Raw genomic sequence first — 57,671 nt, forward strand, 5'->3', positions numbered from 1 at the left:
TTAATAAACCGCTTCGTGCAATATATTTTGCGTTGTTAATACCTCTGAAACTTGTTGGAGAACAGAAATAGAAGGAACAAAAAGGAGGGCAGGAATTTGATGTTTAACATGGTCTCGTATCCATTCTTCCACTCCCTTTGGAAGCTTGCCCTTGTTCAGGCGTTTTCTCCAATTTCCACACCAGCTCATTCTAGGTACTGGTAGATGATAACCATGATATCGTCTTGGTATTCGAACAATAGTAAGCCTCTTTTGTCTAAGCAATGCTTTGGCGGGAGTCGCACTCAAATACACTCTAGTAGCATTTGGCTTCTCTGCTTGCAAAACAGCGTACTGTAAACTCGAGTCATACGAATAAGGAAACGCATCAACTTCATCAACAATGACAACATCAAATGCTTGATAAAATCTCATAGCCTGATGAGTCGTGGCTAGGATGAGTGGTGCTGTAGTCTCCTCTTTAGTATGCCCACCATACAAAACAGCTTGAACCACTCCAGGAAAAGCTTTTTTAAAACGAGGGGCTAACTCCTTTACTACATCAGTTCGTGGCGTCGCAAGCAGTACTCTTTTTCCTTCCTGTAAAGCCAATTCAATTCCATGAAAAAGTACTTCGGTTTTACCTGCTCCACAAACTGCCCACACTAAAATAGGTAATGAGTGCCTAATCGCACGGATGACTTGTTTGGAGGCAAAGCTTTGTCCTGTGGACAGCTTTCCTGACCATTGAAGAGGTTTAGAAGAGATGACGTATGAAGGAGACGGACCAATCCATGAATATAAATTAGTAGAGGATGAGATTTTTCCAAGTGAGAGGCAGTTTCGACAATAGGAAACGGGTGAGACCGAATGAATAGAGGGATACTGAGCAAATAAGGAGGGATTTGTATTACCACACCGTTGGCACTGAGCGTTAGTTTGAGGATTAAGAATGCCTGGACTATGCTGAATATAGCCAGCCTTCTGATGTTCATGAAGAATGTTCCGAGGAAATGGGATTTCGTTAAGAGTTAGCCTGCGACCGGCTAAGTGCCGGCGCAAGGGCTCCCAGGGAATGACCATTTGTTGAGAGTCAGGGCATAGACATCGCACTCCTTCTGTGAGATTAATGCCAGCTAATTCCGATGCTTCCTTCTCCAAGATGTGTACCGATTACTGGCCCAAAAAAGCTAATAGAAATTGAAATATCTGAGTATGAATCTTCCAACATAGACGCTATATCTTTTGCCTTATCTAAACGGTTCGCGTGAATCACTGTAATTTCTGTGACACGTCTAGAATCGATATCTTCTTTTAATAGATCATAAATTCGCGAAAGAGCTTTTTTCTCCGTTCTTACTTTTTCAAACGGCACAATTTCACCTTCAACAAAATGTAAGATTGGTTTGATCTTTAACATATTACCTACGATTCGTTGAGCTCCACTCAAACGACCTCCGCGGTGTAGATGGTTAAGATCATCTACCATAAAATAAGCAGAGACACTTTGTCTAAGCTCATTTAGTTTGCCTATGATTTCGTCTGCTCCAAGGCCTTCGTCTGCTAATTTAGAAGCCTCTAGTACATAGTAGCTTTGTGGAGAACAACTAATCTCCGAATCAAACCCAACAACATGAATTCCCTCTACCATCCCTCCAGCGCTAAGAGCTGTTTGATAAGTCCCACTTATTTTTGAGGATAGGTGAATGCAAACAACCTCTTTGTATCCTTCTTTGGCTAACGTTTCAAATAATTGAATAAAATCTCCAATGGCGGGTTGAGAAGTCGTAGGTAATACTTTATTCTCTGCCATTTCCTGATAAAATTGTGCCGTATCCAGATCAACTTGCTCTTGGTACGATTCAACACCTAACACCACATTTAATGGGATTGTATAAATAGAATGCTCTTTTGCACGTTCATCTGTTATGTAAGCTGTACTATCCGTCAAGATCGCTGTTTTTCTCATAAGGTTCCTCACTTTTTTCTTCCATTTCCTAATCTCTTCCTAATGTACCGTGATTCCGGATTAGTTTCAAGATGTAATCAGCTATAAAAAAAGAGAATCCATCAGATTTAGTGGATTCTCTCATATTCATGATTTAGCGTACGACAACGTACCCTTTTTTTATCGCCTCTACTACCGCTTGAGTCCGATCATTTACATTCATTTTTTGTAGAATATTACTAACATGGTTCTTCACTGTTTTTTCACTAATATAGAGAGTTTCACCAATTGCTCGGTTACTTTGTCCATCCGTCATAAGCTGCAATACTTCGCATTCGCGGCGAGTAAGGATGTGTAAAGGCTTACGGTATTCTACTTCTCTAAATCCAATTGATTCTTCATGTTCCTCATCTTCTTTAGCAAGTCGACGATATTCTTTAATCAGGTTATGAGTAACCTTAGGATGGATATATGCGCCTCCAGAGGCAACAACTTTAACAGCTTCAATTAATGCTTCGGCGTCCATCTCTTTTAATAAGTAACCGGATGCCCCCGTTTTTAGTACGTGGGTAACGTACGTTTCGTCATCATGAATAGACAAAATCAATACTTTTACGTGTGGAAAAGCTTTAACTAAATCTCTTGTAGCCTCTACACCGTTTAGCTTAGGCATGTTAATATCCATTAAAATAACATCTGGGCTATGCTGTCTAACAAGTGAGACAGCATCTGCTCCATCTTCACCATCAGCTACCACTTCAAAATGATTCTCTAATGCAAGGATTCGCTTAACGCCTTCCCTGAAAAGTTGGTGGTCATCAATTATTACAATACGTATACTCTTCTGTTCTGTTTCATTCATTGGTATCACCTCTCCGAAAACCAGTAGTCAATTGTACATTACGATTAAATTGCAGCCATTCTTGTTACATTTCTAATTTATTGGAATATGAATAAAAACAGTGGTTCCAACCTCTAGTTTTGAGTGAATCTTTAATTCACCTTTTAGCATATTCACTCGTTCTTTCATACCAAGCAAGCCAAATGAACCTTCCACCTGTAATGAAGTGTCAAATCCTTTACCATCATCTCTTATAATCATTATAACCATGGATGGCTTGATTTCAATTTTTACTTGTATCTCAGATGGATCGGCATGTTTAAATGCATTTTGAACCGCCTCTTGAACAAGTCTAAACATCGCAACTTCAAATTGTTGAGATAAGCGATGCTCTCGACCGAAATGACGAAAAATCACTGGAATATTATGACGTTCTTCAAACGTAGTAAGGTATTTTGACAATGTTGGAACGAGCCCTAGATCATCAAGGGCCATTGGACGTAAATCATAAATAATTCTTCTCACTTCAGCAAGGGAAGCTCTAACCATTTTTCGTAGATCTCTTATTTCAACTAAAGCAGCGTCCATTCCGTCTTCCAAAAAAACTCGTTCTACAAGTTCAGAACGAAGGAGAACATTAGCCATTGTTTGCGCAGGCCCGTCATGAATTTCCCTTGAAAGTCTTCTACGTTCTTCTTCTTGAGCCTCAATAATTTGCAAACCAAATGCTTGTTTTTCTCTGGCATCTTTAAGAACTTCCCCAACTTGCTTTAAATCACTCGTTAAGAAGTTGTAGACAACCGTCATTTGAACCGCTAATTGTTCGGCATGTTCAATTGTCTCATTCAGCCCAATGAGCCTTCGTTCAATATCGTCTCTTTTTTCTCTTAATTGCATTTCTTCTTGCTGCAAAACGGCCAAATGAACCTGATATTCATTGGCTTGTTCATAAACAGCTCTAACTTCTTCACTACTATATCGGTTAAAAGCGCGACTAACTTCAGCTAAGCGATTTCTGGCAAATTTAGAGTGCATCTCCGTCTTATCGTGCCTCTCAATAATATCAGCCACTTTAATACGTACATCTTTTAACTGGCTTTGTAGTGTTTCAAATTCCTGTCTCGACGTCTCCCCAATATCAAATATCTTTTCTCGGCTTGTTCCAACCGAGTCCAAAGTATGGTTAATAATATCATCTAGTACGTTCTTATTTACAATCAGTAGTCTCACACACCTTTAAGACTTGAAGGAAAGATAGGTCGGATTGCCTGTCCTCATTCCTTGCGCCCTTCTACTTTATTAGATATCCTAAGCATACAACACTAAAGTAATAGTTTGCTTTCGCAATTTTTACCAAAAATCGGATTTATTAGTCTTTATCTAGTCGTTTTAACAGTGTAATCGTAACAGACCATTATTACATAGGGATTTCGCACATTTGTAAAACTATGAAAAAAAAGAGGAGATCTTATATGCAACCCTCGTACGTAACGATAAAAAAGCAAGCATCACATGAGATCACCATTCAAAAGTCCCGTTTCATTTCTCATTTCAAGCATACGACAACTGAATCCGAAGCACAGACCTTTATCACAGAGATTAAAAAGCAGTATGCAAACGCCAATCACAATTGCTCAGCCTATATAATAGGTGAAAACAATGACCAACAAAAAGCAAATGATGATGGTGAACCATCAGGTACGGCAGGTGTGCCCATGCTAGAAGTATTAAAGAAAAAAAATCTACGGAATATAACCGTTGTTGTCACTCGTTTTTTTGGTGGGATCAAACTAGGCGCCGGCGGCCTCATTCGGGCTTATAGCCATTCTGTTAGTGATGGAATCGTTTCAATTGGTTTAATAAAGCGCCAACTTGTTAACGAAGTAATCATTTCTTTTGATTATGGATGGTTAGGAAAAATGGAGAATGAGCTTAGGCAATCACCATACCCTGTTCAATCTATTGACTATGCTGAAGCTGTTCAAATCACAACCTATGTTGAGCCCGTCGATCTTTTGTCTTTTGAAGAGTGGATAACAAACTTAACCAATGGGCAAGCGCTCATTATAATAGGAAACGAAACCTATCTTGAACTCGACGTTCCACCTACAGCCTAGGTAAGTTGTTTTATCATGATCCGAACTGCTTCCTCCATCGTTTCATATGAAAGACTTGGATTCATTGGATTCGTCAGACACATATCATGAGAATAAGGAATATGTACAAAGCCTGCCGGTAATGCTATGCCTCTTTGTTTACATGCATGCAACATTGAGTACATTACTTTATTACATAGATACGTTCCGGCTGTGTTAGAAATAGCTGCCGGAATCTGATGAGAATGAAGCGCTTCTACAAAATCATGAATGGGAAGAGTCGTCATATACCCATCAGGACCTTGTTTGATAATCGGTTCATCCTTTAATTTCACACCTTTATTATCTACGTCTCCTCCTTGTATATTAATCGCAATTCTCTCGGGAGTAATACTAGCTCGACCTGCAGCAAGACCTAACATCATAACCGCGTCAGGCTTCACTTCCTTTTCAAAATCCAATAGTATTTCAGCGGACTCCTTAAAGGAAACCGGAAGAACTTTACCTACAATGGTAAAACCGCCAATTGATTCTCCATTAAGTTGTGTAGCAATTCGTTCAGTTGGATTTGATTTATGTTGCAAAAAGGCTTCAAATCCAGTCAGCAGAAGAGTTTTCATCATCTAGTATGTCCTTTCTCCTAATTTGTATGTTTATGTAATAATATGAGTATGCTTTATTCTACGACTCTTTTTATAGAAAAAGCAAGAGTGTTGTGATTTTTAATCAGAACAAATAAAACCGTAGAGAGTCCCTTTCCTCCCTACGGTTTATCACTCTTACGATTTACTATCAAATGCATCACGTAAGCCATCTCCAATAAAGTTAATGGCTAGTACAACAAATAAAATGCCAAGCCCCGGTGGCAACCAAGTTTCTGGGTTATTACGAAGAACCCGGATACTTTGTGCTTCTGACAACATATTACCCCAAGTAGGAGTTGGTTGCGGAATACCCGCCCCAATAAAACTTAACCCTGATTCAATAATAATCATAAGTGCCATCATGATTGTGGCGTTGACAATGATCGGTCCTACCGCATTCGGAATAAAGTGTTTGCGGATGATCCGAAAGTCAGAACAGCCAATACTTCGAGCACTCATAATAAAATCTTTTTCTCTAATAGATAAGAAAGTACCCCGTAAGACCCTCGCGATATTTGGCCAGTTTGTTAGCGCCATGACGACAATAAAAATGGTAATATTCATTCGTTGTAGAATGGCTACAAAGGTTAACACCATTAGTAGGAATGGAAAGATTAAAATGAGATCAGTTAATCTCATGATTAAACTATCTACCCATTTGCCGTAATATCCAGCTAGCGCACCAAGCGTTCCTCCAACTATAACAGTGGACAGCATGGAGAAGAAACCGATTAATAGTGATATCCTGGCACCATATACTAGTCGTGAAAAATTATCTCGACCTGAACCGTCTGTCCCTAGTATATGCTCTGCGCTCGCTCGTTGCTCAACGTTTAATAAATCAGCTCGAGTTGGATCATGCGTCGCAATAACATCTGCAAAAACTGCCACAAACACGATCAAAGCCATGATGATAACCCCAGACACAGCTAATTTATTTTTTAGAAATCGTCTTAACGCTAGTTGAAACGGGCTTAGACTTTTTCCTTCTTCAGGTACTTTATTATCGACAATGACATTAGGTTGTCTTGAAAGTTCAGGCTCCATGATTATTCACCTCAATCATAACGAATTCGCGGATCAGCCACTGCATACAAAATATCAGCGAGCAGATTTCCTATTAGAGTAGTCATGGCAAGGATTAAGTTGATTCCCATAATAACTGGATAATCGCGATTTGATATTGAACCAACAAATAATGTACCTAATCCTGGGTAATTAAATACTGTTTCTACCAACACCGCTCCACTTAAAAGTGTTCCGAACTCCAATCCAAGCAATGTAATAATTGGAATTAAAGCATTTCGCAATGTATGTTTATACAACACTGAGCGATTACCCAATCCTTTTGCCCTTGCCGTTCGGATAAAATCACTGCCCCGCAGCTCTAACATTTCAGTTCTCATATAACGCATATAAATAGCTGTACTGGCAAGTCCTAATGTAAAGCCTGGTAGAATCATATGTTTTAACTTGCTTCCAATGTAATCTAAACCCGTTAGATTAGGTGCAGAAATTGAGCCTTGAGAAGGTAACCACCCTAAGCCAAATGAAAAGATATAGATTCCAAGTAAAGCCGCAAAGAAGTTGGGTACAGCTAGTCCAATAAAAGCAAAGGTCGTGGCAGAATAATCTGCAATTGAATAAGGTTTTCTACTGGAATAAATGCCTATAGGAATAGAAATAATTAATGTGATAATTAAAGAAAAGATTGACAAATTTATTGTGTTTTCTAGTCTTCCTCCGATCAAATCAGAGACAGAGCGTCCTGTATGGTGCATGGACATACCAAGGTCTCCAGTAACCGCTCGTTTGGCCCAATTAAAATATTGGATATGTATTGGATCATTCAGCCCAAGTGCTTCTCGACGTTCCTCAAGAACTTCTCGTGGAATATTTGGATCTAAATTTTCTCCACTTAGTGCATCACCTGGAGCTAAGTACGCCATGAAAAATACAACGATACTCGCCAAAATGACCATAGGTATAAATTGAAGCACCCTACGAATGATATATTTTGTCACTTTGTTCACCTCTCTTATAATGAGAAGACGTATGGTCGTAACCATACGTCCCCTCTACTGGATGCTTATCCTACTCAGTCCACTGCCATAAGTGAGTGTCATCTTTAAACGTAAACGGTTTAATTGTCACGTTCGTCAACTTACTATTCCAAGCATGGATTTCGTTTTCAGAGTAGACAGGTAGAACAGGAAGTTCATCAACAAAATTTTGTGCCCATTCTACATACTTCTCTTGACGATAATCTTGTTCAAATGCAAATTCAGGGTTTACCGCATCATCTAATAATTGATCAGATGCTTCATTATCCCATCTAGGGTAGTTATATGGTGCTGTTGATTTATACAACGAAGACGGATCAGGGTCTCCAGCATCTAAAGACCAACCTGCTAAATACAAATCAACATCCGTATTATTTTGTTCTACTAAATCAAAGTGAGCTGGAGCTTCACGTGGTGTTCTCAATTCTACTTTTAGTCCAACAGCTTCAAGATCTTGTTGGATAACTGGAGCCATTTTTTCACGTGTTTCATTTCCAACTGGATAATCAAGGTTTAATACTAATTCATTTCCATCCGGATCTTCACGGAAGCCATCATCATTTGTATCAACATAACCAGCAGCCTCAAGAACTTCTTCAGCTTTTGCAGGGTCATGTTCGTATCCTTCAATTGCATCGGGGTTATAAGCCCAAGAAGCTTCAGGGAATGGTGCATCAAGAACAATTCCTCGACCACCGAGTAACCCGTTTCCTGCTTCCGGATCCCCAACAATTGCTTGACGATCAAAAGCATATGCAATGGCTTGTCTTAATTCCTTACTTTCAAGCTTCTCATTCACTTCCCATGTATCTTTATCAGATAATGATTCGTCTGGTCCATGATGAAGCTTAAAGCCCATATATTGGTAGCCCAACTGAGGCTGTTCAAATAATTCAATACCTTCTAGTTCCTCAATAGATGCAGCGTCTTGTGGTGCAAGGTCACGAGGGATATAATCAAGCTCTCCGTTTTCAAGCATACCGCCCGCTACAGATTGGCCAACAGTCTTCCAAGTGATTGTCTCTAAGTGAGGAGCGCCTTGATAATAATCTTCATTGGCTTCTAGGATGTATTGCTCACCTTCCATATAATCTGCTAACTTAAATGGACCGGTACCAACAACTTCACCCGCTTCTCTAGATGCGGCATTCTCTGGGATTTCAGCAACAGGAATATCGGCAAACACATGTTCAGGAATAATTGCAAAAGCCGTATCTGCTAGAGCTTTTACATTTGGTTCAGCAAACGTAAATTTCACTGTATAATCGTCAATCTTTTCAATTCCTTCAAACTCATCTGCTTCACCTGAGCTATATTCCTCGTACCCAACTAAGCTATTCACATAATCAACACGAACTCCACCAGCTGTTACATAATCAGGATCAGCTATACTTGTAAATGTAAAAATTACATCATCAGCGTTAAAATCTTCGCCATCATGCCATTTCACATCTTCACGTAGAGTATATGTTAACTCCGTATTATCATCACTGAATTCCCAACCTTCAGCTAATTTAGGGATAAAAGTGAATTCTTCGTCTTGCGTGACTAAGGCTTCATGAGTAATATCTAGGATATGTGCATCGTATAGGGCTGTATAAAAAATAGGATTAAATAAGTTCTCTGGAGGAGAGAACATCGCAAGGTTTACGTTTCCTCCCTCAACTGGACCGCCTTGTTCTTCACTTCCACCACCATCAGAGGTTCCGCCGCCACCGCCTGTACTAGATGGACTATCAACAGAGTCACCCGAGCAAGCTCCTAGCACCAGTCCTAAAGAAAGTGCACCACTTAATACGTACAATACATTTTTGTTTTTCATCAAATCCCCCTCACTATTTTTTAACCTGATTTTGCACGTGTGTTATAGCTTCTAAGCTCAATCCCGCTACCTCACCCCCCTTAAAGCAGGAACTACACTATTTATTCAGCTTTAGCAGCTGCCACATCTGTTGTGTACAAATGACAAGCCGTCATTTGACCAGGTCCATGTTCAGTTAAAACAGGACGTTCGACTTTACAGCGATCATGCACTTTTGGACACCTCGTATGAAATGCGCACCCTGTTGGAGGGTTAGCTGGACTTGGCAATTCACCTTTTAAAGCTGCTTTTTCACGTTTGACCGTTACATCCGTTGATGGAACAGCAGCAATTAATGCTTGTGTATATGGATGAAGTGGTTTCTTGTATAGAATGTCTTTGTCAGCAATTTCAACAATTCTTCCTAAATACATCACAGCGACTCGATCACTAATGTGTTTGACGACACTTAAATCATGAGCGATAAACATATACGTTAAATCAAATTCTTTCTGAAGATCCTGCATAAGATTTAGTACCTGAGATTGTACAGAAACATCAAGTGCCGAAACCGGTTCATCACCAATTATGAATTCAGGATTTGTACTAAGAGCCCGTGCAATGCCGATACGTTGCCTTTGTCCACCCGAAAATTCATGAGGATATTTAGAATAGGCTTCCCTTGGAAGTCCTACTTTTTCGAGTAGTTCATGTGCTTTCTCTTTGCGGCCTGCTTTACTTGCAATCGTTTTATGTACGAGTAACGGTTCCTCTAATAATTCTCCAATACTCATCCGTGGATTAAGTGATGCGTATGGGTCTTGAAATACCATCTGCATGTCTCGACGCAATTTTCGAATTTTAGAATTTCTAATCTTGGCAAAATTCTGTTCATTAAAAATGATCTCACCTTCTGTAGGATTGATAAGCTTTAATACCATTCTGCCAAGCGTTGATTTCCCCGAACCTGATTCTCCAACGATTCCTAGTGTCTCACCCTTGTAGATGGTAAAGCTCACATCATCCACAGCTTTGACATCTCCAACTTTACGTTGCAAGATTCCCTTATTTATTGGAAAGTATTTTTTTAAGCCTTTTACCTCAACTAAAGGAACTTTCTTCTCTGTCATACACTCACCGCCTCTTCCTTATACAACACACATCTGACAGCACGAGTATCCGCCAAGTTCATAAGTGAAGGCATTTCTGCTGTACATTCATCGGAGGCGTGTGGACAACGCGGTGCAAATCGACATCCTTGTGGAAAACGATGTGCTGCTGGCACTACTCCTGGTATCGCATCCAATCGTTCTTTTTGCTCATCATCAATCTTAGGCATGCTATTAAGTAAACCCACTGTATAAGGGTGCTTTGGATTTGTAAAAAGCTCATAAGCCGTAGCCTCTTCTACAACCTGTCCGGCATACATCACTAGCACTCGATCAGCCATCTCTGCGACGACTCCTAAATCATGTGTAATCAATAGAATAGAAGAATGAAATTCCTCTTTAACCTTAAGCATCAAATCTAGGATTTGTTGTTGAATGGTTACATCTAATGCAGTGGTAGGCTCATCAGCAATTAACAGCTTCGGGTTACAGGCCATAGCAATCGCAATCATGACTCTTTGCCTCATTCCCCCAGATAATTGATGAGGAAATTCCTTAAGCATGTCTTCTGCTCGTCCAAAACCAACTAACTTTAACAAACGAACTGTTTCTAATTTAGCTTCTTTTTTGGAAACTTTTTTGTGTCTAATTAACGTTTCTGCAATTTGGTTACCAATCGTAAACACTGGGTTCAAAGAGGTCATGGGTTCCTGAAAAATCATAGACATTTCATTTCCTCTTATTTGATCAAGCTTTTTATCAGATAGTCCAATTAATTCATGACCATCTAACTTTACTGAACCTTGGATATTGGCTGGAGGTGAAAATAAAAGCCCCATTATGGTTAGTGAAGTAACGCTTTTGCCACTACCTGATTCTCCAACTACAGCTAGAGTTTCTCCCTTATTCACTTGAAAACTCACATCATCCACAGCTTTAACTGTTCTCGTTTTGCTAACTTCAAAATAGGTCTTTAAATGTTTGACCTCGAGAAGCGGCTCCGACATCCTGTCCCCTCCTATGCATATATTCTATGAATCGGTAATATATGAAAACGAATCTTTATACTGTTTTAATTCAACACTTAGGTCGGATGAAATAATCCCTTCAATAGATGACAATTGCTGATTAACGAATGTGATTAGATCATGCTTATTTTTAAAATAAGCCTGTACAATTAAATCATATTGACCTGAAAATGCAGCGACAAAACGTACCTCTGATTGCTGCCTTAATGCTTCAGCCACTTGGTCCTGACAGCCAAGCTGTGTTTTAATCCACATAATTACTTGAACCTCAAGACCCAAACTAGTCGGATCCATATGTATATTAAATTGAAAATACTTATTATTCAGCATTTTTTTGACCCTAGTTCGTACGGTTCCTTCACTAATGTGCAAGTTATCTGCAATTTTAGTAAATGCTGACTTTCCATTCATTTGTAAATGCATTAATATCGCTCGATCAAGCGCATCAATTCCTCCCATAGTCCCTCCTTTTAGTTAAATAATTCAACGTTTTAACATATTATTGAATAGTTTTCTAAATTATAATAGATTATCCCACGAATCGCAATATTCTTTTTATTTAAATAATGATTTTATAGTAAATTTTCTGACAACATTTGTCGAAAAGCCATTTTTCAACGAATTATCGTACATAAATGACCTACTCAGTACGATATGGTCACCGGATTTTAGAAAGAAGTACGAATCTTCTTACCTCATTTATAGTGTTAGTGAAACATTTGTTTTACTACAATATTAAAAAAGCCCAGCAAATATGCTGGACTCTAGTAGAAAATGTTACTAGTTAGCTGTTTCCGCAGAATCAGCAGTAACACCTAGTTCATTAAGATAGACTTCTGTACCAGAAGCTCTGAATGGAGCGAAATTAACAACACGGTTGTTAACAGCTGTTAACTCAGCACGGTAAAGAGTTGGGAATGCTGGAACTTGCTCAACCATATATTCCTGCCACTCTTTGTAAATTTCTTGTCTTTTCTCTACATTAAGTGCTTCAGAAGATACACCTTGCGCTAGTAACTCATCGTTTTTCTCATCAGTCCAACGAGTGTAGTTATAAGCGGCCGAGCTTCCCCATAGACCAGTTGGGTCAACATCAGAACCTACGCCCCAAGCACCTTGATATACATCAATCGCTTGATCTGCAGCTTCTAGACGATCATAGAACGTATTGAACTCTTGCAGACGACCGTCTAATAGTTCAACTTTAATTCCTACTTGACCCCATGCTTGGGTGTAGTACGTCGCAATTGGTTCAGCAGTATCGCCACCACTCATAGATGCGAAGTTTAGTGATAACTCATCCCCATTTGGATCTTCACGGAATCCGTCACCGTCAACATCTTCGTACCCAGCATCATCAAGAATTTGATTCGCTTTATCTTGATCAAATGTATATCCTTCAATCGATTCATCATGATAATCAGGATGGGATGGTGGAATCAGTGTAGTTCCTCCCCATCTTAAGCCATCATAAAACTGGTTAGCTACTCTTTCATTATCAACAGCGTATGCCATGGCTTTACGTAGCTCGATATCAGAAATTTGTTTCTCCGTATCAAATACGTTTTGATTATCTTCCCATGTTCCCATTTGGAAACCAATATATGTGTATGCTAGGTCAGTAATACCTAAGAATTCAACATTTGTTAGATTCTCATAGCTATCTTTGTATAGATCTGTTGGGAATACGGCAATATCTGCATCTCCAGCTTCAAGCGTTTGAGTAATAACCTGTGGGTTCACAATACTTAAAACCACTTCGTCAAGGTTAGGCTCTCCACGCCAGTAATCTTCATTTTTCTTAAAGACTACAGCTTCCCCAGGTGTAATAGAGTCAACAACAAATGCTCCATAACCAATTGGGTTCTCACGCACTTCTGGAGATGATTCCATTTCCGCTACTGGAATATCTTCAAAAATGTGTTTCGGCATTGGATATGTCCAGATACCACTAGCAAGTAATGAAGGATTTGCTTCTGTAAATGTAATTTCTAACGTTTTATCATCAATCACATTTAAACCAGAGATCTCATCCGCTTCACCTTCACGATATTCATTAAAACCTTCAATATTGGAAGCTTCTGTAAAACGAACACCTGGATATTCTTCATCACCCAATACCTCAAATGAGAACGCCCAGTCTTCCGCTGTTAAAGGCTCTCCATCTGACCAATTTACATTATCACCAATTGTAAATGTAAAGACGTCTCCATCATCATTGATTTCGAACGTAGCAGCGCCTTCTTGTGTATATGTGTAGTTTTCATCAACAGCTAGTAGACTTTCATCAAACCATTGTAGGATTTGAGCATCATACGTACCTTGATAGAAATTATAGTTTAATGTTCCTTCGAATGGAGTATCGGTAACAAGTGCAACATTGATAGAGCCGCCATCAATAATATCGTCTCCATTTTCCCCTTTAATAACTTCAAAATCTTCAATAGAGAATAATGGCTCCTCTTCTTCTCCTGTTTCCTCGTTGTCTCCACCGGCAGAACCTCCATTATCAGAAGAACCTCCATCTGAATCGCCGCCGCATGCTGCAAGAGCTAAAACTAGCGCAGTTGTAGAAGCAAGTAAAACCGTCTTTTTCTTCGTACGATCAAATTTTTTCATACCTTATGACTCCTCCTTTTAACCTCTTCTTTGTTTTGCGTCAGTCGCCCGCTTCAGCGCTTGTCCGACATTATTTATACACAGCATCAATACAAAAATTAGAATTGACGCAGGTAACCAAATCCATGGCCGTAGCTCTAATACAGAAGGGTTTCGCGCATACCCTACAAGTGTCCCCAGACTTGGTGTTGACTCTGGGAATCCAAAACCTAAAAATGATAATGCAGACTCTAAACCAATATTTGCAGCTAAATTCAATGTCATTGTTACGATAATTAATGACATGATATTAGGTAATAGATGGACAAATAAAATCTTCATATGAGATGATCCTAATGTTCTTGCAGCATGTATATACTCTAAAGCCGACTCTTGCATGGCTTTAGCTCTAATAATTCTTGCAATATGCATCCAAAGGAATGCAGCCATAATAAGGGAAAACGTCCAAACATCATATTTGGGTACAATGGTTACAAAAACAATGATAATCATGGTATTTGGTAACGATTGAAAAAAATCAAGAACTCGCATTAGGATATTATCAATCCAACCACCAAAATAACCTGCAATAAGACCTACTAATATTCCTGTCACTCCACTAATTAACGTTACTAAGATCCCAATTGATAAGGAATTACGAGTTCCTATGATTAACTGCCCAAAAATATCTCGACCACCATAATCTGTTCCTAACCAAAAATCACGTGATGGAGGCTCATACATTGCAAACAAATCAACAGAAACGATTTGATCTTTATCAAGTATTAATGAAATGCTATAAACTGCCAGCGCTACTAAAGCAACTAGCAGAAAAGAAATAAATGCTATTTTATCGCGGACAATCTCACGCCAGATGATTCGTATTCCGGATGGAGATTTTTCTTCCGCAGCAACACTCTTAGCCAAAACCATTCACCTCTGCTCTAATAAAAGAAATTATTTAATCCGAATTCTCGGATCAACCAAACTCATAATAATATCTGATAATAATCCACCTAAAATGTATGCCAATCCAAATATAAGAACAAGTGCAGTTACTACACTAAAGTCTCTTGTATTAATCGATTGGACAAACAATTGACCCATACCAGGATACGTATAGATTGCCTCAACAAAAATCGAGCCAGATATCAGTAAAGTAATTTCATATCCAAAAAGAGCGGCAACTGGCATCAACGAATTACGGAAAATATGTTTGTTATATAATCTTTTTTCTGAAACTCCTTTTGAGCGTGCTAGACGAACAAAATCTTTTTGTTTTGTATCTACAATTTCACTTCGTAAATACTGGACCGTACCCGTTATTCCAATTAACGCAATAGAAAATGATGGTAAAATCAAATGATTTATTTTACTTAGTACATACTCCAAAGTGCCTGGTTCTAGACCAGGAGTTACACTTCCACCAGTAGGAAACCATCTGAGCATAAAACCAAAAACTAGTAACATAATTAAAGCAAAGATAAACAAAGGTGTAGCAAACCCTACATAAGTGTATCCAGTAATTAAACGGTCACGAATCGTATCGTGGTATTTACCACTAATAATTCCTAAAGGAATCCCCATAAGGTAAATTAGAATAGTTGAAAATAATGATAACCAGACAGTGTTCCATACTCTAGACTCTATTAAATCAGTAACAGGTACTTTTCGGGCAAAAGAACGTCCGAAATCTCCTTGTAACGCATTTAAAACCCAATCCTTATACTGTATATACCAAGGGTTATCCACACCCATAGCCACTCTCATTTCTTGAATGACTTCAGGAGGGAGATCGGGATCCCCTATAAGACCAGTTAATGCGTCACCTGGCATAGCCTGAGCCAACAAGAAGACAAAAAGAGAAAGAAGAATTAGCTGAGGTATGGCTATAATTAACCTTCTCAAAATAAATTTCCACATATCAGTCAACCTTTCCAGGTAATGCAGCTAGGTGAGTATCAGAAATTCGCTGCAAATCTAAAACCTGTCCTTCTTCATCAAAATAATCATTATACGAGCTAGAATATTGTTCTGAGACGTCTTTTCGAAATGCGTCTCGTTCTTCTCTATTATCTGGGTCTATATCTGGAATAGCTGATAGTAACCTCTTTGTGTAGATATGTTGAGGGTTATTAAAGATATCATCACTCGTTCCCTCTTCAACAAATCTACCTTTGTACATAATGCCTATACGATCACATATATGACGGATAATTCCTAAGTCATGACTAATGAATAAGTATGTTAGATTAAGCTCCTTTTGAATATCCTGCATAAAGTTTAATACTTGTGCTTGGACCGAAACATCCAATGCCGAAACAGGCTCATCGGCAATAATAAGTTTAGGTTTTAAGGCAATTGCACGAGCAATACCGATGCGTTGTCTTTGACCTCCGGAAAACTCGTGAGGATACTTATAGATACTCTCAGGATTCAATCCTACTTTATCCAGTAATTCTTGAACCGCTTTTTTCTCTTCTATCCGAGTAAGCTTCTCAAAATTACGGAGCGGCTCTGCAATGATATCCATGACTCTTTTTTTGGGGTTTAATGATGCATAAGGATCTTGAAAGATCATTTGAATATCCTTTCGAAAATCAAACCCACCCTTAAGTCCTTTTGTTATGTCTTTGCCGTCAAATAATACTTGGCCACCTGTAATTTCATTTAATCCAATAACTGCGCGTCCTGAAGTAGTTTTCCCTGAACCAGACTCTCCCACTAATCCGTAGGTTTGGCCAGGCTCTAAATTAAAAGAGACTCCATTTACAGCTTTAACATGTCCTACTGTACGTTTAAGAATTCCAGCTTTAATAGGAAAATGTACATTAAGATCTTTAACTTCCAGTAACGCCATTGCCAACTTCCTCCTCAACCTTATCAGGGAATTCAAAATGCTTATAGCATGTACATCTTACAAAGTGCCCTGGCGAGATTTCATGTAATTCTGGATTCTCTTCATGAGCTGTTTCTGCCACCCACGGAATCCTTGGAGCAAAGCGACAGCCTATTCGTGGAAGCTTCTGCAATGAAGGAACCATACCTTGAATTACATGTAATTTGCTTTTAGCTGCATGACCATGTGGTACTGAGTTTAATAAAGAGCGTGTGTACGGATGTTTAGCATTCTTAAACAATTCTCCAACAGTTGCAATTTCAACAATTTGACCTGCATACATGACCGCTACACGATCAGCCATTTCTGCAACAACACCAAGATCATGCGTAATTAAAATAACTCCACTATTCGATTCATTTTTCAATTTCTTAATTAATGAAAGAATTTGCGCTTGAATCGTCACATCTAATGCCGTAGTTGGTTCATCAGCAATTAAGAATTCAGGATCACACGCAACCGCAATCGCAATGACAATACGTTGTCTCATTCCACCTGATAACTCATGTGGAAATTGATTATATACGTATTCAGGACGCGGAATGCCTACTTGATTAATTAAATCAATTACTTTTGCTTTTCTATCTTTTTTCCCAAGTTTGGTATGCAAATAAAGCATTTCATCAATTTGCTCTCCAACAGCTTTAAGAGGATTTAACGCGGTTAAAGGGTCTTGAAATATCATTCCAATTTCTTCTCCGCGTAGCTTATTCATTTTTTTCTCAGATAGCGCGGCAATATTCTGACCTTTGTAATCAATCTCGCCTTCTATTTTCGAATTCAGCCTGTCGTGAAGACCCATAATTGAATAGGCCAATGCACTTTTACCTGAACCTGACTCTCCAACAATTCCTAAAATCTCATTTTTATTTACACTAAGTGATACATCATCCACAGCCGCATAATACTGATCATTAATTCGGAAAGAGGTTGATAGATTCTTAATGTTCAATAACGCTTTATCCAAGTAATCCACCCCGATATTTATAAATGTGATTATATTCAAATAATTCAGCTTATATTAAGCCATATAAGAGAAGGTATCTTTGTATTTCTTAAGTTCAATACTGACATCTGCCGAGACAATACCATCTAACTTTGCTAGCTCCTTATTAACAAAATGAACAAGATCCTCATTACTCTTAAAGTAAGCTTGTAAAATTAAATCATGCCTTCCAGAGAACGCTGCTACAAACCGTACTTCTGGGTATTGATTAAGATGTTTGGCTACCGCTTCTTGTTGACCTAGCTTTGTTGTGACACCAATAATGGCTTGCACACTCAAACCAATCGCGTCAGGCTCAATATGTATGATGAATTCAAAAATATTATCCTGAAGCATACGATTAATTCTCGTTCTAACCGTTCCTTCACTAACCTCAATTTGCTTTGCAATTTCCGTGTAAGGTTTTTTACCGTTTTCTTGCAATAACTTCAGGATGGCAAAGTCTACGTCATCCAGTTTCGCCATAAGACCACTCACTTTGCACTATTATATTTAGTAATACAGAGTAGAAAAACTACGATTTATAGATTTCTACGAGATTTTTTTGCAAATTTCGTAATTTGAATATTTTCATTATAAAAGACTCTTAGAAAGAAAGCAATATTCAATCTTTTTAAAATAGTATTTTTTATTGATAGATTATCTGACGATTTATCCATAAGTACGAGAATTCGTAATCTTTCAAGGCGAAAATGCATCTTTTTTTCGAATATTAATACAAAAACTATGATAAACTACGAATTTTTATCTATGAGTAAAGTTACCCTCCTCGTATTCATTATATTAATATAGATTCTAATCTTTTCCTCCATTTTTCTCATGACATATTGGATAATATTCTATCTAAATTCTCTTCTTGTGACGTGTTTCTTCATTATAATGTTTTTCTTCTACTCCCTAAGAGATCAGAAAATCCTTACTATTTTCTTTTAATTCTCATACTCCATCTCCGGTTGAATACATACAAGCTCATTCCGTGTGTAAGGGTAATTATAAATTACATTTTTAAACTCACTATCATTTAGGCATTATATACTAGTTACATAGAATCATTTACTAGAATTCCGCGAATTTTGTCGGTATAACACTTAACTTTTTACCCATTTACAACGATAATATCCTTAGGGGACTAGTTATTTAGTTTCTTAAAAACTACTTTTATATGAAGAGGTGAGTTTCATTAACATTCGTCATGTTGTCGCAGGCACTTCACCAATCGTCTTAGCTTTTATGATGTCTTCAGTACCCTTTCAATCTGCCTTAGCTAATTCAAATTATAAGATCACGCATTATGACCTTGACTTCAAAAATGTTGTCGACAGGCAAGTTAAGGCTAATGCACAGACTGATAAAACGTACGACGTCTACATTCATTCTGATGGAGTGAACCTTGATTCAGGGGGCAAAACTGGAACATCTAAGGGAGCTTGGAATGTCCGCGGTGGCGCGGGTTCACAATCATGGAAGATCGGTCAAACGTCTAACGGTCAAAAGCTAACCATACTCGGAAGCAAAAAAGCCAGTGACGGTTCCACTTGGTACCAAATTAGATATGATCGTACATGGAAAAACGCAAGTCCTGAAGATGTTGCGCATTACCTAAACCCTAACAATGTCCAACCAGGGACAAGCAGTTATTATCAGTTTTTAAATTTAAGTGAAACAGCCAATTTGAGTGCTCAGTCAATCAATAATCAGCTCTTAAATGGAAAAGGTGCTTTATCAGGACAAGGCCAAGCTTTTATTACTGCAGCTAAATCAAATAGAGTGAATGAGATTTATTTAGTATCTCATGCATTATTGGAAACTGGCAATGGTTCCTCACCATTAGCAAAAGGGATTCAGCACAAAGGTAAAACAGTCTATAACATGTATGGAATTGGTGCCTTTGATGGAAATGCTGAACAAGCTGGTGCTGCTTATGCATATAATCAAGGATGGTTTACGAAAGAAGAAGCTATTATAGGTGGCGCTAAGTTTGTTGGAAATAACTACATATCTAAGGGCCAAAACACGCTTTATAAAATGCGATGGAATCCTGATGCTCCTGCAACACACCAATATGCAACAGATATTGGTTGGGCAGAAAAACAGACATCACGAATGGCGAGCATGTATAACCTGGTTGATGATTACACGCTTCATTATGATATTCCTCAATATAATAATCAGCCAGGAACAGCACCAGATTATAGCCAAATTGATGATAATCAGAAAAAAGATGGCACACCAGGTACCACTACAGCCAACTTAAATGTTCGTTCTGAACCAAGCACAAGTGCTAATCGTCTAACTCTGTTATCATCAGGGACAAAATTAACGATCATAAGCAAGCAGAATGGCTGGTATCAAATTCATGCAAATGGCGTAGACGGATGGGTTTCCGCTGAATTTGTAAAAGTAGATGCAAGTGCTCCACCTGAAAACAATAATTCTGATAAAGAGCAAGTTACAGACGATGGGAATTATGAGGTTATTGGATCTGGTACCACTACAGCTCGTTTGAATCTTCGTTCTTCTAACAAGATTGAAGCAAACAACATCGTAACAACGTTGAATAATAATACTAAGGTCGACATTCTCGAGAAAAGTGGAAGTTGGCTAAAGGTTAGTGCCTCTGGCAAAACAGGTTGGGTTTCTGCTCAATATGTGAAAACCTCTTCTGCATCTGGGGCTCCTTCTACACCTAAAGATGAAGCAACTTCAGGGGACAAAGTCATCTCTTCTGGTACGACAATGGCTCGTTTGAACCTTCGTTCTTCTAATAAGATCGAAGCAAACAACATCATCACAACGTTGAATAATAACTCTAAAGTTGAGATTCTTGAAAAGAGTGGTAGCTGGTTAAAAGTGAAAGCTGGTAGTCGTACGGGTTGGGTCTCTGCTCAATTTGTGAAAACGTCTGCTGGATCCGGAACTCCTTCTACACCTAAAGATGAAGCAACTTCAGGAGACAAAGTCTTCTCTTCTGGTACAACAACGGCTCGTTTGAACCTTCGTTCTTCTAATAAGATCGAAGCAAACAACATCATCACAACGTTGAATAATAACTCTAAAGTTGAGATTCTTGAAAAGAGTGGTAGCTGGTTAAAAGTGAAAGCTGGTAGTCGTACGGGTTGGGTCTCTGCTCAATTTGTAAAAACTGGTTCTACAGCTCCTGCTACTCCTAACCAATCAGCGGATAAAGCGTCTGGCACTGGTACAACTACTGTTCGTTTGAACCTTCGTTCTTCTAATAAGATCGAAGCGAACAACATTGTGACAACGTTGAATAACAATTCTAAAGTTGAAATTCTTGAGAAAAGCGGTAGCTGGTTAAGAGTGAAAGCTGGTAGTCGCACTGGTTGGGTCTCTGCTCAATTTGTGAAAACCGGGTCTACAGCGCCTACTGCTCCAACTCAATCAGCTGATAAAGCGTCTGGCACTGGCACGACTACTGCTCGTTTGAACCTTCGCTCTTCTGCGAATGTAGCTAGTAACAACTTGATCACAACATTGAATAACAATCAACAAGTTGAGATTCTTGAGAAGAGTGGTAGCTGGTTAAAGGTTAAAGCTGGCAGTCGCACTGGTTGGGTTTCTGCTCAATTTGTAAAGACCGGCTCTACAGCGCCTGCTGCTCCAACTCAATCAGCCGATAAAGCGTCTGGTACTGGTACAACTACTGCTCGTTTGAACCTTCGCTCTTCTGCGAATGTAGCTAGTAACAACATCATCACGACGTTGAATAATAATCAGCAAGTTGAGATTCTTGAGAAGAGTGGTAGCTGGTTAAAGGTTAAAGCTGGTAGTCGCACGGGTTGGGTTTCTGCTCAATTTGTAAAGACTGGCTCTACCGCTTCAAATACTACTAAAGCTCCAACTCAGTCAGCTGAAAAAGCTTCTGGTACTGGCACGACTACTGCTCGTTTGAACCTTCGCTCTTCTGCGAATGTAGCTAGTAACAACTTGATCACAACATTGAATAACAATCAACAAGTTGAGATTCTTGAAAAGAGTGGTAGCTGGTTAAAGGTTAAAGCTGATAGTCGCACGGGGTGGGTTTCCGCTCAATTTGTGAAGACTGGCTCTACGCCTGCTGCGCCTAAGCAAGAAACCAAAAAAGAAGAGAAAACAGCAAATAAAGGTACAACCACTGCACGTTTAAACCTTCGTTCTTCAGCTAAAGTAGCCGACGATAATTTTATCGTTACGCTTAAACAGAATGAGGAAGTAGAAATTCTTGAAAAGCAAGGCAACTGGTATAAAGTGAAAGCCGGAAGCCAAACAGGTTGGGTTACTTCGGAATTTGTAAAAGCAAGCTAATCTGGCACATAAAAAAGGAAGTCTCAAATTGAGACTTCCTTTTCCTTATTAAAAAGTAGACATGATCTTTAATAGGTATCACTCTAATTTTTTTACAAGCTGCATTTTCCCCAAGGCTTTTAATAATGGTTTTCTCTTCTGACCGATCAAACCGATCCCTTCTGCAAATAACATGATTCCACATAAGATAACGACTAACAAAACAAGAGATACCCAATTTGCTGTTTGTGAGAATAGGACGGCAACTGCACCAAATAACATTGATATGCCATAAATAATAAGAACTGTTTTTCGGTGCCCATACCCCATCGCCAGTAAGCAATGATGGAGGTGACCTTTATCTGCCGTACCTATGCTTTGTTGGTTTAATGTGCGTCTAATGACAGCAAACGTTGTATCAATAAATGGAACGGCTAAAATAAGTAAAGGAACAATTAAGCTAAACATTGTCACGCTTTTAAATAATCCCATCATGGAGATAACGGCCATAGCATACCCTAAAAACATAGAGCCTGTATCCCCCATAAAAATCTTGGCAGGATAGAAATTATAGAGTAGAAATCCAGATGTACTTCCTAGAAGTGAAAGGGATAAGACAATCACACTGGCATAGGCTAGCGGATGACCTGTAGCCATGATTAACATGGTAAGGACAGCTATCATTGTAACTCCTGCGGCAAGTCCATCTAATCCATCAATTAAGTTAACGGAATTTATAACGGCTAAGATCCATATGATTGTGACGATAAAGCTAAGGAATCCAAATTCTACATTGCCAATAAACGGAATTTGAATAAACTCAATTCGTAAGCCTGATGATGCGGCACATATTGCCGCAACCGTTTGGCCAATCAATTTTGTTTTGGCTCCCAGTGCAAAGCGATCATCAATTAATCCAACTATGGCAAGAATGACAGCTCCAGCTATTAAGAACCCCATCTCATTTTGCGCTTCACCAAGTTGAGACCATAAAACAGCAACTCCAGCTGCCATCCCAAACATAATAGCCACTCCACCAATACGTGGCATATTGCCTTTATGTACTTTTCTATGATCAGGTTTATCAACAAATCCCCATTTACGTGCAAAGGCCATGACCATTGGAACCGTTGCAATCGTAACTAAAAAAGCGGTTATTAGACCAAACATATACATCTGCATCATGACTCACCTCAGCACCATTTAAATTGCGTACAAACATCTGCCCTTGTACCAGCATTTTTTTGTTATGTTGTTACGCTATATCCAAACAATAGCAAAGCAAAAGGTCGTTGTGGGCAGATTTACAAACGTTTAACAAAGGGTTTAGAATAGCCATCATTTTGTTTATAATTTCTTAAAACCGTGCCATGCATAGCTTGCAAAAACGTAACAGGCTTTCCAAAATGGCAGATTTTCATTGTATCTATAGATCGTCCAGTTCCTTTTAGCTGCTTTGAGTTTATTACTGGATATTGAGTTTGACACTTTTCGATAACATGCTAGTTCCTCGTTTATTCCATATGCTTGATTTCCATCTTTTAAGATGGTTAGCCACAATACAAAATCCTGCCTTGTTCTTATTGTTGGCATTTGTACTTTTCCTAACACGTCAATATTTAACATCACTGTGAGACAGCCGATAATCGTATTTTTAAGCAAGCTATTGTATGTGACTACCTCTGGCGCCTCCACTAACTTCTCCCTTTTCTGACCATCTTCTCTAATAATCCTATAGCTTGTAAAAGTAAAGACAAATTGATTAGCTTCCATAAAATGAACCTGTCGCTCTAGCTTCTCCGGTAACCACAAATCATCACTATCTAAAAACGCTGCATATTTTCCTCTTGCTTGATTAATCCCCTCATTACGTGCACCTGCCGCTCCATTGTTAGTTTGTAACTGTACAACAGAAATTCGTGAGTCTTTATCTGCAAAGCTTTTTGCGATCTTCATACTTTCATCAGTGGACCCATCGTCTACCAGGATTAGCTCCCAGTTGGGGTATGTTTGATTCATTATCGATTGAATGGTTTCTCCGAGAAAACGCTCAGAGTTGTAAACTGGTGTTATGACAGATACTAGTGGTTCAGTCATTCTCTCACTCCTTCTTTTTCTGTTATCTCTACATGGTCTGCTACCCAGAGGTCTGCCGGCTTGCGATAGGTAATTTTAACTTGTTCCGACTGATCCATATCCCAAACGATGGAGATTCCCTCTTCAGTCTCATCCGTCACAATAGGTTGATGACTTGTATCGACTGAAACAAAAGCTTCTACCTGTGGATCGACCTCACCATTTAGCCAATTTGTTGTTTTGCTTAACAACGATTCGCCTAGATAAGGAGATAACTCCTCGTGCAGCTCTTCTTTCGTTAACGGTGTCTTCTTTAATTTCTCTACCTTAAAAGCTGTTGCAACGTGATTAAGACGAACAGCCATGATCCCTTCGTAGTCTACGGTACTAGTTGAAGGTTCATTTGGGTTTGTTTGCTCAATACCTTGATCTAGAAAGAAAAAACCACTAACAAAAGCAATAATGAATGCCATGAAGACTATCTTTTTATATAATTTCACGGATATTTTTCTCTCCTTTGTCCAAAAGAAAAAGGGGATAGACGACACGCAAATTGCGTGTCATCTATCCCCTCACTCACGAGCGATAAAAAGAGTAGGTCTCCCCCAAGCCCTTCTTAATATCGATTCGTGGTGCCCAGCCCATTTTGGCCAATGCTTTCTCATTTGTTAAGTAACTATGTTTAATATCACCTTTACGTTCTTCTTTTATTTGTTTCTCTAATTCGAAACCGGCCACTCCCTCCATGTACTGAACCGTTTCAATCAATGATGTTGCTTTTCCTGTACTGATGTTAAATACATCATTAAATGATTCATCACTAGCTAGAAGGTTCGCCGATACAATATCATCTACATGAATAAAGTCTCGCGTTTGTTTTCCATCACCAAACATCGTGAAAAGCTGCTTCTTAAGTGCACTATTCATTAACACACAAATGACTCCACCTTCACCTTTTGGATCTTGGTATCTGCCATAAACATTAGCATATCGGAAAATGGTATACCGTATACCATACAAATTAGAGTAAGTACGAATATATTCTTCAGGATTATACTTAGATATTCCATACATAGATAACGGTCGAATTGGATGTAGCTCATCAACACCTAAATAGTCAGGTGTGCCATATATAGCCGCAGAAGACGGATAAATTAAGCGACATCCTGGTACACTGCGGCACGCCTCTAACACATTAATGGTTCCTAATATATTTATGGAAGCATCCTTGATTGGATCTGCAATAGCAGATTGTACATCAATTTGTGCGGCATGATGATTGATCAGATCCGGCTTTTCTTTTTTGACAATGTCGACAAATGCTTCATCTCGGATGTCAACTCCGTATACTTTGCAGTCACTTAGCCATTCAAATTCTGTATGGGCTGCTTTACTATCTACAACCACTACTTGATCTCCACGTTTGAGATAGGCTTCAACTAAGTTTCTGCCGATGAAGCCTGCTCCCCCTGTAAGTAATACTTTCATATCTCTCTCCTTCTATTTCTATTTTTGCTCGGCCTACTGAATCATAATAAAATCCATGATGTTTCATAAGCTGTGGGTCAAACAAATTCCGACCGTCAATCACAATAAGTGATGCGAGTTCATCTTTCAGTTCATTCAGATTTAGTTCTTTAAATTCTTTCCAATCAGTTAAAATCATTACGGCGTCTGCATCACGTGCGGCTTCCTGCCAGCTTGAGGCAAATGTAATGTGAGGTAGATAACTCACTGCAGCCTGCATAGCAACAGGATCATACGCCCTCACTTCAGCACCAAGGCCCGTAAGCATCGGAATAATGTCTCTTGCCGGAGCTGCACGCATATCATCTGTATTCGGCTTAAAAGCCAGTCCTAGAACTGCTATTTGTTTGCCTCTTAATCCTTCCACACCAAACGCTTGTTTTGCTTTCATAACTAACCGTTTTCGTTGTTCAAAATTAACCTTTTCAACTTCAGGTACAATTTTTAGAGAGTAGCCTGCACTCTGTCCCATCTGAATAAATGCCTGTGTATCCTTAGGAAAGCAGGAACCACCGTACCCAATCCCAGCTCCAAGGAAAGCTGATCCAATCCGAGGGTCAAGCCCCATTACTTCAGCAACCTTAGTGACATCAGCATCAAGCTGTTCACAGACATTAGCGACTTCGTTAATGAAACTAATTTTTGTTGCCAAAAAGGCATTTGCTGCGTACTTACTCATTTCAGCCGTTGCTAAATCGGTAATAACCAAGTTCGTATTAAATGGTTTGTGTAGCTCTATTAATAATTCTTTTGCTTTTTCTGACTCTACTCCAAGAACAGCACGCTCCATATGCATCGTATCATAAATGGCTGTTCCTTCACGTAAAAACTCTGGATTTGATGCAACATCAAATGCCATTTTACCACATTGTTCCTGAATCCAGTTCTTTATTTTTTCTCCCGTCCCAACCGGTACGGTGCTTTTTGTCACAATTACTTTGTAGGAAGTTAAGTGATCCCCAATTTCTTTAGCCACTGATTCGATAAAGGACAAATTAGCTGATCCATCTTCGTTAGCGGGCGTTCCCACTGCAATGACCACAAGATTGGCTTTGTCCATCGCTTCTTTAAGATTCGTTGTAAAACGAAGCCTGCGATTCTTTTGATTTTTGACAAGCAATTCTTCTATACCTGGCTCATAAATAGGTGAACGCCCTGCTATAAGTTGCTTAATTTTATGTTCATCTTGATCCACACACGTTACGTGATGACCAACCTCGCTGAAGCATACTCCTGATACAAGTCCTACATATCCTGTCCCTACAACACAAATGTTCATTATTTTTCTCCAACCTTTCTTGGTTCCAGAGATTCTCGGTTGTTATTAACTCTGTTCATTTGTACGTAACGCTTTCCTATTTCCGCACATAAAACAGTAATCATTACGATCACCCAAAAGCGTGGTGATACAAAATCCGAACGGTAGAGTGAGGTGATACCCAGGTGAAACCATAAAATCACAGCATATTGATAATAAATATGTTCCTTTCTTCTTTTATATAAATGAAGAAAAAATAAGATAAAGGCTATCAGAAAAGCTCCTCCACCTAATAGTCCATGCTCAAATAATAGGTCTACAAACACATTATTGGATGTTGCACTTAGTTTAGAACCATACGCCAGAAATTTAGTTTGAGCTAGAAACTCATAGCTGCCAGGTCCAAATCCAAACAGGGTATTCACCCATGAGAAGTCAAACAGCCAGATAAATGGATACACTAACATATATAAGCGACTGTGATTCGTGACATCAAATAAAACATCAAACCTTCCGATAATAGGCATGAATAGCTCCAAAACCAAGCTCCATTTCCACCAAATGAATAAACCAATTGGTATGAACGATGCGAGTATAGGTAGGATAAGCCTATTCCAATTTATTGTTCTGGACGTGACGATTAACCATAAAGCAAACAATGCCACAAGCAAGACATTTACATAACCACTAATCGAAAAGGAAAATATTAGAACAAAGAGTACTGGTAACATCCATTGCCAGAGATATGAGAACTTATTTTTATATAACAGTAAGCCAATAATAAGACCATCGATTAGAAATGGTACAAGAAAGCTTGGCTCCTCCGTTAAAGACGTTAACCTGAAATTAATAAGTACCTCTGATTGAACACTGTGAACAGCGGATCGAGTTTGAACATCAGGCATTGGGTAACCAATTGATAAATGCAAAAACTGCCAAATACCAAACAAAACCAAAACACCGATTCCACCTAAATAGGCTCTACCTATATAATTCAGTTCCGTTTTTGTCATGCGTTTTAGTAATAGAATGAATAAAGTCATTATGCTAATATAGATGGCTCCATTGAACACTCTACGTGGCAAAGAGTTTTGATAATAATTCACATATTCAGAAGACAGCATATAGGTCAAATTAAATGTCCCTGCTACTATCGCTAAACTTGCGGAAACAAACAACGTAATAATTATCAAGTAATATGGAGACCTTAACGACTTAATAGGATGTAGCTTGTTTTCTGATTCTGAGAACCAAACAATAAACAATAAGCAAAGAGCGGCAAAACTAGTTAGCACTGACGTAGCAATAGGTAAGACTTTCTGATATTGACTAACAACAGCAAAAGGTGCCAAAAACGCCAGCATTATTAAAGCCAATGCTAATAACGAAGATCGATAAGGTTGTATGGTTTTTTTTAGTATTGTGATCATAGTCTGGGTTCCTTGTCTATTAGGCTGTCATCATCATAGCACGCATCAAATACCACTTTTGTTAAGTAGCTGTAAAGATTAAATAAAGATATTCGAGAAGTTATCATAAAAGGGAGAAAGCCTGCTCGTTATTCTCTTTTAGCTTTACCGAAACAATGGGATTTAACCACGATCCCTGTTCGTATTTACCTTCTTTACAAAAGAATTATGACGAGCTTGCAAGCCTAAAAATAGTCGTTATACTTATATTCGAACCCAGATAAAGGAGGCTGTTTAATTGAAATACTCATTGTTATTAGCTGTACTATCTTCAGTCTTACTATTGACCGCATGTGGTCAGCAACCATTGACCATACGGAGTACACTTGAAGGTGATCAATATGTGCGAAATAATATAGAATCGTTTACGGGAGAAACCTTTAATCAACTCTTATCAGCTGAGTATCCAGTAGATGAGTTAGATATCGAAAAATTGAAGAACGTCATAAGTGAGAATGAGCAAACTAGATATACTCGATACAATGATGAGTTATATCGATACAACGCAGCAGGCAACCTTCTTTATTACACCAAATGGAGCGAAGAGGCAGGGGAGTATAAATTAACAGCGCTGGAATTTCCAGAGTAACAAGTAAAAAAGGGGTTTCGATGTTCATTAAGAATGAACATCGAAACCCCTTTTTCTATTTTTTATCAAACATTGCAGATCACTATGATGAGCTTATGTGCGTTCCTTGACTCCATTCACTTTTACTTCTTTCTCACTAAATGTTAATGCTACAGCTTTTGCATACGTGTGAATGGGTCGCTTCACGTGGCGGATTTTCTTTGCAAATAGAGCTGTTAATAAGATAATATCAACTGGCTTACTGTATAGGGCACCAAATAACGCACCTTTGCTCACCATTGTCCTCTCATCAAGCCGTGATGCTTGTGTGGGTTTAAGGTGATACACAATAACTTCAGGAATATAACTTATGGTGTAGCCTGCCCTCTGAAGGCTAAAAAGAAAGATATTCTCCTCCCCACTAGGATGTTTAGCACCAAGACCAAAGCTTTCATTAAAGCACAAGTACTGACGGTCAACTGCCTGCACGTCCACAAACATCTCTATAGAAGACTTCCGAAACAAATCTCTGGTTCGCACATGGTCCGCTTTTTCAGTTGGATAACTCTTATACGATTGATTTGTTGTTGGATCAAAGATTTGATAGCACACTACTTGAGCTTTGTTTTGGTTAAAAAAATCCTCCACCTTTTCAAAGGCATCATTCGGGTACCAGCAATCATCATCTGAGAACGTTACATATTGTCCACTTATCGCTTTAATGCCTTCATTTCGCGCATAAGAAAGACCTCGTTTGTTTAATTGAACCTGCTTGTAAGCAAACGCCCTTTCTCCCAGCAAATCTGCTACTACTTCATGCTTATCCTGTGAGACAACAATAACTTCAAACTTAGTACTCGTTTGTTTTTCGAGACTCTCAAATAATCGACTAAGCTCTTGCTCTCTTGTACCTAATGTTGGGATGATGATGCTTAACATCGAATCTCCTCCAAAAAGAATGATTTAAAATAATTGTTCATACGCTCTTACACAATTATCAATTGAAAAGGTAGATGCACGCTGCTTTAATGCACTCTCTGGCTGTGGGTGATCTAATGAATACAATATTGCGTCTGCCATTTCCTCAACAGCACCTACTCCTACAAGTTTTCCGAGTCTCCCATGCTCAAGAATCTCTGCAGGTCCACTTGGACAATCCGTAGCTACCACGGTTGTACCCATGGCAAATGCCTCAATCAACACATTCCCAAAGCCCTCCCATGCTGAGGAGAGCACAAATAAATCAGCTTTTTTCATATAAGGGTATGGATTAGTCTGAAAGCCTACAAAATCGACAACCTCTTTTAGGTTTAGCTCAGCTGTGAGTTTCGTGAGAGTGTCTTTTTCAGGTCCATCACCAACGATCATTAACCTCGTATTTGGTCGCACTTCATTTACCTTCTTAAAGGCATGAAGTAAGGTCTTATAATCCTTTTGCACATGCAATCGACCAACTGTCACAATCACTTCCTGGTTTTGGTCAAACCAAGGATGCTCCACTACATTCTCACCATTTTTTAATAGTTCAGTTGTCACAATCGGATTATAAATCACATGAATCTTTTTATCCGAAACTCCAGAAACCTGATGAATATCATCCGCTACTCCCTTAGAGACACAAACGATGTCATCAGCAAATCTATACATGATTGAAATCCCACGTTTCACCTTGTTAAATTGTGGCAGCCTGCGCGCTTGCTCTGTGATATTAACATGACTACTCACAATAATTTTTGTCGGTACCCGCGTTAGTTTTTTTGCGAGTAGAACAATCAAATTAATATAATCCTTAGCTGATATCAGCACATCTGGCTTATGCTTAGAAAGATACTGGCGAATCGCTAAACAGCTTGCACGTAAATTAGGTTTGTCCAGATGAATTACACGAATACCATCAGGAATATCGTTCATGTATTCACCCTTCATTTGCACAACTACTAAGTCAACTTGATATCCCTTTTCAAGAAGGCCTTCCATGAGGTGCAGAGTGAGTCGCTCCACTCCCCCACCTTCGAGAGAATATAAAATAAAAGCAATCTTTTTCATTTAACTCTCTCCTCTTTTTCGAGATCGTAGTCGATTGATGATTAGGTTTCGAAATCCTAATGCGTTCACCATCCATATAAGCGCCACATATAGGATCAGCCCAACCAGAACCTGAACAAGTAGCCAACCCAATCCACTCTCTGTTCTCATGAACCAAAGCACAATGCCCATCACAGTCGAAGCACATAAAATCTTAATAAAATCTTTACCTGGAAACGGAAAATCTCGTATCGATATATTCATGAAAAATAAACTCAATAAAATGGCTGCTGCATAGGCTACCACGGTGGCCACGGCTGCACCTCTTAAGCCAAAATCCGGGATCAATAGGATCGTTAAAACAACATTTAAGACTGCTGCTAAAAATACTGGTAGAACCTGCACAGACGTTCGTTTATGTAAATGAAAGATAATATCAACCGCATATAGTTTTAACCCTTTTAAAAAAGCCCCTACCGCTATCAAAGGCATAATTAAAAGTGCTTGCTCTCTGAATCCTTCACCTAACATTAGCCCTACCACATTAGGTGTCAGTACAATCAAACCAATCATGGCAGGAAGTGCGATCAGCAGCAATAGACCTGTATTCTCTTTTACTTGCTTTAAAGCCTCGCTCTCACCCTTTTGCTCCATCGTTCGAACAGCAAGTGGAAACGCAGCTAAATTAATCACTAGCATTAACGTAAAAATGGTCTGTTCAGTTAAATCGTAGGTAGCAGAATAGGTTCCATTTGCTCCAACACCAATCATGGCACTAATAATAAACCGATCCGAATTATGGATAACAACACCTAGTAGAAGCGTTAAAGCAAGAGGGACTCCATATCCAGCAAACTCTTTTATAATAGCTGGTTTGAAGGATGTTAGACGGACAGCTCCTCCCCACTTTTTATACGTTGGCCAAGCTAACGTAACCACAAACGCTAGAACTAGCCCCCAGAGCAACCCAAGCTCCTCAAAACCAGCTAGTATCAACAGAACTCCAAACGCTAAGGCTAAAACAGAACGCATAAATGATAGGTACCCATATAATTTAGGATTAAATTCTGAACGAATAAGATTTAAATTCATTTGGTACCATGACTGACACCATGACAAGATGAGTGCCAACAACACATGGACCCAGCCTAATCCATCAATAAAAAAATATAGAGGAAGCCCTGCTATCGCGCTAACCCCAGCTAACGCTATAAAACTCAATTTAACCGTATCAAGAAAGGGCCTCTCTCCCTGATACATCGGATAATATCTAAGAAGACTCACCTTCAGCCACTCAAATACAATCGCATTAATCATTGCAGCAATCGCAAATACAAGTGCATATCGGCCATACTCAACCTCTGTGAGCAGTCTTGTATACACAGCAATTGCTGCAAAACCAACCAAAGCAGGAATTCCATGTGATAGTAAATAAGCAAATGCATGTCTAGCCAGCAACAGAATTCCTCCTTCAACAACCTTATACACCCAGTATGGTCACAAACTGATTGTAGCAGAATCAGCTCACGAAAAAAAAGCGCCTCCCTATTCGGGAAACGCTTTGCCTTTACAGTATTTACGTAGGATTAACAAACGATATACAGCCTTAATATTATGGCTTTAAGATATCCTCAAGTTGAAGGTATTCCTTCATTTTTTTGATTAGCTCTGGCTTAAGCTCATCACGCTGCATTGCAAATTCTAATGTAGTCATAACAAAACCTAATTTCTCACCAACATCATATCGCTTGCCTTCAAAATCATAAGCAAATACTGGCTGCTCTTCATTCAAACGCTGAATCGCATCCGTTAACTGAATCTCTCCACCTGCACCAGTCTCCTGATTTTCAAGGTATGTAAAGATTTCAGGCGTCAATAGATAACGTCCAAGAATAGCAAGGTTAGATGGTGCCGTACCAAGCTTTGGCTTCTCAACAAATTGGTTCACTTTATACAAGCGACCTTCTTGACTAGCAGGATCAATGATTCCGTAACGGTCTGTTACATTTTCATCAACTTGCTGCACACCAATGATTGAAGAACCCGTTTCATTATACTGCTCAATTAATTGCTGAAGACAAGGCTTTTCATTCTGTACAATGTCATCACCTAGTAATACGGCAAATGGTTCGTCACCAATAAATTTACGTGCACACCAAACCGCATGACCAAGTCCCTTTGCTTCTTTTTGACGAATATAGTGAATATCCACTTTTGAAGCTTCCTGTACCTTCTCAAGGAGCTCAAACTTCTCTTTCTCGATTAGGTTCTGCTCTAACTCAAATGCATGGTCAAAGTGATCCTCAATCGCACGCTTTCCTTTACCTGTAACAATGATGATATCCTCGATACCTGACTTCACTGCTTCCTCAACGATATATTGAATCGTAGGCTTATCTACGATAGGGAGCATTTCTTTTGGCATTGCTTTTGTAGCAGGAAGGAATCTTGTACCGAGTCCTGCAGCTGGGATTATGGCTTTTCTTACTTTTTTCATAGGTTGTCTCCTTTAAGCTATACATATTCTTAGCTAAACATAATGTAGTTATTTTTTTGTTTTTTTCGCTTTCAAAGCTAAATTTCCATTTTTAGTCTTATAGAACGTATAAGTCAAGCCTTCTTTACCCTTAGAGTATTCTAATTCTTCAAATTTACGAATAGTCATCCTTTGATAATCATTGTAAATCAGATAAGTTGAATATACACCTTTTTTAATTTTTTTTAGCTCACTATCAGAAATATTTAATACGTAGGTATTTTCATCTTTCTGTTCTAGATTAAATGAATAAGTCAATGAAGCATCTTCTCTACTAAACATTTGTATACGACTTATGTTTTTGCTTTGTCTTCCTAAAGCTAAAATTTCTGCTGTATAATCTTTTTCATTCGTAATTTCTTTTTTCAATTCTGCATAAAGTGGTATTTCAACCTTGCTGAATCGTTCCTCTGCTATCGGAGTAATATAGTAGGCTATTCCGTTCTCAAATAATCTTTCTTTTTCTTTTTCCCTTAGGGACCACTCATAAAGTTTTTCTACTTCTTTGAATTTCTTTTCAATCATTAACTCAAATGCTATTTTGTGAAGAGAATTAAAAAACGTCTCACTAATTTTATATTTTCTCTTTCTTAATAAGGTAAGAACTTCATCAAATTTACGATAATAATTTTGTTTATTTTTGCTTTTTAAAAAATGATTTTTATCAAATAACCGTCCCATCGAATCAAATTCAACGAGTCTGTTAACAATCATTTTTTCAATTGTTTCATCTAGATTTTTATTTAAGACATAATCTAAAACAGCAATATTTGTATCCATCTTTTCCATAATATCAGTCTGCTTTGTCAGAGAATGATTTGCTTCTTCTCTATTCACGTAGTAAATAGTATCAGTGGTAGTAGAAATAAAATCGCATTTCGTTAATACATCAATAAAAAATTGTTTATCTTCAGCATATTTCATATTAGGATACTGAATATCATTATTCTTTATAAAATCTAAATTCATCATCCTAGCCCGAGGACCTAAATGATAAAACATATGAGGAATCGAAACCGGAGTAACACGGTTCCTATTTCTTATAGATTCATGTTTTCCAATTAGTTTCTCACCCTTATTGTCTACCTTAATTGATTTACCTACAACGTAATTTACATTGTCTTGTTCAATTAAATCATAAAGTGATTTCATCCCAAACGGAGTAAACCAATCATCAGCATCTAAAAACGTAATATATTCAGAATTAGCTAATTGAATTCCTAAATTTCTTGGATAGGCAGGAGTTCCTGTATTCTTATTCAGAAAAACAATTACAATGTTATCATACAAACTCGAATACTCTCTAAGAATTTCACGAGAAGAATCTGATGAACCGTCATCAACTAAAATCAAAGAAATATGTCCAAAACCAATATTTTGTCTCACAACTGAGTCTATCGTTTTACGCAAATAATTTTCTGCGTTATAAACGGGAACAATTACAGATATTTTTTTCTTATACTTCAGTGAATCTTCATTTATTATTTCGTATGAAACTTTATTGATCTCTTCAACATTTTCTTTTATCGTTTTTTTATTAGCGTTGAAGATATTAAAAAAACCCATATTATATCTCTCCTAATTTATCTTGCTTACAGTGCTCATATGTTAGTTCTTTCCCTCTCACTCAGTGAATAAACCTTTCTAAAAAGAAGGTTTATTTATTATTCACAATAACCTTTTCACTAATACGTTTAGAAGCAAGTCCATCGTCGAGTTCACAATACTCATTATGAAACCGATCTAATCTGTCTCTGTAATTTGAACTTACCTCATCTAAATTCTTTAGGGTGCTAATCAGTTCATCGTTATTCATAATTAATGGTCCTGGTCCATCTTCTTGAAGATCAATATAAAACCCTCTCAAAGTGTCACGATATTTTTCTAAATCATAAGTAAAGAACAAAATTGGCCTTTTTAGATTAGCAAAATCAAAAAATACAGACGAATAGTCTGTAATTAACACATCGGAAAGTAAATACAATTCAGTTATATCATCGTACTTAGATCCATTAAATACAAAATCACTTACATTGTCTAAGTCTAAATGATCAGCTATAAAATAATGTGTTCTTACTATAAAAAAGTATTCATTACCTAATTCTTCTCTCATTCTTTCTAAGTCCATAGTTAACTTGAATTTATACTTACCTGGCTTATAATACTCATCGTCTCTCCAAGTAGGCGCATAAAGAACGATTTTTTTATCTAGTGGAATTTCTAATTTTTCTTTTAATTCGCTAGCAATTTTATCTTTATCAGGACTATAAAGCAAATCATTTCTAGGGTATCCGTATTCAAGTATTTCATTATCGAACAAGAATGCTCTTTTAAAAATTTGGGTTGAATACTTATTTGCTGAAACTAAATAGTCCCATGAACGAGATTGTTCATAAAAATCAAGTTTATAATTGGGATTAGCTGAATGGACCTCATTCATATCAAAAACTAGTTTTTTTAGTGGGGTCCCGTGCCAAGTTTCTAAAAAGATTTGTTCTTTTCTTTTAACAAACCACTTAGGTTGTCTCATATTATTAACCATATATTTTGAACGCGCCATATAATACATGTGCTTAAAGCCAAACCTTTTCACTTGTGTGCTTTTAAAAGGTAATTCCTTTCTACCTTTATCAAAAACCCAAATATGCTTATATTTATCAGGGTGAGCCTGGTTAAGATATTCAAATATATATTTAGGACTATCAGAGTAGTTTTTCCCTAAGAAGCTTTCATAGAGTATCCATGTAGGTTTAACAGAACTCTTTCTAGATAAGTACGAAGTATATATAAGTTTTTTTGCAACTTTAGGTTTTTTTATTACTTTTTTTATGTTTTTAATGACCGAGCGAAATTTAGCCATTTTTGTTGCTGTTGTAAAGTTATTATTAATAAGATATTTCACTTCAACTTTATGAATGAACCTATTAAATTTCATTTCGTCAATATTCACTTCACGAAATGTTTCAGCCCATTCTATCAGTATATTTCTTCTGTGATCATTTATATCACCATTATAAATGTCACTAAAATACCTGTGATGATAAGAATACAAAAATCTTCTACTCAACATTATACTTATCTTAGACCCAGGCTCTAATAGTTTAAGTGCTAAACGTATTGAAATTGGATATACTAGGGCTCGATTAGACCTTTGAGAAAGAGATGGGAATTGTACAGCATCATTTCTTCTAATTTTTAAATAAATCGCATCTTTATCAAAAACAACATTTAATGCCTTTTCAAATGCAGGCATAGTAAATGTAACATCTGATAAATCACTTATTGACTGATCAAAAGATAAAGAATAATCTTCTACAAACGATTTATTATACAGAATGTTCAAGCAAGATGATCTCATTTTTTTGCTTTTAATTGGGCTAGCTTTAATATGTCTATTTTTTAGCATTCTATCTAACATAGCACTATATGATGTCGAGTAGGATGGTTTAACATTTACCTTCTTAACTGAACCTACAACCATTTGTGCACTTGAAGTTTTCATTGTTTCTACTAAGCAAAATAATGTATGTTCGTGAATATAATCATCAATATCAAGAAAATATAAACTTTGACCTTCAGAATTTCTTATCCCTACATTTCTAGCACTTGCTACATTTGTCACATCTTTATCAGTTATAAGTTTTATATCAAGATCTTCGTAGTTAGCAAGTAAACCCGCTACTTGAGGATTGATCTCATCTAGTATAATTAACCATTCAAAGTTCTCATAAACTTGTTTCATAAGTAAATCTGCACAAGAAGTTATATATTTATAATCATTATTATACAAAGGAGTAATTATACTTACTTTGTCCAATTGTCATTACACTCTCCTTACATATCTATTTATAATAAAAAAGAAATAGAGGCTCACGTTAAACGCAGGCCTCTTGTGAAAACCATTATTTATATAACAACTCATCTTTAATTTGAGAAGTAGATATACCCGCTGTTCTAGTCAAATAGACAACTTTACAATAATCTTTTAAGAAGTCAAACTTACCTTCCCAATCATCTCCCATAACAAATACATCAATATCATGTTTCTGAACATCTTGGACTTTTTGATCCCAGGTTTCTTCTGCAATGACTTCATCTACATAACGGATAGCCTCAAGAATCATCTTTCTGTTTTCAAAACTATGATAAGCCTTTTTATCTTTAATCGCATTAAATTCATCAGTTGATATAGCTACAACTAGATAATCTCCTAATTGTTTAGCTCTTTTTAGTAGGTTAATGTGACCCCAATGAAGCAAGTCGAATGTTCCATATGTTAATACTTTCTTCAAGGTTATTCCCCCTTATTATTAATATTAAGAATAAATTATACCCATGTCATTTTAACATTATAGCATAGGCCTAACTTGAATCCATTGTATTTTCTAGTTAAAATAAGGGACTTTCTCAAATATGATTCTAATTCACCTTAAAACTGAGAGAATCTTTTTGCCAAATCGTTGAATAATGTATATGTTCTTATATCTTCTCCAAAGAACTTTCATTAAATCAGATTGTCTAATTGAACGAAAAATATTTAATTTTGTACTTATTTCTTTTTCTTTAAGTACAACTTCATGATAGATTCTTTCACTATTTTTTGAATCTACGTATTTAAAAAATTCACTACGCTTTCTTGCATATTTATCCTGCTCAACAAACCCAGCTCTCGCTAGATCTCCAATCGATTTAATTAATAATTGTGAGTCATAGACTGCCTCACCAAAAAGCTCCTTCTTTAAATCCATATAACTTCCTTGAAACTTATTATACTGATCCACATCAAAATGATAAAACAACACAGGTTTCTTTTGATAATGCATTTCCCAACTCACGCTTGAATAATCAGTAATAAGCAAACTAGAGCGCATTAACAAATCATTTACTTTTACTTCTCCAAACTGAATAATATTAATATTGTTGTTTGCCTTCGTGAAACTCGATACATAAGGCATAAATTTGGGATGCACATAGAAATTCAAGATAAGTGAATTTTCTCTAAGAACCTCGTGTAATGCGTCAGAATGTAATAAGTTATTATACGCATGAAAGTAATCTGATTGAATAAATTCCGCTTCTTCCACTTCTTCTAGCCAATTTCTCCATGTTGGCATAAGTAGAATTTCCTTGGAGTTTATATCCATTTGATTAGATCTATCTTGAAGAACATCCCACCTTGGGAGTCCAGTCACAATAATTCGATTATCTTTGTAACCAAAATACTTTTTTATAATCCTTTTTTCATAATCAGAAGAGGCAACAAATAACTCTGCTGAGTTTTGCGTGTTGTAATCAAATGTATTATCTACCTTCTTCAGACCAAGTACTCCATGTTGAAGAAAAACGTATTTTTTTGCATTAACATAATCTTTTATAACACCCTGCGATACTCGCCATGCATACCCATGTCCTTTTGCCTCTGAAGAAATTATCATCTTTGCAGATAGTAGTCTAACTAGGTGCTTAAAAGACATAAAATAGACGACTCGATCTTCATATCCTTTTAAGTTAAACTCATCTTTTGTCCCTTTTTTTATCACGTAGTACACTTTTTTCTCTTTGTGTTGATCATAACAATATTTAAAAAAGTAATAACTATTATCTTGCGCAGTCTCCGAATATTTTTCATGAATTAACCAAATAGGTTCTTTAGTTATGTATTTATAAATCATGTGGTAATAAATATACGCTGCATATTCTATTACTTTATTTTTTCTATCCTCGTCCTCACCTTTTTTTCGATGGGTAATACTTAACCCCCCATTAACCGTTAAATAAGGGTATGTTAGATATTGATTGTGATCGAGCATCGTATACTTAAACATGAAATGCCTTAATTTCTTGATTACCAAATAATTATCACTATAAATTCGAATCTGTCTGTGTTCATTAGTACTCATAGTAATCGAAGCAAAGAAATCCCAATAAAAAGGTTCAAATTCTAATTGAGCTAAATCAATTGTACTCGTTATTTCTTTCCTTCCATTTTTGAACGTACGCAACCGTTCAATTGGTAACTCGATCTGTTGTGCTGTTCCTTTTCTTTGTATAAGCTTTAAACCATTAAATTCAAATGGAGTTTGATTAGCAAGCCCAACCAACAGTCTCAACTTCATAACTCCACTTTTCATTGTTAATGATTTTATAGAAACCTCTGCTGGGGATGTAAGTTTATAAAATTGGTCTACAGTCATAAAATAAAGTGAATAAGATGATGATTTTGTGATAGTAGGTACCGCACACAAACCGTCGCCCATCTCAAAAAAACCGATATATCTGTTTTTTATAGACGGAAGTGAAGAATGATACTGACCAACTTTTCTTACTTCCATATAGTCATCATGCTTGTTCTCAGCGAATAAACCCCATGCTGTACTCTTAGATGAGATCAACTGAAACTGCTCAATATCTATACTAAGCTGAATTTTATTGGCATAGGTAGTAATGTGCGTATTCAAATATAATCTCTCTTCACTATTTTTTCGCTTTAGAAAAAAACTCCAGTTTTCGTAATTAGCATGCTTAGAAGCAGGAATTTCAAACATCATGTTATGACCTTGTACAGTTAAATGTTCAGCAGTCAATTCTCCCTTGATAACATGAGCAGGCTGATTATATTCTCTTAATTGTATTTTCAGCGTAGAAGATTCATTTAATGTGTAGTATTCATATTGTGTTGTTTTTAAAAGGCTCTCATCATTAATAAAACGCCCCTTCATTAGGTAAAGATGCGCTTGTTCTAAGATTCTACCTTTTTTTGTCTGAATATAAAATGTCCATTGTCCCTTTAATTGTTCAAAATGGTGTTTATATAGAAAGATATTACCACTTTGATAGTTTAATGCTAGATGATATATTTCATTGTATTCATTTTTAACAATAAGTTCAGCATAATCTGGCCAATGACTCGCCCCATTTAACCTTAGTATAAAAGACTCTTCGGATTCCTCTACTGTCACAACTGCTTCATTATATGAAACAACATTATACGTTTTCCCTTCAAGGATATCCGCACGTGCACAGTGTATAGAAAGTGCATGTTGACTCGTTAAATATAAGCTGAAGGAGCGGGTTGAATTAATCGTTTTAATTGGTTCAAAATACCTTGTCTGTTGAAGTAATGACACCTGATTACGTAGTGATAATCGTCTCCAATGTCTTTTAAGTTTGAATTTTATATAGAAGTCCCATTGGCCCATTTTTATATTTCTTAATTGATCAGTATTGATCTCACAGTAAAGCGAATCTTCTCTGTCATCGAGAGTATATTCAATTAACTTAATCTGTTTTGATTTTCGCTCCCATAAAGAGAGCTGCATTGATAAATAATTCTCTTTATCTAAAGAAGATAATTCTATTTGAATACATTGTCCATCCCATTTAACCTGCTGACAATATGCTGTCTTCATTACTTCACCTAATTTCTGAACATAGCCGAAAATTTTAATATTCTTTACTTATAAAAAGTTTTAACCGTTACAACAAGTCTTAGAATAACCTTAATAATAAGTACAAGAAGAAATAACATGATATACATCGGTATCAAATACAGTTCTGTGAATAGTTCAAGTAAAAGTATTAGCAAAATCGTAAAGAAAAAACCAGGAAGCCCTAAAATAAAACCAGCAAATTCAAAAATGATTGATTTATTACGTATTTGCTGGACTGGATCCTTTTGTTCTGCTACAGCATTATGCGTCAAATCATACGCTAGAGGAACTAAAAGAGACATAATAATACAGGTGATGACAATATATAAAATACTTCCCGTTAGAAACGTTAATTCAAGAGCTTCTATCATGACAAGATAAGCAAGAGGAAAAGACAAAAACACTGGCAATGTAGCGGCTCTTATTAACATATCTATAAAATAACCAAGCTTTGATGTTCGTTTGGTCATTCTGGCTAATTCTCCATCTACACAATCAAATAAATACCCAAGGTTATAAGAGATAAAAGCCAATACAAAACCAAATGGTGTAGCCATAATCATACATAGTCCTGATAACAAAACAAAGAGAACACTTAGCCAACTGACAGCATTAGGTGTAAACCTCATTTTTTGAAATAATAATGTGACATAGATCGACAGGCGTCTAAGAACATACCAAGACCACAAATCTTCTTTTGGGCTATAAGGTTGAACTTCACGCCTTAGTTCTATGATTCGCTTTGAATCAAAAAAAAATGTAGACAATTTCTCAGAGGACACAGGGACAGCTCCTTCATTTCAATCAATCATTAGTATTATAAAATATAGATTCAACCGTTCTTTGGGCCGATTTCCCTTCATCAAGATTACAGAATCGGTCCATAAATGCCTGATAAGATGCATCTTTAGCGTGATAATCATACAACTCAGTACCCCGTACCGCATGAATGACCTGCTTCGTATTCATGACAAGCGGACCAGGTGCTTCCTTCTCGAAGTCAAAATAGAAGCCTCGTATCTTCGCACGATATAATTCGATATCATACGTAAAGAATATCATAGGTCTTTTAAGAAGAGCATAATCAAAAAATACAGAAGAATAATCAGTCATTAAGATATCAGAAACCAAATAGAGTTCTGTAATGTCTATACCAGTTGAGAAGTCATATACAAAACCTGAGTAACCATGTAACTCAAACATTTCCGAAACAAATGAATGCATCCTTAGGATAATCACATAATCCTCACCTAGCTCTTTTTGTAAAAGCTCAAGATCAAGTTGAAGTTTAAATTTGTATTTTCCAGGTTCGTAATATTCATGATCTCGCCAAGTTGGCGCATATAAAATTACTTTTTTACCTTCAGGCAGCCCAAACTTACGTTTTAGTGCTGAGATACCTTCATCATGGTTACGATTAATCAGATTATCATTACGAGGATAACCATTTTCAATGATGGTGCCTTTAAAATCAAAGGCTCGTCTAAAGATTGACGTCGAGTATTGATTTGGGGAGAGTAAATAATCCCAATTCCGTGCTTCCTTATGAAATCCCTCTATATAGCTTTGACGGTCTGTGCCTGGCATATGCACTTCTTCCATGTCTGCAACAAGTCTTTTTAAAGGTGTTCCATGCCACGTCTGAATGTACACATTGTGTTTTGGTTTTGGCACCCAAGAAGGCATCCGGCTATTGGTTACCCAATACTTTGCTCTCGCCATTTTAATGAACCATTTAAAAGAAAGCCTTTCGACGTAAGGAATGTTAGCCTTCTCAAAAAAATCCTTGCTTTGTTTGTTAGCGCTCCAACACAATTCATAGCCTTGTTCATGTTCTCGCATGTATTCATATATTGCCCTGGGGTTACAACTATATTGCTTCCCTGAGAAGCTCTCAAACATCACCAGCTTCTTATGAACAGGAAGTAAAGAAGCCAAAGAAAAAAACCATCTAGATAACTGTCTTGCCAATGGGAGTTGTTTTAATCGTTTAATCATTGATTTCATGTTGTTCTCCTTTAATTCAACCTATTCAAAAGAAACCTCCGTTAAACAAAGATTGTAGTACTCTTTGTTCAAACGAGAGGTTATGGGGTTTATCTGAAATCTTCTTGTTTTTTTGTGAATATACCTACTTTTTTTGTATTAGTTCCTTCACCTTCAGACTTAGCTTTGTTAATCACAACTAATACCGTACGAAGAAGAATAATAAAATCAAGCCATAAAGAGTAGTTTCGGATATAATGCAAATCAAACTTGAGCTTTTTGTCGACGTTTGTAGTGTATTTACCCATAACTTGTGCGTAACCAGTAATTCCTGGTTTCACTGTATTTCTGTAATTAAACCACTTATTATCTTTTTGAAATTGATCTGCAAAGAAATCTCGTTCTGGTCTTGGACCAACTAAAGACATATCACCAATCAATACATTAATTAGTTGAGGCAATTCATCGATCCGAGTCTTGCGCATAAAACGACCAATCTTAGTAATTCGATTATCCCCAGACTGAGCTAGAGTAGGCCCCGTTTTCTCCTCGGCATTCTCCACCATCGAACGAAATTTCAAAATATGAAACTGTTTATGGTCTTTACCAATACGTTCCTGTTTAAAGAAAATTGAACCACCATCTTCTAACTTAATTGTCAGAGCTGCAAGAAGTGATACAGGCATAGTTGCTACTAAAATAGCAAGTGAGAAGACGATATCAGTTATGCGTTTCAGTGCTAATTGTGCGACAGGCAACGTAAAAGGTTTCACTTGCATAACCATTGTGTCATCTAACGTTGTAACCGATGTGTTCATTACCAGCAGTTCATTAACGGTTGGGACCACATATACTAATTTGTTGTTTTTCATAGCATGAAAGATAATTCGATTTTTCTTCTCTTCTTCTAAAGAAGAACTAAGAAAAACAAAGTCATAATTCAACAGCTGAGATTTTAACTGCTGCACACTTGATTTTTTGTCATAATACCTGGCATTACCATTGTTAGATAGGAATTGAGATAAATTATCTTCCATCTCATGGAATTCAGATTCCGCTCCAATAAACATCAGCTTTCCTTTTCGTGAGAGCTGATTATACTTGGTGTATAGTACTTTCCAAGTTAGCAACATAACAAACGCAAATACGTGCGCAAGAATAATAACCGAACGTGGCAAAGCAAATTCTCTGAATAAGAATGAAGCGGTCATTGTTAACAGCATAATAAAAGTTAATGAAACCGCAAGCTTACGAATAATATCCCAAACATCGTACTGAATCAGTCGATCCACTTCATATATGCATATAAATACAACGCTAATCAATAAAATCCATGGAATAACTGACATAAAAGCCTCTATGTTACGCGGAGCGATCCGTTCGTAACGAGCTGTAAAAGCAAGTACATACGCCATTATAATAATAAAGAGGTCTATAACAATGATAAATCCTCTAGCAAATTTGTTGGGAAAAATATTTAGCATATAAATAACCCCTAGATTCATAGTCTAAGGGTTATTTTAACACACTCTTTACAGAAAGCCTCTTATTTTTTACAATTTCCATTAAAACTTCACACTTGTAGGTAATAATCCTTTGTCCTAATTATTTGGACTCATACAACTTGATCATATCAAGTATATTACCTTGTGCCTCTACCTTGCCGCGCTTTAGAACAATCGCCCTGTCACATATTTTTCTTAATGGACCCATACTATGTGAAACGATAACAATCGTTTTTCCTTTTTCTTTCATTTCAAGCATCTTTTTATTACACTTTTCTCGGAAGTCTTTATCACCAACCGCTAATACTTCATCAATCAAGACGATGTCTGTATCAATATGAACAGCAATTGAAAAGCCTAAACGAGCCTTCATCCCTGAAGAATAAAATTTAACTGGTGTGTTAATAAATTCATCTAACTCTGCAAAATCAATAATGATTGGTAATAACTTTTCGATATCTGCTTTTTTCAAGCCGTAGATGGCACAGTTCAAACGGATATTCTCGACTCCTGAAAGATCTCCACTCAATCCAGCACTTAGCTCGATTAAAGGCATAAGGGTTCCATTTAATTGAATAGAGCCACTATCGGGTACAATGACACCAGAAATAACTTTAAACAACGTACTTTTTCCAGCACCATTTTTCCCAATAATCGCATACCCTTCACCCTTTTTTACTTCAAACGAGACATCCTCAAGGGCTTGGAACTTATCTACTGTCTTTTCTCTTTTAAATAGAGAAATCATTTGACCTTTTATCGTTTTTTCAGTCGGTTTTCTAAACGCCTTTTTAACGTTTTTTACTTCAATCGCGTTCTTCATTTTAAATCACTTCCCCGATCTTTCTACTCATCACCTTGAAGAATCTCCATCCTACAAAAAAGATGACTAAAGAAAAAATGACTGTATAGATAATCATTCCAAAAGTAGGAGTAAGCTCTCCACCATGAAAAATCCAGCGATAAATAGTTAAAATGGTAACCATAGGATTAAGTTGAAATAAGATAAAGTATCCACCTAGTTGTTCCTTTACCTGAAGTAAAGGGTACATCACCGCTGAGAGATACATCCAACCCCTCATCATCAATCCAACGATAAATTCTACATCTCTAAAATAAACATTCACACATGAAAATATGAATACAATCCCCAAAAGAAGAAAGGTTTGTAAGATGATAACTAATGGAAGGACAGCTAGTCCCATTAACGGTATTGAACCATTAATATAAAGTGAGTATGCAGCTACTAAAACAAGAGAAATTAATAAATTAACTAAACTTGAGGCTGTAATGGTTAAAGGAAACAACTCACGTGGAAAATAGATTTTTTTAATCAGAGATCCGTTTCCTGTCAAGCTTTTAGTACCTCTTGAAATGGTATGTTGCGTATACATAAACGGAATTAATCCTGAGACGAGAAACAGCGTATAGTTTTCAATTGATACACGCGCTATGATCATAAATACTAAAGTAAAAATCAACATCAAACCTAAAGGCTCCAATAACGTCCAGAAGTAACCAAAGAACGTATTTCTGTACCTTATACGTAGCTCTTTATGAACAAGAAAATATAGCAACTCTTTATAACGTAGAATTTCTTTCATTAGGACCTCAACCTTACTTGATTTGGACTTAACACATACAAAGTTATATCATTATTTTGTCTCTTTGTCACTTCGTCGAATGCCTTTTAGATCTTACTAACCAATATTCCTTTTTAAAGAAAGCTAAAAAACAACCTAAACCTCTAAAGAAATGCAAACAGAAAAACGTTCCGATCGCCGGTAGAAAATACCCGATTCCTTTTTCTTTCACCAAGTTACTAGATGCAGCAGAAGCTCCCACTATATATATGATACCTATAGCTAAAAGAAACCAGACAAACGCTGGGAAAACAACCGCAAATAGGACGCTTATAAGACCGAGTAAAAATGCATAAAGTGGGGCCTTATGTCTAGTCCGTAAACTTCCTGGAGTAGCTTGATCAGCAATCATTGTCCAAGTCCCATCCCCTAATGATTTTTTGATCAACCCATTTAAAGTAGGTCGAACAAAATAAGTAGACCAAATCGAAGTAGATAGGAAAAACGTCATTTCGTTATCTTTCATTCGTTTATGAAACTCAATGTCTTCATTTCGTTTCAAATCTTCATTGAAATATCCAACTTGATCAAATACCTCACGCTTATAAGCTCCATAAGGAACGGTATCAACATATCCTTCCCATACTCCCTTTGTCGTTCTAAACTTTGAGTTTCCTACACCAAAAGGATGTGAATATACGTACTGATTAATATACCCTTGAAAACCGTTACCAACAGATTTAATGATCCCCCCAACACAATCTACATCTGGTTGATTATGAATTAATTTCATATAATTCTCCAGAAAATCGTTAGGAATAGACGTATGTCCATCTATCCTAATAATATAGTCGCCTTTTGAAGCTCTTATACCTATATTCCAGCCTGGTGGCAACGTCTTTCTAGGATTGCTTAATAAACGAATAGAATTAGGATATTTATTTGTAATTTGGTTAATAATCTTTACTGTATTGTCAGATGACATTCCATCAACCAGTATAATCTCATATTTACTTGAATTTAATGTCTGATTGATTAGGCCCGTTAATAGTTTCTCTATATAACCTTCCTCATTACGTAGAACAATAAGAACTGATAATTTAACTTTACCAATCTGTGGTTCCAAGCGACTCACCAACCTTTACTATCATACCTTTGTACAACATGCATCTCATAATATTAACTTAATGTTTAAGTTAAGTAAATTAGCGGAGAATTATTTTAATAATCTCATTTCATAACAGGGTATTTTTGTAATAGAAAAGGCTGTATAATAGTTAGTATTCCAAATTAGAAAGATACATAGCTACCAAGAAGAAAGTAGCACACTCAGGAGGTCATTATCATTAATAAAATTACATTTCCATATACAAATAATATTTTTGTCGTAAATCGACTTGTATCAAATATAACAGGGTTAAATCAAGCCATGTTACAACGTGCAAAACTCTTTTATGAATTGGCCGGAAAGAAAACAAAAATCTTAACACTTAGGTATGACCCATCACATTACAATGATTTAGAAGAAGTCCTTTTAAAAAAAGGAAAGATAAATGAAGGCGTTAACGTAATTAACTTATATGAATATTTTAGAGCAGAGAACACCACTTCTTTCCCTGTTATTGAACACCCGGTTAATGAAGATGGGTATGTAATTGAAAAAAAACGGAACGCTTATCGATACTTTAAAAATGGTCTATACATAAAATACAAAAAGTACTCTGATGATGGTGCACTTGAAAGAATTGATTTTTTTAATGAGAATCGCTATTGCTTCAAAAGTGAAGAATATGACAATTTCGGGTATTTAGCACGAACTATCTATAATGATCTTCAGCATAGAAGACCACGTCAGGAATTGTACTATAGAAATGATGGCACATGTTATTTATCTAAATGGCTTGAATGGGATAAAGAAAGTAAAAAAAATAAAATAGTTAGAATTACTCTTTTTGATCGGAATGGCCAAAACTTTAAAGCTGTTTATTCAGATGATGATCTTAAACATTATTTTTTTGATTGTATAATTGGCGAAACGGAAGTCCCTACATTTATGATCGCTGAAGCACGTTCAGTTGATAAGTTAATCTTAAAATATCAACGGGATCATGTATTCAAAATATATGTAGTACATACGATGCACCTTGAGGAAGCGTATAATGAAGAATCACCGATAGATAAAAAACATATTACAATGTTTGATTCAATAGACATGATCGATGGGGTTGTTATTTTAACAAATAAACAAAGAGAAGATATTGAACAAAGAATTGGTATGAAAAATCACTTATATGTAATTCCTCATGCGATTAGTAGCCAAACCAATGTAATAGAAGAAACCAATGAATTCGATAACAAAAAAATAGTTATTGTCGCGCGTCTAAATAAAGTTAAGAAGCTTGACCATGCCATTGAAGCGATCGCAGTCGTTCAGAAAGTGATACCTGATGTGAAATTAGAAATTTTCGGAGAAGGTGAAGAGAGAGAAAATCTAGAAGAACTTATAAAATCTCTGAACCTTGAATCAAATGTTAAACTTTTAGGCTTCACAGATGATCCTTCTGAACAATACAGAAATGCTGCCTTTTCACTATTAACTAGTGATTATGAAGGCTTTGGTCTTGTTGTACTAGAAAGTCTGAAAAATGGATGCCCTGTAGTAAGCTATGATTTGAAATATGGACCAAGCGATATAATTACTCATGATAAGAATGGCATATTAGTAGAGAATAAGAACATTGATGAACTCGCCAATGTTATGATTGAAATACTCAGCAATTCGTCCATTCTTGACCAGCTTAGAGATCATGCAGCTTCAGAAGATTTATTAGATTCATTTAAAGAAACCTCTTTTGTTGATAACTGGAGAAATATGTACCAGCGCATTTTGGACAAAAATAAAATTTAAACATGTATATCTAGATAACGAAAAGCACGAACTCCACTTATTCTGATGGGGTTCGTGCTTACTTTTTATTTAGCTTTTATTTTCTTTTCAATATGCTCAAAGATCCGTTCACTATTTTGAGTATCTACATACTCAAAGTATTTAGATCTATTAGCACTATGGAAGGGCTTTTCTTGAAAATCATTCTGAACATAGTTTTTTATCAAACCAATCAAATCTGTTGATGTTTTGGCCATATCACCAAATCGTTCTTTTTCAATATCCATATAAGCACCTTGAAGTTTCATGTACTTAGGTAAATCAAAATAATAAAAAAGAACTGGTTTTTTAAGGTAATACATCTCCCAAGCAACACTTGAGTAATCTGTAATAAGCATATTGGAGCGCATAATTAGTTCATTAATTTTATCTTGTCCAAATTCAACAACCTTAATATTTGATTCATCTGATGCGAAATTTTTAACATATGGCATGAATTTAGGGTGTACGTAAAAATTCATTTTTATATTGTGATCTTTTAATAGCATCGACAAATCCTTAGAATTAAGAAGATTATTATAGGAGTGATAATAATCGGATTCTAGAAATTGTTGTTCATTTACCTCTTCAAGCCAATTTCTCCAAGTTGGCATGAAAATAATCTCTTTTTGTTCTAGGTTAGACTTATTCTCAAGTACATCCCATCTAGCTAAACCCGTAACCATAAGTCGGTTTTCTGGATACCCGAAGTGATCTTGAACAATCTTCTTCTCAAAGTTTGAAGAGACAACAAAAAGTTCAGCTGAATTAGCACCACCATAATTAAAAGTAGAATCTACTTTTTTCAGTCCCAATACTCCGTGTTGAAGAAAAACATATTTTTTCTTATCAATATAATTTCTAATGGCCCCTTGTGACACTCTCCACGCATAACCATGTCCTTTTGCTTCTGAAGATATTATTAGTTTAGATTCTAGGATTAACTTTATATGTTTGTATGACATAAAATAAACGACTCTATCCATATAAGGTAATAGATTCTTCTCATCTTCAGACCCTTTTTTTATCACATAATATACTAACTTCTCATGTTTCTTTTCGTAGCAATACTTAAAGAAATAAAAGCTATTATCCTGGGCTGTCTCTGACAACTTTTCATGAATAAGCCAACTAGAATTATCCTTTGCTTTTCTTTGGTTTAGCTTAAACATTAGAAACGCAGCATATTCAATAAACTTGTACTTATATGATTCATATTCTCCTTTGGGTCTATAGGTTAAGCTCAACGCTCCTCCTAATGTTATATAGGGATATATTATGAATCCATCTTTTGTGGTAATAGATTTTGTAAAAGACCCGTGTTTCAACACTTTTGCATTATATTTATTGTTATTCATTATTCTATGAGTAAAACTCGATCCTTCTTCTACTTTAATGTCCAAGTAAAAATCCCAATAGAATTGGTCTAGATCTAAAGCATGAAGGTCGCACGAAAATATGACTAATTTATTATTACCTTGTTTCTTTACTTTTGTAATAGGAATAACTCTTTGTTCGTCACTTTTTCTTAATTTCATTATTAAGTTTTTGATATCAAAGTCAGACGGCTCATCCGACTTCACCAAGATCTTTAGCTTAAGTTGACCAGACTTTGTAATATGCACTCGATTGAGCTTAGAACGCAGTCTATATTTCTCTTTATAATACCGATCATTATCTGTAAATAAAAATGAGAACTCATTATCCGTCGTTAAGTAGGGGGCAACTAATAAATCATCCTTAAGAGATATCTTGTCAAACATACTTTGAAAATAGCTAAGCCCTTTTTTATTATAGGTACCTACTCTCAACCTTTCTCTAAAAAGCCTTGAGTGGTCTAATTCAACGTATAAATCCCATCTACCTTTATGATCTATCTCTTCTTTTAATTGGTCTATTGACATACTATAACGAATCTTATTATCAACTTCTGATGATTCCATTTTTAATAGTATCTTTTCAGGCATTTTTCTTTTTTTTAGGTAGAACATTATATGATCTGCATAATGAAGAGATTCAAAAGGAACATCGAAACTCATCTGATTTCCTTCAACCTTAAAGTTTTCAGCCATTAATTGACCACGAATAAGTTGGTTTCGATATGCCTGATCTCGTAGAGACACTCGAATTGTTAATTGATTCGATGCCAAAATATCTAATCTGTTTTTATTTGTAATATTTAAACCATTATCACTCATATTAGAGTTTAAGGTGAAAATCTCTATTAAAGATCCTTTTTTAAGAATAATCTTACCTTTCCATTTCTCATCAGCTTTTAATCTACTTATTAATTTTTTTCTTACACTAAATTCTTTTTGATCCTCGCTAAGATCTGCCTCAATAACCTTCTGATCATTCTCACTTTCAAGAACAAAGTAAGCTTTCTCCATTAAACCGTCAAACGGATTAGAGGCTGCAAAGTGTACACGATCTTTTGTTATGTTTAGATCGTGTATTGTATTTGAAAAATAAGCCTTTTCTGAACTAGCTTGCAATAAAGGTAAAAAATCATCAATATGAACTTCGAGTTGATTTTTGTCATTTAAATAAGGTATCAAACTATTGTGTTTCAATTTAATGATTGGCTTGAGATACCTAATTGTTTTGGATGCAGTCGGGCTATTTTTATATGAAACAATATCTTTAAACACACTAAATCTTTTCTTTACTCCATAATATATTTTCCACTTTCCACTTTTAAGTCCACTTAATGTTCTTTTCGAAATAACCAGTTCTTTAAAGCCTTCAATTAATTCTACAGAATACTTAAGTGGTGTATCCGTGGCATCTTTTTTTGCAAACAGGGTGATACGACTCTGATTATATTTTTCATTGATTCTAATCCTAAGTTCTTTACCATTCCAGTGAATTAATTGTATTTCTATCATAAGCGTCACTCCTCTATTGAGACATAAATTAATAGACCCCTACATGCCTGGTAAGAAGCTAAGAGGTCTATCGTTTACTCATTAGATCTTCAGTATATCCTTACCTAAACTCCTCATTCTCTAGTGCTTCGTTTAGATACTTTAATCATTCATCCTTTAACTTAGGCTTTAGCAGTTGGAATAACTGCTTTTTTGACGGAGTTTTTCATTCTTCCCCTTATTTTTACCTAATTTTATAATTCTCTAGACTTTGTATTTATTTATGCTACCATATTTTGTTCCCTTAAACTATGCCAGTTTTAACCTTTTGAAGCTTATCTATTAACAAATTTCGAGATCGTTCGATAAATATAGTGATAATTAGCTCAATGATCTTTTCAAGTTATCAAACAAGCTATATAATTAAATATGAATTGTGCCATTTATTTACTAGTATTCTATCTATAGAGAAAGGAATGTATCATCCTGAAAAATCTTGCTTATATTCTCACAATAATTATGTCTTTTTTAGTCATTATCTTTGGATATATATCCTATCAAGATAAACTTAATAACCTTGCTGACGGAGGTACTAACTCAAATCCGGTCCAGAATGACGGTGCCTCTAGTGCAGAGCCTGGACAATCTGACAACACTTCTGAAGATGAAGAAGACGTCGAGGTTGGTGGATTGATTGAGAACTTCGTAGATGGTTCAGAAACAGTTCAACTTGCTTTTTTTGGCTCTAAGGCTATTGATTCCAGTACAGGAATCTCTATTACTTGGCCTCAAATGATTGAGAATCAGCTTAGCAGTCAATTGGATTCAATTACTATATAAACTTCTGTACTAAATGTTGATAGTATGACATCCACGGAAGCGTTGAATTCAAACGAATTGGAGACCTTACTTGAGTCTGAAGCAGATATTGTTTTTCTAGAATCCTTAACATTAAATGATAATTCAGCTGTTTTACCACTTGAAGAGTCTGAAGAAAGTATTACTGAACTTATTGATCAATTCTCTTCATCCTTACCTGATGCGGAAATTATTCTTTTCCCATCAAACCCATTATTAAATCCTAGATTCTATTTAACTCAGATTGATGAGCTTAGTGAATATGCTGAAGATTTATCAGTACACTATGCAGACCATTGGGAAGCGTGGCCGGACGTTACTGATCCAGAGATCGAAGAATATGCAACCAGTGGCATACCAACCGAGCAAGGTCATGAGATTTTAGCAGATTATATGATGCAATTCTTAAATGAGTAATGAGGAGGCCCTAAAAATGGGGCCTTTTTTCTTATATATATGACCGAGAATTTATCTTATCGAATACCAATAACTGACTAATTAAAACAGTATATCAACTCACTTGAGACACGAAAGAAATCTGTCAATTCTAGAGCTATCTTAGTTGCAATGATCGATGAATAACGTAAGAAAAATGTTTATATTTTTCGACAAAAAGACTTGTCCACATGACAACATCCGACTGCGACGGCTTTTCTCATGATTTATGCACAACCTGTGGGTAATATCTATATATTGTTTTTTTAGCGTTTATCATATACTATATGTGGTATAGCAAAGAGAAATCAGATTGAAAACAAGGAACGTGATATGACATGCAAATCATATACGATTCAAAAACAGGCAACGTCAAACGGTTTGCAGACAAGCTACCTTTTGAAGATAAGCAGCCTTTACAACAAGATACTCATATAGATCAGCCTTTTATCCTCATTACGTATACAACTGGGTTTGGAAATATTCCGCCAAGTACGGAGGAATTCCTTGCGAAAAATGCGGGGAACTTAGTTGGAGTGGCCGCAAGTGGCAACCGAATCTGGGGGGCAAATTTTGCAAAAAGTGCGGATACCATTTCCGCAAGGTACAACATTCCTGTGTTCAGGAAATTTGAGTTAAGCGGTACGTCCTCGGACGTAGAAACATTCACACAGGAGGTCAACAATGTTACTACAAAAACAAAACAGCATTCCACGATGGGTTGAATTAAACAACCAAATCATGATTCGTAAAGAAGGTCAGTTTCAATTTGATAAAGATCAAGAGGCCGTACACAGTTATTTTGTTGATTACATTAATCAGAATACAGTTTTCTTTCATGATCTTGAAGAAAAGATTAAGTACCTCGTAGAAAATGATTACTACGAAGAACATATTATAGACATGTACACAATGGAAGATATTAAGGAAGTCTACCAATTGGCGTATGAGAAAAAGTTTCGCTTCCCTTCTTTCATGAGTGCATTTAAATTTTATAATGACTATGCCCTCAAAACGAATGACAAGAAGAAAATTCTTGAACGCTATGAGGATCGTATTTCCATCGTTGCACTGTTTTTCGCTAAAGGTGATACAGCTAAAGCGAAACAATATGTTGAGACAATGATTAATCAAGAATATCAGCCAAGTACACCTTCTTTCTTAAATGCTGGTCGAAAACGACGTGGAGAGCTTGTTAGTTGCTTCCTTCTTGAAGTGAATGACTCATTAAATGACATCTCAAAAGCTATTGATATTTCCATGCAGCTTTCAAAACTTGGTGGTGGAGTGTCTCTTAATCTTTCTAAGCTTCGTGCGAAGGGTGAGGCGATTAAAGACGTTGAGAATGCCACTAAAGGTGTGGTTGGTGTTATGAAGCTTTTAGATAATGCCTTCCGTTATGCGGACCAAATGGGCCAACGTCAAGGATCAGGCGCGGCCTACTTAAATGTGTTCCACAGTGATATTAACGATTTCCTTGATACTCGTAAAATTTCTGCTGATGAAGATGTACGTGTGAAGACACTATCTATCGGTGTTGTCATTCCAGATAAGTTTGTAGAGCTTGCTCGCGAGGATAAAGATGCTTATGTCTTCTATCCACATACAATCTTCAAAGAGTACGGAACACACATGGATGAAATGGATATGAATGAGATGTATGATGATCTGGTTAATAACCCACGGGTACGTAAAGATAAGATTAACCCTCGTCGTCTACTGCAAAAACTAGCAATCTTGCGTTCGGAATCTGGTTATCCTTATATTATGTTTGCTGATAATGTAAACAAGGTGCATGCCAATAATCATATTAGTAAAGTAAAATTCTCTAACCTATGTTCTGAGGTTCTTCAAGCATCTCAAGTTTCAGCCTATGCTGATTATGATGATGAAGATGAGATTGGTCTTGATATCTCATGTAACCTTGGATCGATTAACATCATGAACGTAATGAACAATAAGTCTCTTGAACAAACGGTTGCGATTGCGACAGACTCATTAACACATGTGTCAGAGACGACGAATATTCCCAATGCACCAGCTGTACTACGTGCAAATAACGCAATGCGATCGATTGGTCTTGGAGCGATGAATCTTCATGGCTATCTTGCTCAAAACCAAATTGCTTATGAAAGCGAAGAAGCACGTGACTTTGCGAATGTGTTCTTTATGATGATGAATTTCTACTCAATAAAACGTTCAAATGAAATTGCGAAAGAAACAGGACAAACGTATTACGAGTTTGAAGGTTCTACTTATGCAGACGGAACTTACTTCACAAAATACATTACAAAAGACTACTCACCTACATTCGAGAACATTGCTTCACTATTTGAAGGGATGAATGTCCCAACAAAAGAGGATTGGGCTGAGCTTGCTGAGAATGTTGCAAAGCATGGTCTTTACCATAGCTACCGTCTATGTATTGCACCAACAGGGTCTATTTCATACGTACAATCTAGTACAGCTTCTGTTATGCCAATTATGGAACGTATGGAAGAGCGAACGTACGGAAACAGCAAGACCTACTATCCAATGCCTGGACTAGCTCCAACAAACTGGTTCTTCTATAAAGAAGCTTACGACATGGATATGTTTAAAGTAGTAGACATGATCTCAACGATACAAGAGCATGTGGATCAAGGAATTAGCTTCACATTGTTCTTAAAGGATACGATGACCACACGTGATTTGAATCGCATAGACTTGTATGCACATCACAAAGGGATTAAAACCATTTACTATGCAAGAACCAAAGATACAGGGCAAGAAGGCTGCCTTTCTTGTGTAGTGTAATAAATAGAAAACCATGATCAGAGAGGTGTATTATCACCTCTTTAATCATGTGCTGAATGAATCGGACCACTAAGAGGTCTAAAGCCTGTTAAGAGTAGGATAAAAGGAGATACAAATCATGAACAGAGTATTTGATGCAGCAAACTGGTCTAAGCACGAGGACGACTTTACCCAGATGTTCTACAATCAGAATGTTAAGCAATTTTGGCTTCCAGAGGAGGTTGCTTTAAACGGGGATCTTCTAACATGGAAGTACCTTGAGGATACAGAAAAGGATGCCTACATGAAGGTACTTGCCGGTTTGACTCTTCTTGACACAGAGCAAGGTAACACCGGTATGCCAATTATTGCTGACCATGTTGAAGGACACCAACGTAAGGCCGTGCTTAACTTTATGGCGATGATGGAGAACGCTGTTCATGCGAAATCATACAGTAATATCTTCATGACCCTGGCTCCAACAGAAACAATCAACGAAGCCTTTGATTGGGTAAAGGAAAATCGTTTCCTCCAAAAGAAAGCTCAATTAATTGTTGGTCTTTACGAAGACATTAAAGAAGGGGATGACATTTCGCTATTTAAAGGAATGGTTGCTTCCGTTTACCTTGAAAGCTTCCTTTTCTACAGTGGTTTCTATTACCCGCTTTATTTCTACGGACAAGGAAAATTAATGCAAAGCGGTGAGATTATTAACCTCATTCTTCGTGATGAAGCGATTCATGGAGTATACATAGGTCTACTTGCACAGGAGATCTACAATAAACAAACACCAGAAGTACAGCTTGAGCTACAAGCCTTTTCACTCGACCTGCTTAAGAAGTTATATGAAAATGAGCTTGCTTATACAGAGGATATTTATGATCAGGTTGGCTTATCTTACGATGTGAAGAAGTTTATTCGCTACAATGCAAATAAAGCATTAATGAACCTTGGATTTGATGCCTACTTTGAAGAAGAAGAAATCAACCCAATTATTTTAAACGGTCTTGATACGAAAACAAAATCTCATGATTTCTTCTCCATGAAAGGGAATGGATATAAGAAAGCTACAGTAGAACCTGTACGAGATGACGACTTTATTTTTGAAACGCAAGAGTAGGCTTAGGCCTCTCCTGCGTTTTACCTTTGTTACAGAAAGAAAGGATGATAACGTATGGGAAAAATGGACGAGCAAATATTAGTAGCGCCACGAGAAGCTGTATTTCAATCAGAATCACTTACATTCCAAGGCTTAAACGGGGAACAAGCACAAACAGATTCAATTATGAAACATATTAAAGATACATATAAGGAAATGCGTCGCGGGGATGCTGAGGAAGACCCTAGCTATAAGCAACCCATTCCTTATGTTGTCATTAGACGTGGATCTGAAGTCTTTGCCTATGAGCGATTAGCTGGAGGCGGAGAATCTAGACTTCACAATAAATTATCCCTTGGGTTCGGTGGACACATGAACCATATTGAAGCTGGAAGCTTTGATGAAGTTCTTCGCATCAACACAGACCGTGAACTCAACGAAGAATTACACCT

48 protein-coding genes (1 of these 48 running past the window's edge) are annotated in these 57,671 nt (G+C 36.7%); 10 read left to right on the plus strand and 38 right to left on the minus strand.

Annotation, left to right across the window (positions count from 1 at the left end; all coding sequences use genetic code 11):
* From J2S05_RS07750 to J2S05_RS07765, 4 genes are all read right to left on the minus strand, one after another.
* Nucleotides 1-1,140, minus strand: coding sequence for a DEAD/DEAH box helicase family protein (locus J2S05_RS07750; RefSeq protein ID WP_306981542.1), 1,140 nt, complete (start codon nt 1,138-1,140; stop codon nt 1-3).
* The gene (locus tag J2S05_RS07755; RefSeq protein ID WP_306981544.1) at nt 1,106-1,948 is read right to left on the minus strand and encodes a DegV family protein; all 843 of its coding nucleotides are present in this window, start codon (nt 1,946-1,948) and stop codon (nt 1,106-1,108) included. Before J2S05_RS07755 ends, J2S05_RS07750 begins: the two co-directional genes overlap by 35 nt.
* A 133-nt stretch (nt 1,949-2,081) precedes the next feature.
* The gene (locus J2S05_RS07760; RefSeq protein WP_306981545.1) at nt 2,082-2,789 is read right to left on the minus strand and encodes a response regulator transcription factor; all 708 of its coding nucleotides are present in this window, start codon (nt 2,787-2,789) and stop codon (nt 2,082-2,084) included.
* Between the two features lie 72 nt (nt 2,790-2,861).
* Nucleotides 2,862-3,989 carry a sensor histidine kinase gene (locus tag J2S05_RS07765; protein WP_370873632.1) on the minus strand — a complete coding sequence of 376 codons (1,128 nt, stop codon included), beginning with the start codon at nt 3,987-3,989 and terminating at the stop codon, nt 2,862-2,864.
* Nucleotides 3,990-4,240: 251 nt separating this feature from the next.
* Between J2S05_RS07765 and J2S05_RS07770 the strand changes: the two genes are divergently transcribed.
* The gene (locus tag J2S05_RS07770; RefSeq protein ID WP_306981547.1) at nt 4,241-4,885 is read left to right on the plus strand and encodes a YigZ family protein; all 645 of its coding nucleotides are present in this window, start codon (nt 4,241-4,243) and stop codon (nt 4,883-4,885) included.
* Here the strand turns inward: J2S05_RS07770 and J2S05_RS07775 are convergent.
* From J2S05_RS07775 to J2S05_RS07835, 13 genes are all read right to left on the minus strand, one after another.
* Nucleotides 4,882-5,487: a pyroglutamyl-peptidase I gene (locus J2S05_RS07775; protein ID WP_306981549.1), complete on the minus strand. Its 606-nt coding sequence runs from the start codon at nt 5,485-5,487 to the stop codon at nt 4,882-4,884. The genes J2S05_RS07770 and J2S05_RS07775 overlap by 4 nt on opposite strands.
* Before the next feature lie 156 nt (nt 5,488-5,643).
* Nucleotides 5,644-6,555, minus strand: a complete 912-nt coding sequence (gene opp4C / locus J2S05_RS07780; RefSeq protein ID WP_306981550.1) for an oligopeptide ABC transporter permease — start codon at nt 6,553-6,555, stop codon at nt 5,644-5,646.
* 11 nt (nt 6,556-6,566) lie between these two features.
* Nucleotides 6,567-7,532 carry an ABC transporter permease gene (locus tag J2S05_RS07785; protein ID WP_306982647.1) on the minus strand — a complete coding sequence of 322 codons (966 nt, stop codon included), beginning with the start codon at nt 7,530-7,532 and terminating at the stop codon, nt 6,567-6,569.
* Nucleotides 7,533-7,602: 70 nt separating this feature from the next.
* Nucleotides 7,603-9,393, minus strand: a complete 1,791-nt coding sequence (locus tag J2S05_RS07790) for a peptide-binding protein (protein WP_306981552.1) — start codon at nt 9,391-9,393, stop codon at nt 7,603-7,605.
* A gap of 101 nt (nt 9,394-9,494) precedes the next feature.
* Entirely contained in the window at nt 9,495-10,502 is a 1,008-nt protein-coding gene (locus tag J2S05_RS07795; RefSeq protein ID WP_306981554.1) for an ABC transporter ATP-binding protein, read from the minus strand.
* Complete coding sequence (locus tag J2S05_RS07800; RefSeq protein ID WP_306981555.1) at nt 10,499-11,488, minus strand: ABC transporter ATP-binding protein; 990 nt, start codon at nt 11,486-11,488, stop codon at nt 10,499-10,501. Before J2S05_RS07800 ends, J2S05_RS07795 begins: the two co-directional genes overlap by 4 nt.
* 24 nt (nt 11,489-11,512) lie before the next feature.
* The gene (locus J2S05_RS07805; RefSeq protein WP_306981556.1) at nt 11,513-11,968 is read right to left on the minus strand and encodes an Lrp/AsnC family transcriptional regulator; all 456 of its coding nucleotides are present in this window, start codon (nt 11,966-11,968) and stop codon (nt 11,513-11,515) included.
* Between the two features lie 321 nt (nt 11,969-12,289).
* Nucleotides 12,290-14,128 (minus strand): oligopeptide ABC transporter substrate-binding protein, encoded by a 1,839-nt coding sequence (gene opp4A / locus J2S05_RS07810; protein ID WP_306981558.1) that lies wholly within the window; start codon nt 14,126-14,128, stop codon nt 12,290-12,292.
* A gap of 18 nt (nt 14,129-14,146) precedes the next feature.
* Complete coding sequence (locus J2S05_RS07815; protein ID WP_306981560.1) at nt 14,147-15,034, minus strand: ABC transporter permease; 888 nt, start codon at nt 15,032-15,034, stop codon at nt 14,147-14,149.
* A 30-nt stretch (nt 15,035-15,064) separates the two neighbouring features.
* Nucleotides 15,065-16,030, minus strand: a complete 966-nt coding sequence (gene opp4B, locus J2S05_RS07820; protein WP_306981562.1) for an oligopeptide ABC transporter permease — start codon at nt 16,028-16,030, stop codon at nt 15,065-15,067.
* A gap of 1 nt (nt 16,031) precedes the next feature.
* On the minus strand, nt 16,032-16,967 hold the full coding sequence (locus J2S05_RS07825) for an ABC transporter ATP-binding protein (protein ID WP_306981564.1): 936 nt from the start codon (nt 16,965-16,967) through the stop codon (nt 16,032-16,034).
* Nucleotides 16,948-17,973, minus strand: coding sequence for an ABC transporter ATP-binding protein (locus J2S05_RS07830; RefSeq protein WP_306981566.1), 1,026 nt, complete (start codon nt 17,971-17,973; stop codon nt 16,948-16,950). Before J2S05_RS07830 ends, J2S05_RS07825 begins: the two co-directional genes overlap by 20 nt.
* Nucleotides 17,974-18,027: 54 nt before the next feature.
* Complete coding sequence (locus tag J2S05_RS07835) at nt 18,028-18,477, minus strand: Lrp/AsnC family transcriptional regulator (RefSeq protein ID WP_306981568.1); 450 nt, start codon at nt 18,475-18,477, stop codon at nt 18,028-18,030.
* Between the two features lie 705 nt (nt 18,478-19,182).
* On the opposite strand from J2S05_RS07835, the gene J2S05_RS07840 reads away from it, so the two are divergent.
* The gene (locus J2S05_RS07840; protein ID WP_306981570.1) at nt 19,183-22,317 is read left to right on the plus strand and encodes an SH3 domain-containing protein; all 3,135 of its coding nucleotides are present in this window, start codon (nt 19,183-19,185) and stop codon (nt 22,315-22,317) included.
* Nucleotides 22,318-22,395: 78 nt separating this feature from the next.
* Here J2S05_RS07840 and J2S05_RS07845 read toward each other — a convergent pair whose 3' ends face one another.
* The 6 genes from J2S05_RS07845 to J2S05_RS07870 all read right to left on the minus strand — a co-directional run bounded on the left by J2S05_RS07845 (nt 22,396) and on the right by J2S05_RS07870 (nt 28,587).
* Nucleotides 22,396-23,481: a glycosyltransferase family 4 protein gene (locus tag J2S05_RS07845; protein WP_306981572.1), complete on the minus strand. Its 1,086-nt coding sequence runs from the start codon at nt 23,479-23,481 to the stop codon at nt 22,396-22,398.
* Between the two features lie 162 nt (nt 23,482-23,643).
* The gene (locus tag J2S05_RS07850; protein ID WP_306981574.1) at nt 23,644-24,393 is read right to left on the minus strand and encodes a glycosyltransferase family 2 protein; all 750 of its coding nucleotides are present in this window, start codon (nt 24,391-24,393) and stop codon (nt 23,644-23,646) included.
* Nucleotides 24,390-24,872, minus strand: coding sequence for a hypothetical protein (locus J2S05_RS07855; RefSeq protein ID WP_306981576.1), 483 nt, complete (start codon nt 24,870-24,872; stop codon nt 24,390-24,392). The genes J2S05_RS07850 and J2S05_RS07855 overlap by 4 nt, the downstream gene beginning before the upstream one ends.
* 76 nt (nt 24,873-24,948) lie before the next feature.
* Nucleotides 24,949-25,860, minus strand: a complete 912-nt coding sequence (locus tag J2S05_RS07860; protein WP_306981578.1) for an NAD-dependent epimerase/dehydratase family protein — start codon at nt 25,858-25,860, stop codon at nt 24,949-24,951.
* Nucleotides 25,808-27,178: a UDP-glucose dehydrogenase family protein gene (locus tag J2S05_RS07865; RefSeq protein WP_306981580.1), complete on the minus strand. Its 1,371-nt coding sequence runs from the start codon at nt 27,176-27,178 to the stop codon at nt 25,808-25,810. The genes J2S05_RS07860 and J2S05_RS07865 overlap by 53 nt, the downstream gene beginning before the upstream one ends.
* Entirely contained in the window at nt 27,178-28,587 is a 1,410-nt protein-coding gene (locus J2S05_RS07870; RefSeq protein WP_306981582.1) for an O-antigen ligase family protein, read from the minus strand. The genes J2S05_RS07865 and J2S05_RS07870 overlap by 1 nt, the downstream gene beginning before the upstream one ends.
* 277 nt (nt 28,588-28,864) lie before the next feature.
* On the opposite strand from J2S05_RS07870, the gene J2S05_RS07875 reads away from it, so the two are divergent.
* The gene (locus J2S05_RS07875; RefSeq protein ID WP_306981584.1) at nt 28,865-29,215 is read left to right on the plus strand and encodes a hypothetical protein; all 351 of its coding nucleotides are present in this window, start codon (nt 28,865-28,867) and stop codon (nt 29,213-29,215) included.
* 93 nt (nt 29,216-29,308) lie between these two features.
* On the opposite strand, the gene J2S05_RS07880 is transcribed toward J2S05_RS07875, so the two are convergent.
* The 14 genes from J2S05_RS07880 to J2S05_RS07945 all read right to left on the minus strand — a co-directional run bounded on the left by J2S05_RS07880 (nt 29,309) and on the right by J2S05_RS07945 (nt 47,385).
* Entirely contained in the window at nt 29,309-30,133 is an 825-nt protein-coding gene (locus J2S05_RS07880) for a glycosyltransferase family 2 protein (RefSeq protein WP_306981586.1), read from the minus strand.
* 24 nt (nt 30,134-30,157) lie between these two features.
* Entirely contained in the window at nt 30,158-31,240 is a 1,083-nt protein-coding gene (locus J2S05_RS07885) for a glycosyltransferase (protein WP_306981588.1), read from the minus strand.
* A complete protein-coding gene (locus tag J2S05_RS07890; protein WP_306981590.1) occupies nt 31,241-32,677 on the minus strand; it encodes a lipopolysaccharide biosynthesis protein in 1,437 nt (478 codons plus the stop codon).
* 154 nt (nt 32,678-32,831) lie between these two features.
* On the minus strand, nt 32,832-33,716 hold the full coding sequence (gene galU / locus J2S05_RS07895) for a UTP--glucose-1-phosphate uridylyltransferase GalU (protein ID WP_306981592.1): 885 nt from the start codon (nt 33,714-33,716) through the stop codon (nt 32,832-32,834).
* A 48-nt stretch (nt 33,717-33,764) separates the two neighbouring features.
* Complete coding sequence (locus tag J2S05_RS07900; RefSeq protein WP_306981593.1) at nt 33,765-35,321, minus strand: glycosyltransferase; 1,557 nt, start codon at nt 35,319-35,321, stop codon at nt 33,765-33,767.
* Between the two features lie 91 nt (nt 35,322-35,412).
* Nucleotides 35,413-37,572 carry a bifunctional glycosyltransferase/CDP-glycerol:glycerophosphate glycerophosphotransferase gene (locus tag J2S05_RS07905; RefSeq protein ID WP_306981595.1) on the minus strand — a complete coding sequence of 720 codons (2,160 nt, stop codon included), beginning with the start codon at nt 37,570-37,572 and terminating at the stop codon, nt 35,413-35,415.
* Nucleotides 37,573-37,657: 85 nt separating this feature from the next.
* A complete protein-coding gene (tagD, locus tag J2S05_RS07910; RefSeq protein WP_306981597.1) occupies nt 37,658-38,047 on the minus strand; it encodes a glycerol-3-phosphate cytidylyltransferase in 390 nt (129 codons plus the stop codon).
* Between the two features lie 132 nt (nt 38,048-38,179).
* Nucleotides 38,180-41,164 carry a CDP-glycerol glycerophosphotransferase family protein gene (locus J2S05_RS07915; RefSeq protein WP_306981599.1) on the minus strand — a complete coding sequence of 995 codons (2,985 nt, stop codon included), beginning with the start codon at nt 41,162-41,164 and terminating at the stop codon, nt 38,180-38,182.
* A 44-nt stretch (nt 41,165-41,208) separates the two neighbouring features.
* Nucleotides 41,209-41,967 (minus strand): CDP-alcohol phosphatidyltransferase family protein, encoded by a 759-nt coding sequence (locus J2S05_RS07920; protein ID WP_306981601.1) that lies wholly within the window; start codon nt 41,965-41,967, stop codon nt 41,209-41,211.
* Nucleotides 41,968-41,989: 22 nt separating this feature from the next.
* A complete protein-coding gene (locus tag J2S05_RS07925; protein WP_306981603.1) occupies nt 41,990-43,192 on the minus strand; it encodes a CDP-glycerol glycerophosphotransferase family protein in 1,203 nt (400 codons plus the stop codon).
* An 89-nt stretch (nt 43,193-43,281) separates the two neighbouring features.
* Entirely contained in the window at nt 43,282-44,655 is a 1,374-nt protein-coding gene (locus tag J2S05_RS07930; RefSeq protein WP_306981605.1) for a sugar transferase, read from the minus strand.
* Nucleotides 44,656-44,776: 121 nt separating this feature from the next.
* Nucleotides 44,777-45,499: an ABC transporter ATP-binding protein gene (locus J2S05_RS07935; protein ID WP_306981608.1), complete on the minus strand. Its 723-nt coding sequence runs from the start codon at nt 45,497-45,499 to the stop codon at nt 44,777-44,779.
* A 1-nt stretch (nt 45,500) separates the two neighbouring features.
* Nucleotides 45,501-46,280: an ABC transporter permease gene (locus tag J2S05_RS07940; RefSeq protein ID WP_306981610.1), complete on the minus strand. Its 780-nt coding sequence runs from the start codon at nt 46,278-46,280 to the stop codon at nt 45,501-45,503.
* Nucleotides 46,281-46,347: 67 nt separating this feature from the next.
* Nucleotides 46,348-47,385 carry a glycosyltransferase family 2 protein gene (locus J2S05_RS07945; protein ID WP_306981612.1) on the minus strand — a complete coding sequence of 346 codons (1,038 nt, stop codon included), beginning with the start codon at nt 47,383-47,385 and terminating at the stop codon, nt 46,348-46,350.
* Nucleotides 47,386-47,637: 252 nt separating this feature from the next.
* On the opposite strand from J2S05_RS07945, the gene J2S05_RS07950 reads away from it, so the two are divergent.
* Entirely contained in the window at nt 47,638-49,167 is a 1,530-nt protein-coding gene (locus J2S05_RS07950) for a glycosyltransferase (protein ID WP_306982649.1), read from the plus strand.
* A 65-nt stretch (nt 49,168-49,232) separates the two neighbouring features.
* Here J2S05_RS07950 and J2S05_RS07955 read toward each other — a convergent pair whose 3' ends face one another.
* The gene (locus tag J2S05_RS07955; protein WP_306981614.1) at nt 49,233-52,073 is read right to left on the minus strand and encodes a CDP-glycerol glycerophosphotransferase family protein; all 2,841 of its coding nucleotides are present in this window, start codon (nt 52,071-52,073) and stop codon (nt 49,233-49,235) included.
* A gap of 498 nt (nt 52,074-52,571) precedes the next feature.
* Here J2S05_RS07955 and J2S05_RS07960 point away from each other — a divergent pair, with 498 nt between their 5' ends.
* From J2S05_RS07960 to J2S05_RS07985, 6 genes are all read left to right on the plus strand, one after another.
* Nucleotides 52,572-52,892, plus strand: coding sequence for a hypothetical protein (locus tag J2S05_RS07960; RefSeq protein WP_306981616.1), 321 nt, complete (start codon nt 52,572-52,574; stop codon nt 52,890-52,892).
* 24 nt (nt 52,893-52,916) lie between these two features.
* Nucleotides 52,917-53,327, plus strand: a complete 411-nt coding sequence (locus J2S05_RS07965) for an SGNH/GDSL hydrolase family protein (RefSeq protein ID WP_306981618.1) — start codon at nt 52,917-52,919, stop codon at nt 53,325-53,327.
* A gap of 356 nt (nt 53,328-53,683) precedes the next feature.
* Nucleotides 53,684-54,070, plus strand: a complete 387-nt coding sequence (nrdI, locus tag J2S05_RS07970; RefSeq protein ID WP_306981619.1) for a class Ib ribonucleoside-diphosphate reductase assembly flavoprotein NrdI — start codon at nt 53,684-53,686, stop codon at nt 54,068-54,070.
* A complete protein-coding gene (gene nrdE / locus J2S05_RS07975) occupies nt 54,030-56,141 on the plus strand; it encodes a class 1b ribonucleoside-diphosphate reductase subunit alpha (protein ID WP_306981621.1) in 2,112 nt (703 codons plus the stop codon). Before nrdI ends, nrdE begins: the two co-directional genes overlap by 41 nt.
* A 118-nt stretch (nt 56,142-56,259) precedes the next feature.
* Nucleotides 56,260-57,240, plus strand: coding sequence for a class 1b ribonucleoside-diphosphate reductase subunit beta (gene nrdF, locus J2S05_RS07980; protein WP_306981623.1), 981 nt, complete (start codon nt 56,260-56,262; stop codon nt 57,238-57,240).
* Between the two features lie 54 nt (nt 57,241-57,294).
* Nucleotides 57,295-57,671 carry the 5' portion of a hypothetical protein gene (locus J2S05_RS07985; RefSeq protein WP_306981625.1) on the plus strand. It continues 244 nt past the right edge of the window, so only the first 377 of its 621 coding nucleotides appear in the window; it begins with the start codon at nt 57,295-57,297; the stop codon falls past the right edge of the window.

The sequence above is a fragment of the Alkalicoccobacillus murimartini genome (assembly GCF_030813245.1).
Taxonomy (GTDB): domain Bacteria; phylum Bacillota; class Bacilli; order Bacillales; family Bacillaceae_D; genus Alkalicoccobacillus; species Alkalicoccobacillus murimartini.

Coding starts and splice junctions, on each gene's coding strand:
- J2S05_RS07845 (WP_306981572.1), bottom strand. CDS start 23,481: ATGATGCAGATGTATATGTTTGGTCTAATAACCGCTTTTTTAGTTACG.
- J2S05_RS07900 (WP_306981593.1), bottom strand. CDS start 35,321: ATGGGTTTTTTTAATATCTTCAACGCTAATAAAAAAACGATAAAAGAA.
- J2S05_RS07935 (WP_306981608.1), bottom strand. CDS start 45,499: ATGAAGAACGCGATTGAAGTAAAAAACGTTAAAAAGGCGTTTAGAAAA.
- J2S05_RS07940 (WP_306981610.1), bottom strand. CDS start 46,280: ATGAAAGAAATTCTACGTTATAAAGAGTTGCTATATTTTCTTGTTCAT.
- opp4C (WP_306981550.1), bottom strand. CDS start 6,555: ATGGAGCCTGAACTTTCAAGACAACCTAATGTCATTGTCGATAATAAA.
- J2S05_RS07865 (WP_306981580.1), bottom strand. CDS start 27,178: ATGAACATTTGTGTTGTAGGGACAGGATATGTAGGACTTGTATCAGGA.
- nrdE (WP_306981621.1), top strand. CDS start 54,030: ATGTTACTACAAAAACAAAACAGCATTCCACGATGGGTTGAATTAAAC.
- J2S05_RS07835 (WP_306981568.1), bottom strand. CDS start 18,477: ATGGCGAAACTGGATGACGTAGACTTTGCCATCCTGAAGTTATTGCAA.
- J2S05_RS07955 (WP_306981614.1), bottom strand. CDS start 52,073: ATGATAGAAATACAATTAATTCACTGGAATGGTAAAGAACTTAGGATT.
- J2S05_RS07860 (WP_306981578.1), bottom strand. CDS start 25,860: ATGAAAGTATTACTTACAGGGGGAGCAGGCTTCATCGGCAGAAACTTA.
- J2S05_RS07770 (WP_306981547.1), top strand. CDS start 4,241: ATGCAACCCTCGTACGTAACGATAAAAAAGCAAGCATCACATGAGATC.
- J2S05_RS07800 (WP_306981555.1), bottom strand. CDS start 11,488: ATGTCGGAGCCGCTTCTCGAGGTCAAACATTTAAAGACCTATTTTGAA.
- J2S05_RS07760 (WP_306981545.1), bottom strand. CDS start 2,789: ATGAATGAAACAGAACAGAAGAGTATACGTATTGTAATAATTGATGAC.
- nrdF (WP_306981623.1), top strand. CDS start 56,260: ATGAACAGAGTATTTGATGCAGCAAACTGGTCTAAGCACGAGGACGAC.
- J2S05_RS07850 (WP_306981574.1), bottom strand. CDS start 24,393: ATGACTGAACCACTAGTATCTGTCATAACACCAGTTTACAACTCTGAG.
- J2S05_RS07915 (WP_306981599.1), bottom strand. CDS start 41,164: ATGAAGACAGCATATTGTCAGCAGGTTAAATGGGATGGACAATGTATT.
- J2S05_RS07965 (WP_306981618.1), top strand. CDS start 52,917: ATGACATCCACGGAAGCGTTGAATTCAAACGAATTGGAGACCTTACTT.
- J2S05_RS07805 (WP_306981556.1), bottom strand. CDS start 11,968: ATGGGAGGAATTGATGCGCTTGATCGAGCGATATTAATGCATTTACAA.
- galU (WP_306981592.1), bottom strand. CDS start 33,716: ATGAAAAAAGTAAGAAAAGCCATAATCCCAGCTGCAGGACTCGGTACA.
- J2S05_RS07930 (WP_306981605.1), bottom strand. CDS start 44,655: ATGCTAAATATTTTTCCCAACAAATTTGCTAGAGGATTTATCATTGTT.
- opp4B (WP_306981562.1), bottom strand. CDS start 16,030: ATGTGGAAATTTATTTTGAGAAGGTTAATTATAGCCATACCTCAGCTA.
- J2S05_RS07775 (WP_306981549.1), bottom strand. CDS start 5,487: ATGATGAAAACTCTTCTGCTGACTGGATTTGAAGCCTTTTTGCAACAT.
- J2S05_RS07960 (WP_306981616.1), top strand. CDS start 52,572: ATGTCTTTTTTAGTCATTATCTTTGGATATATATCCTATCAAGATAAA.
- J2S05_RS07880 (WP_306981586.1), bottom strand. CDS start 30,133: ATGTTAAGCATCATCATCCCAACATTAGGTACAAGAGAGCAAGAGCTT.
- nrdI (WP_306981619.1), top strand. CDS start 53,684: ATGCAAATCATATACGATTCAAAAACAGGCAACGTCAAACGGTTTGCA.
- J2S05_RS07925 (WP_306981603.1), bottom strand. CDS start 43,192: ATGAAATCAATGATTAAACGATTAAAACAACTCCCATTGGCAAGACAG.
- J2S05_RS07870 (WP_306981582.1), bottom strand. CDS start 28,587: ATGATCACAATACTAAAAAAAACCATACAACCTTATCGATCTTCGTTA.
- J2S05_RS07885 (WP_306981588.1), bottom strand. CDS start 31,240: ATGAAAAAGATTGCTTTTATTTTATATTCTCTCGAAGGTGGGGGAGTG.
- J2S05_RS07790 (WP_306981552.1), bottom strand. CDS start 9,393: ATGAAAAACAAAAATGTATTGTACGTATTAAGTGGTGCACTTTCTTTA.
- J2S05_RS07755 (WP_306981544.1), bottom strand. CDS start 1,948: ATGAGAAAAACAGCGATCTTGACGGATAGTACAGCTTACATAACAGAT.
- J2S05_RS07795 (WP_306981554.1), bottom strand. CDS start 10,502: ATGACAGAGAAGAAAGTTCCTTTAGTTGAGGTAAAAGGCTTAAAAAAA.
- opp4A (WP_306981558.1), bottom strand. CDS start 14,128: ATGAAAAAATTTGATCGTACGAAGAAAAAGACGGTTTTACTTGCTTCT.
- J2S05_RS07825 (WP_306981564.1), bottom strand. CDS start 16,967: ATGGCGTTACTGGAAGTTAAAGATCTTAATGTACATTTTCCTATTAAA.